41 protein-coding genes and 1 pseudogene (1 of these 42 running past the window's edge) are annotated in these 57,671 nt (G+C 63.3%); 18 read left to right on the top strand and 24 right to left on the bottom strand.

The genetic code is table 11. The features are described 5' to 3' along the window. Positions 1-921, bottom strand: partial view of a hypothetical protein gene (locus tag B8446_RS10735; protein WP_048849457.1) — the 5' portion only. The gene continues 150 nt to the left of window position 1, outside the view; the window shows 921 of its 1,071 coding nt (coding positions 1-921); it begins with the start codon at positions 919-921; its stop codon lies beyond the left edge, outside the window. A 99-nt stretch (positions 922-1,020) separates the two neighbouring features. Between B8446_RS10735 and B8446_RS16775 the strand changes: the two are divergent. Continuing rightward, positions 1,021-1,221: pseudogene (locus B8446_RS16775) on the top strand (acyl carrier protein); the annotation flags it as partial. Here B8446_RS16775 and B8446_RS10725 read toward each other — a convergent pair. Together B8446_RS10725 and B8446_RS10720 are read right to left on the bottom strand one after the other, a co-directional pair. Further along, positions 1,174-2,760, bottom strand: a complete 1,587-nt coding sequence (locus B8446_RS10725; protein WP_048849454.1) for an AMP-binding protein — start codon at positions 2,758-2,760, stop codon at positions 1,174-1,176. The pseudogene B8446_RS16775 and the gene B8446_RS10725 overlap by 48 nt on opposite strands. A gap of 60 nt (positions 2,761-2,820) precedes the next feature. Continuing rightward, entirely contained in the window at positions 2,821-4,065 is a 1,245-nt protein-coding gene (locus tag B8446_RS10720; protein WP_048849452.1) for a multidrug effflux MFS transporter, read from the bottom strand. A gap of 226 nt (positions 4,066-4,291) precedes the next feature. Between B8446_RS10720 and B8446_RS10715 the strand changes: the two genes are divergently transcribed. Then, positions 4,292-6,052 carry a hypothetical protein gene (locus tag B8446_RS10715; protein WP_241767744.1) on the top strand — a complete coding sequence of 587 codons (1,761 nt, stop codon included), beginning with the start codon at positions 4,292-4,294 and terminating at the stop codon, positions 6,050-6,052. Between the two features lie 200 nt (positions 6,053-6,252). Then, positions 6,253-7,743, top strand: coding sequence for a glycosyltransferase family 2 protein (locus B8446_RS10710; RefSeq protein WP_048849450.1), 1,491 nt, complete (start codon positions 6,253-6,255; stop codon positions 7,741-7,743). Between the two features lie 4 nt (positions 7,744-7,747). Here the strand turns inward: B8446_RS10710 and B8446_RS10705 are convergent, their stop codons facing one another. Then, complete coding sequence (locus B8446_RS10705; RefSeq protein ID WP_048849448.1) at positions 7,748-9,520, bottom strand: HAD-IIIC family phosphatase; 1,773 nt, start codon at positions 9,518-9,520, stop codon at positions 7,748-7,750. A 236-nt stretch (positions 9,521-9,756) separates the two neighbouring features. Here B8446_RS10705 and B8446_RS10700 point away from each other — a divergent pair, with 236 nt between their 5' ends. Beyond that, positions 9,757-11,082, top strand: coding sequence for a UDP-glucose dehydrogenase family protein (locus B8446_RS10700; RefSeq protein WP_199484102.1), 1,326 nt, complete (start codon positions 9,757-9,759; stop codon positions 11,080-11,082). A 1,031-nt stretch (positions 11,083-12,113) separates the two neighbouring features. On the opposite strand, the gene pspF is transcribed toward B8446_RS10700, so the two are convergent. Further along, a complete protein-coding gene (gene pspF, locus B8446_RS10695) occupies positions 12,114-13,193 on the bottom strand; it encodes a phage shock protein operon transcriptional activator (RefSeq protein WP_048849446.1) in 1,080 nt (359 codons plus the stop codon). Between the two features lie 109 nt (positions 13,194-13,302). On the opposite strand from pspF, the gene pspA reads away from it, so the two are divergent. The 7 genes from pspA (at position 13,303) to B8446_RS10660 (ending at position 19,284) form a co-directional block, all read left to right on the top strand. Then, a complete protein-coding gene (gene pspA, locus B8446_RS10690; RefSeq protein WP_048849443.1) occupies positions 13,303-14,037 on the top strand; it encodes a phage shock protein PspA in 735 nt (244 codons plus the stop codon). Between the two features lie 57 nt (positions 14,038-14,094). After that, positions 14,095-14,319, top strand: coding sequence for an envelope stress response membrane protein PspB (locus B8446_RS10685; protein ID WP_084712266.1), 225 nt, complete (start codon positions 14,095-14,097; stop codon positions 14,317-14,319). Continuing rightward, a complete protein-coding gene (locus tag B8446_RS10680; RefSeq protein ID WP_048849441.1) occupies positions 14,319-15,143 on the top strand; it encodes a hypothetical protein in 825 nt (274 codons plus the stop codon). Before B8446_RS10685 ends, B8446_RS10680 begins: the two co-directional genes overlap by 1 nt. Next, positions 15,140-16,381: a DUF4097 family beta strand repeat-containing protein gene (locus B8446_RS10675; protein ID WP_048849439.1), complete on the top strand. Its 1,242-nt coding sequence runs from the start codon at positions 15,140-15,142 to the stop codon at positions 16,379-16,381. Before B8446_RS10680 ends, B8446_RS10675 begins: the two co-directional genes overlap by 4 nt. A 346-nt stretch (positions 16,382-16,727) precedes the next feature. Continuing rightward, entirely contained in the window at positions 16,728-17,513 is a 786-nt protein-coding gene (locus B8446_RS10670) for an MlaE family ABC transporter permease (protein ID WP_048849438.1), read from the top strand. Continuing rightward, positions 17,510-18,301, top strand: coding sequence for an ABC transporter ATP-binding protein (locus B8446_RS10665; RefSeq protein WP_048849436.1), 792 nt, complete (start codon positions 17,510-17,512; stop codon positions 18,299-18,301). The genes B8446_RS10670 and B8446_RS10665 overlap by 4 nt, the downstream gene beginning before the upstream one ends. Before the next feature lie 35 nt (positions 18,302-18,336). Continuing rightward, positions 18,337-19,284, top strand: a complete 948-nt coding sequence (locus tag B8446_RS10660; RefSeq protein WP_048849434.1) for a glycosyltransferase family 2 protein — start codon at positions 18,337-18,339, stop codon at positions 19,282-19,284. An 18-nt stretch (positions 19,285-19,302) separates the two neighbouring features. On the opposite strand, the gene B8446_RS10655 is transcribed toward B8446_RS10660, so the two are convergent. The 3 genes from B8446_RS10655 to B8446_RS10645 are packed head-to-tail and all read right to left on the bottom strand — an operon-like array spanning position 19,303 to position 22,493. Further along, positions 19,303-20,655, bottom strand: coding sequence for a glycosyltransferase family 4 protein (locus tag B8446_RS10655; RefSeq protein WP_048849433.1), 1,353 nt, complete (start codon positions 20,653-20,655; stop codon positions 19,303-19,305). Positions 20,656-20,696: 41 nt separating this feature from the next. Then, the gene (locus B8446_RS10650) at positions 20,697-21,872 is read right to left on the bottom strand and encodes a glycosyltransferase family 4 protein (protein WP_048849431.1); all 1,176 of its coding nucleotides are present in this window, start codon (positions 21,870-21,872) and stop codon (positions 20,697-20,699) included. 12 nt (positions 21,873-21,884) lie between these two features. Beyond that, on the bottom strand, positions 21,885-22,493 hold the full coding sequence (locus B8446_RS10645) for a sterol desaturase family protein (protein WP_048849430.1): 609 nt from the start codon (positions 22,491-22,493) through the stop codon (positions 21,885-21,887). A gap of 318 nt (positions 22,494-22,811) precedes the next feature. Between B8446_RS10645 and B8446_RS10640 the strand changes: the two genes are divergently transcribed. After that, complete coding sequence (locus B8446_RS10640) at positions 22,812-23,981, top strand: capsule biosynthesis protein (protein ID WP_241767743.1); 1,170 nt, start codon at positions 22,812-22,814, stop codon at positions 23,979-23,981. 6 nt (positions 23,982-23,987) lie between these two features. Next, positions 23,988-24,635: an ABC transporter ATP-binding protein gene (locus B8446_RS10635; protein WP_048849428.1), complete on the top strand. Its 648-nt coding sequence runs from the start codon at positions 23,988-23,990 to the stop codon at positions 24,633-24,635. Between the two features lie 32 nt (positions 24,636-24,667). On the opposite strand, the gene B8446_RS10630 is transcribed toward B8446_RS10635, so the two are convergent. The 3 genes from B8446_RS10630 to B8446_RS10620 all read right to left on the bottom strand — a co-directional run bounded on the left by B8446_RS10630 (position 24,668) and on the right by B8446_RS10620 (position 27,719). Then, complete coding sequence (locus tag B8446_RS10630; RefSeq protein ID WP_048849532.1) at positions 24,668-25,900, bottom strand: polysaccharide biosynthesis/export family protein; 1,233 nt, start codon at positions 25,898-25,900, stop codon at positions 24,668-24,670. A 137-nt stretch (positions 25,901-26,037) separates the two neighbouring features. Then, complete coding sequence (locus B8446_RS10625) at positions 26,038-26,679, bottom strand: hypothetical protein (protein WP_048849426.1); 642 nt, start codon at positions 26,677-26,679, stop codon at positions 26,038-26,040. Positions 26,680-26,690: 11 nt separating this feature from the next. After that, positions 26,691-27,719, bottom strand: coding sequence for a glycosyltransferase family 61 protein (locus B8446_RS10620; protein ID WP_048849424.1), 1,029 nt, complete (start codon positions 27,717-27,719; stop codon positions 26,691-26,693). Positions 27,720-27,936: 217 nt separating this feature from the next. Here B8446_RS10620 and B8446_RS10615 point away from each other — a divergent pair, with 217 nt between their 5' ends. Then, positions 27,937-28,731: an ABC transporter permease gene (locus B8446_RS10615; RefSeq protein ID WP_048849421.1), complete on the top strand. Its 795-nt coding sequence runs from the start codon at positions 27,937-27,939 to the stop codon at positions 28,729-28,731. Between the two features lie 15 nt (positions 28,732-28,746). Here the strand turns inward: B8446_RS10615 and B8446_RS10610 are convergent, their stop codons facing one another. The 8 genes from B8446_RS10610 to B8446_RS10575 all read right to left on the bottom strand — a co-directional run bounded on the left by B8446_RS10610 (position 28,747) and on the right by B8446_RS10575 (position 47,034). Beyond that, complete coding sequence (locus tag B8446_RS10610) at positions 28,747-30,330, bottom strand: hypothetical protein (protein ID WP_148505950.1); 1,584 nt, start codon at positions 30,328-30,330, stop codon at positions 28,747-28,749. Further along, complete coding sequence (locus tag B8446_RS10605) at positions 30,327-34,034, bottom strand: glycosyltransferase (protein ID WP_048849417.1); 3,708 nt, start codon at positions 34,032-34,034, stop codon at positions 30,327-30,329. The genes B8446_RS10610 and B8446_RS10605 overlap by 4 nt, the downstream gene beginning before the upstream one ends. Then, the gene (locus B8446_RS10600) at positions 34,034-39,637 is read right to left on the bottom strand and encodes an HAD-IA family hydrolase (RefSeq protein WP_048849416.1); all 5,604 of its coding nucleotides are present in this window, start codon (positions 39,635-39,637) and stop codon (positions 34,034-34,036) included. The genes B8446_RS10605 and B8446_RS10600 overlap by 1 nt, the downstream gene beginning before the upstream one ends. A gap of 48 nt (positions 39,638-39,685) precedes the next feature. Beyond that, entirely contained in the window at positions 39,686-40,075 is a 390-nt protein-coding gene (locus tag B8446_RS10595) for a tetratricopeptide repeat protein (protein ID WP_048849414.1), read from the bottom strand. Positions 40,076-40,211: 136 nt separating this feature from the next. Then, on the bottom strand, positions 40,212-42,386 hold the full coding sequence (locus B8446_RS10590; protein ID WP_158507572.1) for a tetratricopeptide repeat protein: 2,175 nt from the start codon (positions 42,384-42,386) through the stop codon (positions 40,212-40,214). A 198-nt stretch (positions 42,387-42,584) separates the two neighbouring features. Continuing rightward, positions 42,585-43,868: a glycosyltransferase family 4 protein gene (locus B8446_RS10585; protein ID WP_048849409.1), complete on the bottom strand. Its 1,284-nt coding sequence runs from the start codon at positions 43,866-43,868 to the stop codon at positions 42,585-42,587. Then, positions 43,865-45,262, bottom strand: a complete 1,398-nt coding sequence (locus B8446_RS10580; protein ID WP_199484100.1) for a capsule biosynthesis protein — start codon at positions 45,260-45,262, stop codon at positions 43,865-43,867. Before B8446_RS10580 ends, B8446_RS10585 begins: the two co-directional genes overlap by 4 nt. Continuing rightward, on the bottom strand, positions 45,259-47,034 hold the full coding sequence (locus B8446_RS10575; RefSeq protein WP_048849528.1) for a capsular polysaccharide export protein, LipB/KpsS family: 1,776 nt from the start codon (positions 47,032-47,034) through the stop codon (positions 45,259-45,261). Before B8446_RS10575 ends, B8446_RS10580 begins: the two co-directional genes overlap by 4 nt. A gap of 260 nt (positions 47,035-47,294) precedes the next feature. Between B8446_RS10575 and B8446_RS10570 the strand changes: the two genes are divergently transcribed. After that, a complete protein-coding gene (locus tag B8446_RS10570) occupies positions 47,295-48,794 on the top strand; it encodes an LTA synthase family protein (protein WP_148505949.1) in 1,500 nt (499 codons plus the stop codon). A gap of 227 nt (positions 48,795-49,021) precedes the next feature. Here the strand turns inward: B8446_RS10570 and B8446_RS10565 are convergent, their stop codons facing one another. After that, complete coding sequence (locus tag B8446_RS10565; protein ID WP_199484101.1) at positions 49,022-50,488, bottom strand: phosphomannomutase; 1,467 nt, start codon at positions 50,486-50,488, stop codon at positions 49,022-49,024. A 402-nt stretch (positions 50,489-50,890) separates the two neighbouring features. Between B8446_RS10565 and B8446_RS10560 the strand changes: the two genes are divergently transcribed. Continuing rightward, on the top strand, positions 50,891-52,348 hold the full coding sequence (locus B8446_RS10560; protein WP_048849406.1) for a mannose-1-phosphate guanylyltransferase/mannose-6-phosphate isomerase: 1,458 nt from the start codon (positions 50,891-50,893) through the stop codon (positions 52,346-52,348). Positions 52,349-52,633: 285 nt separating this feature from the next. On the opposite strand, the gene B8446_RS10555 is transcribed toward B8446_RS10560, so the two are convergent. From B8446_RS10555 to B8446_RS10545, 3 genes are all read right to left on the bottom strand, one after another. Continuing rightward, the gene (locus tag B8446_RS10555) at positions 52,634-53,500 is read right to left on the bottom strand and encodes a DUF697 domain-containing protein (protein WP_048849405.1); all 867 of its coding nucleotides are present in this window, start codon (positions 53,498-53,500) and stop codon (positions 52,634-52,636) included. After that, positions 53,497-54,945 (bottom strand): YcjX family protein, encoded by a 1,449-nt coding sequence (locus tag B8446_RS10550; protein ID WP_048849403.1) that lies wholly within the window; start codon positions 54,943-54,945, stop codon positions 53,497-53,499. The genes B8446_RS10555 and B8446_RS10550 overlap by 4 nt, the downstream gene beginning before the upstream one ends. Positions 54,946-55,068: 123 nt before the next feature. Further along, positions 55,069-56,100: an MYG1 family protein gene (locus tag B8446_RS10545; RefSeq protein ID WP_048849402.1), complete on the bottom strand. Its 1,032-nt coding sequence runs from the start codon at positions 56,098-56,100 to the stop codon at positions 55,069-55,071. Between the two features lie 343 nt (positions 56,101-56,443). Between B8446_RS10545 and B8446_RS10540 the strand changes: the two genes are divergently transcribed. Next, on the top strand, positions 56,444-56,821 hold the full coding sequence (locus tag B8446_RS10540; RefSeq protein ID WP_048849401.1) for a hypothetical protein: 378 nt from the start codon (positions 56,444-56,446) through the stop codon (positions 56,819-56,821). 63 nt (positions 56,822-56,884) lie between these two features. Beyond that, positions 56,885-57,145: a DUF2256 domain-containing protein gene (locus B8446_RS10535; RefSeq protein ID WP_306301108.1), complete on the top strand. Its 261-nt coding sequence runs from the start codon at positions 56,885-56,887 to the stop codon at positions 57,143-57,145. Here B8446_RS10535 and B8446_RS10530 read toward each other — a convergent pair. Continuing rightward, a partial coding sequence (locus B8446_RS10530) for an oxygenase MpaB family protein (protein ID WP_048849399.1) occupies positions 57,090-57,671 on the bottom strand: 582 nt, incomplete at its 5' end. The two genes, B8446_RS10535 and B8446_RS10530, sit on opposite strands and share 56 nt — an antisense overlap.

Below are 57,671 nucleotides of genomic sequence, written 5' to 3'. Positions count from 1 at the left end.
AATCCATGTCGGTCCGGCCGGCGGATGATCGGCATCAGCCTCATGCACGACAAGGCCGAATGCCGGACCATGCCGATGCAGGCAGTCGGAGAACGCTAGGAGTTCGGCCGGCTCCAGCCAGCGTTCGCTCCGGTAGGTCAGGATACGTGCGCCCTCGCTCAGCGATCCCATGAGGCGCCAGGCGAGATAGTGCATCCGACGCATGCTTTCGCGCTTCATGGCGGTCGGCGATTTCAGGTCCTGACGGATCCCGGTCTCGTGCTGGATGCGATAATCGCGCTGCCAGACATAGTAGTAATGCTGGCCGTCGGGCCGGTGTTCGAGCGTGACCTCATGCGCATCGGAGGCGTCGATGTTTTCGAACGCGCGGTCGATCCCGTAGAGGATCCAGCCCAGCGGAACGGCCGAAAACCGGTATAGATCGAGCGGTTCGGTGCCGAGCTGACGCTGGACGATCCCGAGTTCGCAATTGTTGCCGATGCTCTCGAAGCTCCTGATCAGCTTCGCGTCGTCCAGCATTGCGAAATCCGCAAACGCTTCCGGCAGGGCCTGTTGCTTCGCGTCCGTGTCCACGAGATCGGCCGGTGCCAGCCGGAGCGACACCAGCGGAAACCGGTCCGCGGCAGGCGTCATCTCCAGTCGCAGGTCCAGTGTCTGCCGGGCCGGTCCCGGAATGTCGATCGTATAGGCGCGCGGGTCCTGGAGGTGCCATTCGGCCAACGCATTTTCGTCGCCATGCACACTCACCACGCATGGTGCGCTTGCGTTCAGGAAGACCGTCAGGCGCGGCGAGACCGGATGGGGCCAGACCGCGCGCAGGCTCATGCCGTCGTTCTGTGCGTGCGTGATCGCGATATCGGCGCCCGGAGCGGTCACGAGGTTGCGCAGGGCGTCGTGCGAAAGATCAAATGGGATTGTCATGAAACTCACTGGAGGAAAAACGACGTCCGGTGTCAGGCAGCGGGGCTTGCGGGCATCGTGTGAACGGGCAAATCTCCATCCTGACTGACGGGATCGAACATGACGGATACGAACGGGACACGGGCTGTGGAATCTTTCCAGGACAGCCCGGGCATGGCGGGGCTGAAGGCGATCCTGCGCGAAACGTTCGGGGCCCGGGCCGATGGTGTGACGCCCGCTACCACGGCCGCCGACATACCCGGCTGGGATTCGTTACAGATGGTCAATATCATACTGGCCGTGCAGAGCCGGTTCGGCATTGTGCTGCGCAACCGCGACATCGATGCGATCGATTGCGTGGGCGATTTCGCATCCCTGATCGACCGGATGATCGGCTGACACGAAGGCCGAGACGGCGGCCCTGCGGTCGATCTTGTCGGTTTCGCCGCGCGGCAGGCGATCGACGAAGCGAACGACGTCCGGCACGGCATGAGGATCGATCAGCCATCCGACGGCCCCGCGCGTGACATCCGGATCGCCTCGGCCTTCAATCAGGGCAATCAGGCGTCCGTCATGTGCGAAGACGCAGGCGTCCGCATGGCCGCACCGCGCCAGCGCATCGAGGATCTCGCCGATTTCGATGCGGTAGCCCTTGTGCTTGATCTGGAAATCGATGCGTTCCTCGAAATGGATTTCCCCGTTGATCCTGCGGGCCCAGTCGCCGGTGTGATAGCCGCGTCGCGGACCGGCCGGCGTCTCGACGGGGCGGAAGGCGCGGTCGGTTGCCAGCGCGTCATGGGCATAGCCGCGGGCAAGCTGGGGGCCGGTGAGGACGATTTCGCCTTCGTCGACATCGGGACCGCCGTTCAGGATCAGTCCCATGTTCTCAATGGCGCAGCCGATGGGGACGGCTCGGCGGGACAATCGCGGCAGATCGGTGCGGGTCAGCGTCAACGACGTCATGGAGACGGTCGCTTCCGTCGGGCCGTAGGTATTCTGGACCACGGCGTCCGGACATGCGTCGAACAGCGCGCGCACCTGTTCCGTCAGCAGTGGCTCCCCGCAGAAGACGAAACGCCGGACGGAGCGCATGTTCCCGGGCGTCAGCTCGCCCGCCCGCGCCATCAGGCCGACGACACTCGGCACCGAGACCCAGATCGTGATCGTCTCTCGGGCGATCATCCGCGCGGGAAGCAGGCGGTCGCCCATGCCGCCGGGCGGGTGCAGGGACGCGCCGAAACACAGGGCGCAGTAGATCTCGAGCACGCTGAGATCGAACGCGATATTGGCGTATTGCGAAAGCCGGTCGGCGGGTGTCGGTCCCACGCCATGCGCGATCCAGGCGACATAGTGGTTCAGGGCGTCGCGCGGGATTTCGACGCCCTTGGGCACGCCGGTCGAGCCGGAGGTGTGAATGACATAGGCGAGCGGATGCCGCGTGCCGCGCCCTTCGAAAGGTGCGATGTCGGGTAGCGCATCGGGGTCCAGATGGACCGCTCCGGGGGCTGCCGCCTGCAACGCCTTCCAGTCGCGTTCATGCGCGATGATGACATCCGGCGCGAAACGGACGCAGACAGCACGCTGCTTGTCCTGCGGGGCGCGCAAATTGACCGGCGCATACACGCCGCCGGCCAGTCCCGTGCCGATCATGGCTGCATAGGCCGCGGCTCCGGGCGGCAGCACGATCAGGACCTTGGGATTGCCGGGAGCGCGTGTGGCGATCGATGCGGCGAGCTGCCGCGCCAGGCGGTCGAGCGCGCCGTAGGACGTTTCGTCGCCATCGCACGAGACGGCGACGTGATCTGCATGATGCAAAGATGACGCGATGAATCGATCGAGTGCGTCCACATCCGCAGTCATGTGACGTCATCGCCTTGTCAAGAATCGTTAAAGAACCGTTTAATCAGCCTATAATACGCCTCAATTGGCATGACCATCAGAAATCGTTTTGCGCGCATGACGCCACCAGACGTCGCATAGCGCCATCCCAAGCGTCCCGACGCCCATTCCGATGCCCGTTGCACTGAGCCAGTGCGCCGGAAGATAGGCCATCAGGATGCTGGCCGACCCGCCGATACTGAATGCCAGCGTGCCCAGCAGCGCGGATGCCGATCCGGCCTGATGGCCATGATGGGTCAGGGCGAGCACGGTTGCGTTGCTGCCGACAAAGCCGAGCGAGGCGGTCGTCCACATGATCAGGGCGCAGATGGGCCAGGGTGTCTGGGACGTCAGCAGACCGGTGGCACATGTCAGCGCAAGCAGGCCCGTGCCGGTCATCGCCGAGGCGATGCCGCGCTCCATCAGGCGTGCCAGACCGACCTTGCGGGCGAGACGTCCGCTGATCTGGGTGCCGAGGATGTAGCCCGCGGCATTCAGCCCGAAGAAGACCGCAAAGCCGCGCGGCGAAAAGCCGAGCATGCGCTCGAACAGGATCGGAGCGCTTCCGAGATAGGCGAACATGGTGAACGTCGAGAAACTCGACAGGGTCGCGGTGGACATGAACACCGGTTCGCGAAACAGGCCGATGTAGCGCGCGAGGATGGCCACCGGCCGCAGTTCGCGTCGCATCTGCGGCGGCAGCGTGTCCGCCAGGTCGCGCCAGCACCAGGGCAGCATCAGGGCCGCGAAGATCGTGCCGGCCCAGAAGATCAGCCGCCAGTTGCCGAACTGCAGCAGCAGGCCGCCAAGCGACGGGGCCAGGATCGGTCCGACGCCGAAGACGAGGGTGAGCTGCGCCATGATGCGCGCGCCTTCATGACCGGTCGCGGTGTCGCGCACGATGGCGCGCGGCGCCACCGTTGCGGCTGATCCGCCGAGCGCTGCTGCGAATCGCAGGAAGCAGAACAGTTCGAAACTGGTGGTGAGGGCCGCGATCGCGCAGGCGATCCCGTAGACGACGAGGCCGACCAGAAGAGGCGTGCGCCGTCCGAAGCGGTCGCAGATCGGGCCCATGCTGAACTGTCCGATCGCCAGCCCCACGAACCATGTGGTCAGCGTGATCTGGGCTGAACCGGGGCCATGTCCCAGATCATGCTCGAGAGCCGGGAAAGCCGGCAGATACATGTCCGTCGACACGGGACCGATGGCGCTGACCAGGCCGAGGAGCGCGATCCTGCGGCCGGAAAGGGCGATGGCCGCAGGCACAGACTGTTGCGAATATGACACGGAAGCCGGGAATCCGACGAGAGGGCGGGATGCGCCGAGGCGCGCGTCGCGGCGTCTTACGCCTGTTTTGCGCGGCCGTCTGCCGCGCTCTGCGTGCTGTCACATAAATGAAATACCCCTGTCATGAAACCTTCGCACCGGGCGCAAAAAAACTCGCCTAGTGACCCGCCCAACGCAACCCGGCGTCCGGCACCTCCCGGACCGTTGACAGGGCATAGAAACGGCAATGACCTTCAAGGCGCGATCGTTGACCCGCGGCTCCACGCGGCTCATGGCGACCACGGCTCTCATGAGTTTTGCAATCGGCGCGGGCCATGCGCGTGCCGCCAGCACCGACCAGATGGCGGTGATGGAAAAGCAGATCCGCGCGATGCAGGCACAGCTCGTGCAGATGCATCACGAGCATGACGCAGAGGTCAGACAGGCTCGTGCAGTTCTCGCGAAGCAGCGCGAAGACGCAGAGACCAACCCGTATGCCGTTCGCAACGGTTATACGGCACAGGCAAACGGCCCCTCCGGAATGCGTGGCACCCATATCGCACCCTTCGGGCCCACTGCGCCGCTCCTGCCGCCGTCGAACGCAGCGACACCTTATGCTGCGATTACCGGGACGCCTCACTCTGCGACTAATCTCCAGGCGCAATACGGTCCCTTGCATCGTGGCCAGCTTCAGATCGGCGGTGTTCGCGTGACGCTAGGCGGATTCGCCGAGATGGCCGCAATGTATCGTTCTAGAAACGATGTGTCTGATATCTCATCCAATTTCGGGTCAATTCCTTACGGAAACAGTCCGGAATATCATATGAACGAGTTCCACCAGTCCGAACGCCAAAGTCGCTTCTCGATCCTTGCGCAGGGTAACATCACCGATAACCTTCGGACCGAAGCATATGTCGAGACCGACTTTCAGGGGGCGGGCTCGTCTTCGAACTCTCGGCAGTCGAACTCCTACGTTCTGCGTGCACGCCTGTTTTACGGCCAGCTGATCGATCAGGCAGATGATCTGCAGATGCTGTTCGGCCAGAACTGGTCGTTGATCACCATGTTCAACCATGGCATGTCGGCGCGTGACGAGCAGATTCCGCTATCGATCGACGCACAGTATATTCCTGGCTTTAACTGGACGCGGAATTCGCAGCTTCGTATTGTGAAAGGCTTTGACGACCACAAGATCCACGCTGCGATTTCAATCGAGAATCCGCAGGGCGTTGTCGGCGCAGGTTCCGGGGGTGTCTATACGCCGACAGGTGCGACTGCAGTCACGTATCAGGAAGCCGGCGTCAACGTGAACAATCCGGATACAAATTATACGACTGACGTGGCGCCGGACGTCGTTGGTAAGCTGGCATTCGATCCGGGTTGGGGTCACTATGAAATGACCGGAGTGTTACGCTTCGAACACGACCGGGTATCTTATCTTGGGAGTGGTGATAGCCATACAACTGTTGCCGGTGGCGGCGGGGGCGGGCTCATATTGCCTCTTGAGAAAAAGCACAAGATCAATTTTCAGGCGTCCGGCCTGGTTGGTACAGGGATCGGGCGCTACGGCACGTCGAACATCCCTGATTTCACCTTCGACAAGCAGGGCCATACGAAGCCGTTGCCTGCCGCCAACGTTCTCGTTGGCCTCTATGGTAACGTGACGCCGGCCTTGCAGGCTTATGCTTATGGTGGCCTTGAAGAGGTTCGCTCCAGTGAATCATTCAATGTCGGTAGCAAGCACTATGGCTATGGGAATCCGCTTTATAACGTGTCGGGCTGCGATATCGAAGGTGCTTCGAGTTCGCTCTGCCAAACCAGCTTGCATCAGGTCGCGCAGGGAACAGTTGGATTTTGGTGGAACTACTTGAAGGGTGACTACGGCACGTTGCGCGTAGGTGCGCAATATTCCTACACCTATGTCGACTCCTTCTCGGGTGTGGGAGGCACGCCTCACACGAACGATAATATGGTGTTCTTCTCGCTGCGATACATGCCGTTCAACTGATAAAGCGATTTTTCTCTTCTCTCCCGGAGAGACGTGCAGACCGAAAGCAAGTCTGTTGACGTCTCCCGGGCAATGATTGACCGCAGAAAAATCTCCCCTAATTTTGCACACCATACTTACGGAATCGCGTCCGGAGACGATCCTTGGGAATTCCTGCCAGGGAAGCCGAGACCGAGTGCTGGGCATGGAAAGGGAGTCTGATGGGACGCGTTGCCGCTTTCACCTTCGTTCGTAACGAGGCTGATGATATCGGATGGTGGATTTCCCATCATCTTGCGGCTGGTATCAGCACCCTGATCATCTACGACAATTTCTCGTCCGATGGGACATGGGCCATCCTTCAGGCAGCCCAGTTGACCGGGCGTGTCCATCCGCTGCGCGCCGATGCCGGCCTGCCCCAGGCAGAGCGTCGTGATGCGGCGATCCGCGATGCGCTCGCCCGGTATGGTCAGACGGCGGACTGGATCGGGATCCTCGAGATCGACGAGTTCGTGGTGTTCGATGACGAACGTGCGGCATTGGGCAACGTGTTCGACGGGCTTGGCGATGCGGATGCCATGGCCTTTTCCTGGTGCGTGTTCGGCTCGGGCAGCAACGTGCGCCGGCCGCGTGTGTCGCCGCTGCAGGCCTACGACCGTCATGCCAGAGCGGATTTCTTCCTGCATGAACGGGCCAGCCTGTTCTACCGCACGCGTGCGATCGATACCGCGGCCGTCGGGACGCCATTCTGGGGCACGCCATCCGAACGGATCGCCATGTCCTATGGCAGTCCCGCCGTCATTCACGAAGGCTCCCGGATCCAGCCGAACTGGCATGGGGCGCGCGTGCGCAAATACGCCTGCCGCAGCATGGCCCATTTTCTGGACCGCACGCGCGGCCTGCCCCAGGACGGGCTTGCCGACTGGTGGCGTACCCATGATCGCAACGAGGATGCGATCCATGTCCCCGGGAATGCAGGGGCTGCCGCGCCGTTCATGCACCGGTTGTACAGGGAACTCTGGTCGCGCACGATCCTGCGCGCGCAACTCGCCGGCGTGCTGAACGCCGCATCGGGGGACAGCGGCCTTGTGGATCGCGGTGAGGCTGCGGAGGCCTTCACCATTCACAGCAGCGAAAGCGGAGTCATTGTCTACGACGTGGCGCAGCACGCTCTGCGGGCCATTCCCACCGAGACATTCGAGGCCGAGGCGCCGGGCGCCGTCGGATGGGAGAGCGTTTTTGCCTTCCGCTGGCCTGCGATCGCGGACTGGGTCGTGCTCGTCAGGCAGGGGGAGGGCGCGTTCGATCAGGGGCAGATCGGCCTGATGCTCGGTCTCATGCCGCTGCGTGCCGTTCCGGCGGGCGCGGACATGATCGCCCTGCAACTTCCGTTCAACGGACGCTACATGACAGCGATTCCGTTCAACGGGCAGGTCACGTTCGACCGGCAGCAGGTTCAGGGGTGGGAGCAGTTCACGCTGCGGCCGGCCGAGGCAACCGATGTCGTGCGGACCCGCGTCGGCGGTATCGCGGCTCTGGCCCGTCGCGGCCTTTCGGCAGATGGCGTCCGCAGCGGGCTGACCGATATCGCGATCGAACAGGGCGAGGCGCTTGCTGCGGTCTTCGCGATGCTGTCTGGCGCCGATCAGCAGGTGCTGATCGACGCCTTCCCCGGTTGCTTCCCCATCTGGCTGCGCGGTCCGGACGCGTAAGCGATCATTCGGCGGCGACGGTCTCCGTCGTCTCTGCCGTCATTGTGGTCTGGGCGGCCTGACGTTCGATCTCGCGGTAATAGGATTTCAGGCGGGCGGCGAGGCGCTGGTAGACCGGACGGGTGAAGTGGGTCGATGTGACCTGCTCGGCATCGTCTTCGATGAAGGTCTCGATCGGCAGAACGGCGACGTTGTCGAACTCCCGCCAGGCGGCTTCAAGCCAGCCATTGAACGTCCGATGACGCTGCAGGATCGCGGGTTCGAGCTGCCGTTCCGTGGCTGCCAGCAGGACGATCTGCGTCGTGGGCGGGATCGCCGAGAGGATCCGGCGCAGGTTGCCGAGGAACAGCTTCTCGTCGCTCGGTCCGTTATGGATGAGGTTGGCCTTGGCATAACGGAAAGCGGCGATACCGCTGTCCGGGACGCCGCGGCCCCGCAGATCCGGCTCGTAGAACGACAGGACATCGTTGTAGCCGAGATTTGACGGGGTATAGGTGAGAACCGCGTCCCCGCCGTATTGGCGATATGTGCGGTAATACAGATCGCCCCAGAAGCTGAAGACGACCAGGCTGTATGCGCCGCTGGCGTAATCGAGGGACAGATCATCCTGCGTATAGCCGCTCTGTTCGAGGCAGTCGCTGACGCCTTGCGGCAGCGGGGCCGCCGAGCAGGCAACGATGGTCGAGTGATCGCGCCGGATCTCGCCGCCGTGGCGGATCGTATTGGCGAACAGGCGGAAATTGCGCGTCACGGGCTGCACATAATGGGCGACTGCCTCGAGATCGCAGCCACCGCAGAGCAGGATCCCGCCCTCTCCGGCGATCTCGGCCTGTGCGTCGTCCTGGCCTTCCTGATAATAGCTGATCCAGTCGCACGGGTTGCTCTCGTCGAAAATGTCCGAGATCACCTCGCCCTGGACTGTCAGCTCCGGCCGGCCGAGCTGACGATAGATCCAGGTCTCGACCGACATGCCCAGGGTCCGGCAGGAAAAGCAGAAATGCTGCAGAGTGTTGTAGCCCGCGCCTTTTCTCTGAAGGAAGAAGCCGACATAGCCGTAGTCGCCGAAGCGATCCCGCACCCGCACGAGGCCGGTGTGGCAATCATAGCCTTCCGTCATCGCGCGCACTTCGGCCCGGGCGGCCTCCTGGTCATCGGGAAGGCGGATCTTGGTAAAGTTGAGCTGGTTGGTGCGGTTGATCAGTTCGATCACGCGATCGATATGCTTCTCGATGTCGTATTCCAGCTCGACGCGGATCCGGCTGTCGCGCAGGAACGCATGCGTGTCGCCGCCGATGGCTTCCTGCGCCTCGCTCTTGGTCTCCAGCAGCCTGTAATCGGCCAGCCGCTTCATCGACGGGTCGTCCTTGCCGGCGAAGAGCGGATTGTCGAGCATCGTGGGAATGATCGTCTCGTCTGCGACCTGCAGGCCGGGGACGACGAATTTCGCTTCCTCGAGATTCATCGGATTGTCGTCGATGAAGAGGATCGTGGGCGCGCGGAGCTGCACCTGTTCGACAATGTGGGCGATGCGTGCGCCCTTCGGCTCCCAGTTGATGCTGGGGAAGACGAAATACTGCCAGACGCCCATCCGCTCGAGCACCTCGCGTGCGCGGTCGAAATCATTCTTGGAACAGATGGAGCTGATGATGCCCCGTTTGGCCAGTGCTTCCACGATATGGCCGAAATGGCTGTCTTCCTGGACGCCGCCTTCGGTAATCGTGCCTTTCCAGAAGGTCTCGTCGAGGTCCCAGATCACAAGACGTACAGCTTCAGTCATGACGATCCGTCTCTTTCATCGCGCAGGCATCGTATGGGTCCGCAGGCATGAGCCTGTGCCCGACGGGCTGCTGGTCACTCTTTTGCGGAACTCTACGACGCGGCAGGCAATGCTGTCACCCGGTGTGTCCGGGCAGGTCGGATACATGCCCCCCATGATGACAGATGCGCATCCGGCAGGCATAGGGACAGCATCATGATCGTGGTGCCGTATCGCGGTGCCTTGGGAGGATGTCGATGCGCATTGCCATGATCGGCGGCGGCTATGTCGGACTGGTGTCGGGCGCGTGTTTCGCCGAGTTCGGGACGGAGGTCGCGGTCGTCGAAACCGATCCGGCCAAACTTGCGGCGCTGCAGGCCGGCGATATTCCGATCTACGAGCCGGGTCTGGAAGCGATCGTCCGCACCAATACCGCAGCTGGCCGGCTGACCTTCGGCGCCGATCTTGCCGCGGCCGTGCGCGGTGCGCAGGCCGTGTTCATCGCGGTGGGGACGCCGACGCGCCGTGGAGACGGTCATGCCGATCTGACCTACGTCTATGAAGCGGCGCGCCAGATCGCGGGCGTGGCCGAAGACGGGGTCGTCATCGTCACGAAATCCACGGTTCCGGTGGGAACGGGGCGTGAGGTCGCGCGGATCGTGCGCGAATGCCGTCCTGCCCTGCAGTTTTCGATGGCGTCCAATCCCGAGTTCCTGCGCGAAGGCAGCGCGATCGGTGATTTCCTGCGGCCAGACCGGGTCATCATCGGTGTGGAAGCACCGGGCGAACCGCAGAGCCTGGCGGCTGAGCAGGTCATGCGGGCATTGTATCGCCCGCTTTATCTCATCGAGACGCCCATCGTCTTCACCGGGCTCGAAACGGCGGAACTGACCAAATACGCGGCCAATGCGTTCCTCGCCATGAAGGTCACGTTCATCAACGAGATGGCGGATCTGTGTGAGCGCGTCGGCGCCAACGTGCATGACGTGGCGCGCGGCATGGGGCTGGATCAGAGGATCGGCCGACGGTTCCTGCATCCGGGCCCGGGTTATGGTGGTTCGTGCTTTCCGAAGGATACCCGCGCGCTGACGGCGATCGCGGCCGATGCCGGTGCGCCGACGCGGCTGATCGAGACGACGATCGCCATCAACGAGCAACGCAAGCTTGCCATGGCGGAGCGGATCGTGGCGCTTGCCGGGGGCGATGTGGCCGGTCTTCGGATCGGTGTGCTGGGCCTGACGTTCAAGCCTGATACCGATGACATGCGCGAGGCGTCGTCGATCCCGATCATTCGTGCGCTGGCGGCGCAAGGAGCCGAGATCCGGGCCTACGATCCGGAAGGTATGGCCCAGGCGAAGCCGTTGCTGCCGGAGCAGGTGCAGTATTGTGCCGGCGCGCTTGAAGCGGCGGAAGGGTGTGACGTGCTGGTCGTCCTAACCGAATGGAACCAGTTCCGCGCGTTGCCGCCGGATCGACTTGCCGATGCGATGCGGGGTCGTACGGTTGCCGACCTGCGGAACATCTGGGATCCGAATGCAATGCGGGATGCCGGCTTTACCTATTCGTCGATCGGCCGCTCCTAGGATCGAGGCAGGCCGCCACGAGAGGGTGGCGCGACGCGCGACGGGTCATGTGCCTCGCGCTCTTCGGGCGTAAGGAACAAGGCTTCCGGCGTGCGTGCTGAGCGGGTTTTGAGACAGCGCGGGTCTGTCCTGATCCAACTTGGCCGATCACGCGTTCGACGCGATGCTTCAGCGGGGCCAAAGTTGGAATCGCGAGGTCGTTCGCGTTCCTGCCCCGGAGAATACGGCATTGCCCGGATCATGGCTCCGCTGGCTAACGCGGTTTTCATCTTTGGCACGACGCTCCATGATCGGCCGAAGCTCGAGCTTGTTCCATGACGCCGTGCTGACAGGCATGGGGAGCGTTCCGCAGCCGTCTGCGTCACATACGATCGTCCGCTTCGTCACTGGCATCGGGTGGCTGTCGTGTCCGGGCGCATGAAGGGGCGAGGGTTCGTCCTGCCCGGCATGGGCTGCTGTTCACCGGTAAGCGGTGTCGCATCCTGATCGTCCGTCGTGCTCGCAGGCGAAACGTGGTCCGATCCCAACGACACGGTTGTCTGACGCCCCTGCGGACCGCACCTGACTGGCGTCGTCCGCGATGAGAGCATCGGTCGACGGGAGCGCACTCACGAGAGGACGTAGTTTAACCTTGCAATTGCTTGCAGCCGCGCTGGCGCGGCGGTTGTCGGAAGGGAGTGCCTAAAGGGCCCTATTGGCGGCTGGTGCAACGATCGGGTCAACGCTTCGCGTCGATAGCCTCGCTGTCCACGGTTGAAGCGGCTATTCCAGCAGCTACCTGCATGTTTTAACCCGATCGGACAGCTGTCCTTCAGACGTTCCCGCGCGGAGTTCCGGGCAGTGGAATGGCGCAGAATGGCAATTCCGGCCACAATACGCATTATTTCTGGCGATGTTTGCCATTACGGCAAGCGATCTGTTTCGGGCCCCGGTGGCCTGAAAGCCCTGTTTCCCTGTGCTGTTATCCATCTGGAGAAAACTGGCACGCGTCATGCATTAAAAGCACTGTGGAGGTGCGCATGTATGGGATGTCAGATCTGAGAGGGTTGTCCGCTGCCCAGTGCCGCACGCGCACGTTTGTCCGCGAGGCCGTGCAGGCGCAGGTGATGGCGGAACTGGTAGTAGGTCAGCCCGAGAATCTCGGCTGCGCGCCGCTGGCTGAACTGGGCGTCCATGAGGGCGTCCTCCAGCATGCGTCGCTCGAAATTCCGAACCCGGTCGGTAAAGGTCTCGCCGTCGCCGGATGGATCCGGGCGCGCGACGGGCGCGGCCGCTGCCTCGGGAACGGATGGCGCGGGCGCGGTCAGGGGACGCATGCTGCGCACGGCGCGGAAGGGGTCGAGAATGATCTCGTCCAGCGGGCGTTCCGTGCGCTCCATCCGGTACACACTGCGTTCGATGACGTTGCGCAGCTCGCGCACATTGCCGGGCCAGTCGTGATTCATCAGCGTCCGCAGGGCGCCCGGCGCGAAGCCTGCGAACAGCTTGCGGTCGAGTTCGGCCGTCATGCGCCGGGCGAAATGTTCGGCGAGGATCGGGATATCGGTCGGACGATCGCGCAGCGGCGGAATGGCGACGACGTCGAACGCGAGGCGATCGAGCAGATCGGCGCGGAACGTCCCCTTGGCCGCCATGGCGGGCAGGTCGGCATTGGTGGCGCCGACGACGCGGACATCGACCTCGATCGTCTCGTTGCCGCCGACGCGCTCGAAGCTTCCGTATTCGATCACGCGCAGGAGCTTCTCCTGCACGGCCAGCGAGGCGGTTGCGATCTCGTCGAGGAAGAGGGTGCCGTGATTGGCGCGCTCGAACCGGGACAGGCGCCGGCGCTGGGCGCCGGTGAAGCTGCCGGCCTCGTGGCCGAAAAGCTCCGAATCGAGCAGGCTTTCGGACAGGGCCGCGCAGTTGAGCTTGATCAGCGGCTTGTCCCATCGGCCCGACAGCAGCGCGAGGCGGGCCGCGATCAGTTCCTTGCCGGTGCCGCGCTCGCCGATCACCAGAACCGATCGGTCGAGCGGTGCCAGCCGCGAGACATGATCGAGCATCGCCAGGAAGGATGGCGCCTGCCCGATCGGGGTGGGGACATCGAAGCTTTCTGCAAGTTCCACCATCTTCAGGCCTGTAACCCCTTCATGCGGCCTGCAAACGATACCGATAGATGCGCCGCGTGACACCAGTTTCGGCGTAACAGACCACTTTTTTGTTCAGAGGACCATGACTATGGGTATCTTTTCCCGCCTGGCGGATATCGTGAACTCCAATCTCAACGCGATCCTGGCGAGCGCCGAGGATCCCGAGAAGATGATCCGCCTCATCATCCAGGAAATGGAGGACACGCTCGTCGAGGTTCGCAGCCAGGCCGTGCGCACCATCGCCGAGCGCAAGCAGCTCGAGCGCCGTGCCCGGACCCTGCTGCAGGAGGAGGACGAGTGGCAGCGCAAGGCGGAACTCGCCCTGTCGCGCGACCGCGAAGATCTCGCCAAGGGCGCGCTTGCGGCCCGGCACGCGGTCGTGCAGTCGCGCGAATCGCTGGAGCGGCAGATCGCGCAGGTGTCCGAGGGGCTGGAAAACCAGAACGACGATATCGCGAAGCTCCAGTCCAAGCTCGCCGATGCGAAGTCGCGCGAGAAGTCGCTTGCCATGCGTCACCGGACCGCGCAGGGGCGCCTGAAGACGCGCGAGACCCTGTATGACGGCCGGATGGAAAACGCGTTTTCCCGCTTCGAGCAGGTCGAGCGCGCGCTGGACGAACTCGAAGGCAAGGCCGAAGTCTACGATCTGGGCCGTCGCAAGGGGCCGAGCCTGCGTGACGAACTAGCCTCGCTCGAGAGTGACGTGGCCGTCGAGGACGAACTGGCGGCCCTGAAGCGGCGTCTGGCGGATCGCCGGTCGGGCGTGCCGGCGACGCGAACCCCTGAGAGCGAGACGCACGGTCTGGACAACGACGAGGCGTAAGCCGACATGTTGATCCGGGTTCGAAACCGGCCAACCAGCGGGAAAGCAGACTAGGTCATGGACTGGAATTTAGCCGTTATCCTGCTGTTCGTGTTCGCGGTTATCACGATCAGTCAGCGGACCAAGCTGGCGCGCAGGGTGGGCATGGGGCCGGTGCCCGTGGATATCGCGGCGCTGGAACGCGCGCAGGCCCAGGCGCGGCGTCTGGAAGAGCGCATCGATCATCTCGAGCGCATTCTCGACGAGGATGCGCCCGGCTGGCGCGGGACGCGGGGCGCGTGATGACCCGTATCGCCCCTGTAACATTCGCGGCCCTTGCCATGGTTCTGTCCGGACGGGCTGCGCAGGCCCATGTGGACGGCACGACGTCCACCCGCTCGGTGCGACTGGATACACCGTGCATCGCCGCCGTGCATGTGCGCCTGGATCCGTCCGTGGGGAGCGGATCGCGCTATTCATTCGACGGCAGCGCGGTCCAGACGCAGGTCGATCACGACACGACGACATTGTCGATCCCGGCGTGTGGGGCGCAGTCGCTGACGGTGCGCATGTCACCGCAGGGGGGACTGTCGATCGCGCCGAGTCGCAGCACGGTCTACGACGTCGCAGGCAAGCTCGGCGCGCTTTCGGCATCGATGAGTGGCGGGTCGCTGGACGTGGAGGATGTGCAGGCCGTGCATCTCGGGCTGTCGGGCACGGTCCGGGTGCGGATCGGTTCGGTCGGCAGCGCCCTTCAGGTCTCGGCTTCCGACAATGCGGTCCTGAGCATCGAACATGCGCACGCCAATGCGGTGTCGGGCCAGTTTCTGGGACATGCTCAGGCCAATTTCGCCGATGGCAAGCTCGATGCCGTCAATCTCGTGACGGCGCAGCACGCCAGCGTCACGGTTCTGGGTGAGGCGCAGGTCGCAACACTGACGGCGCACGGCGACAGCGTGATCAACGTCGAGGCCGTCACGGGTGCGCTGCTGCGTCATGGCGACGGCGGTGTCCGCGTCAGCCATTACAACGGCATGATCATCGACCGCCGCGATGCCGGCCTTCCGATGCCGGGTGCGCCCCAGCCGCCGTCGCCGCCGGTGCCCCCGCCTGGAGAACAGCCATGAGAAACATGCGTCTCTTGCGCGTGCTTGCCATTGCGACGTTCGGCACCGCCGCGGCACACGCGGCCCCGGTGCTGACGCTTCGGACGCCCTGTTTCTCGTCGGTCACGATCTCGGCCGATGCCGGCCTGTCGAGCCAGATCGCGGCCATCCCGGACGCACCGTCGCATCTGACCTTCGTTGCGACCGACACGATGGCGCTGGTGCAGGGCACGCGATGCGACAGGTCGGAGGAGATCACCGTTCGTGTACGGCCCGGGACGGATATCGTCATCGCGGATGGCGGCTCGACCGACTATGCGGTCTACGGCATCGGCGGAGCACTGACGGCGACCCTCGGCTCAGGTGACCTGACCGACGATTATGCGACCACCGCATCGCTGCGTATGCTGAGTTCGGGCGATGTCGACATAAAGACGCTCGACGGCAATCTGACGGTCGAATCGGACAGTGTCGGCGATGTGCATATCGGGCAGGTGGTGCACGCCCGAACGGGATCCATTGCCCTGCGCAGCAACGGCGATGCCGTGATTGACGGCGGCAATTTCGATACGTTGTCGGCCACGACCTATGGCAGCGGCGATATTGCCGTGCATGGAACGGCCGTGACCGCGCACCTCGGCAGCTACGGCAATGGCGACGTCCATCTCGACCGGGTAACCCATGCCTTGTCGCGGGAAACGTTCGGATCGGGATCGGTGGTGGTCAGCAACACCGACGGGGCCCGGATTTCGGACGATGCCGCAGGGAGCGCGGTGCCGCCCGTTCCTCCCGTGCCGCCTGTCCCGCCCGTTCCCCCTTTGCCTTCGATGGATAATGACGGCGGTTCCAGTGGAGGCGCTGGCATATCGGTCACGCCGGGCGGGATCATCGTGCCGGGTGTCGTCTCGATCACGCCCGGCGGGATCGTGATGCCCGGCGTGGGGTCCATCACACCGGGCGGGATCGTGCTGGGCAGTCATGACCGGCATCACCACACAATTGCGCAGATCATTGCGACATTGATTGGCACGGTCGCCCTGTTGATCGTGCTTCTCGTCCTTGTGCTGGTCCTGCTGCCTATTCTCTGGCGGGTGCGCGGGCGTGCTCTGTTTCCGAAAGTAGCGCCCGGCGAGGATCCTCGCGTGATTCGGCTGTCCGATGATCTGTCATCGCTCGAGCCACGTCTGGCCCGGCTCGAACAGTATGTGACGTCCCAGGATTTCGATCTGCGACGGCAATTGCGTGCCCTCGAACGCTGATCAGGTCGGCTATCGGTCAGGGGCATGCTGCGTGTCGAAATTCGGAAGGTCATAGCAGGGTGGGCTGCGCCATCACTTCGGCGAGATTATTCGAACAAATTTTCTTGACCCGCGAGCGATCGACGCGCGAAAATCCGTGTCGAAGCACGTTCGTGCCTTCTTCAGGACTTCCTCCCGAATTTTTCAGGGCGTCTCGGGCCGATCGGTCGGGACGCCCTTTTTTTATGGTGCGGATTGATGTCACGGTTCGTATCGCGCGCAGGCTCGTCCCTTGTCGTCAGGCCCGTGGCGCGCTAGGGCAGCGGACAATGTTGCGCCCGTTGCTCCCCTTCGCGTACCTCCCGGCGTGAACGCCGTGCTCGATCCGGTTGCGGCGCTTGGCCGCGCCGTCCTCGAACGTGTCCGCAAATCGGGGATGCTGGCGCTGTTCGCCCTCGAGGCGGTGTCGCATCTGGTGCGCCCGCCGTTCTACTGGCGTGTGTTCTTATCGGCCCTGATCGAGATCGGATTCTTCTCGCTGCCTGTCGTGGCACTGACCGCGCTGTTCTCGGGTGGCGTGATCGCCCTGCAGTCCTATGCGGGGTTTTCGCAATATCACGTGCAGAGCGCGATCGCGGACGTGGTGGCGCTGTCGGTCACGCGTGAACTGGGGCCGGTTCTGGCCGGGCTGATGGTGGCAGGCCGTGTGGGTGCCGCGATGTCGGCCGAGATCGGCACGATGCGTGTGACCGACCAGATCGACGCGCTGCGCACGCTCTCGACCCATCCGATGAAGTATCTGGTGACGCCGCGCCTGCTCGCAGGCGTTCTGGCGCTGCCGTTCCTCGTGGTGGTCGCGGACATTCTGGGCGTCATGGGCGGCTTTATCGTGGCGACGTCCAAGCTCGGCTTTACGCCGGACGCCTATATCTCAGCGACCTTCGCGGGGCTTGCGGCAAGCGACGTGCTGGTCGGGCTCGCCAAGGCGGCGGTGTTCGGGTTCCTGATCGCGCTGCTCGGCTGCTACCACGGCTACACCAGCCGCGGCGGAGCGGAAGGCGTGGGCGCTGCGACGACAGCGGCCGTCGTCGCGGCCTCGATCCTGCTGCTCGCGTTCGATTATCTCCTGACCGATCTGTTTTTCGCATCATGACGGCAGCCCCTGTTCCCAAGATCCGGATTCGCGGTCTGACCAAGGCCTTCGGGCCGAAGCGCGTGCTCGACGGGATCGACCTGGACGTGCCGACCGGGACGTCGTTCGTCATCATCGGCGGATCCGGCAGCGGCAAGTCTGTCCTGCTGCGCTGTATCCTCGGTCTGATCGAGCCGGATTCCGGCGTGATCGAGATCGACGGCGAGAACGTGCTGACGGCGAATGCGGCCCGGCGCGAGGTGCTGATCGAGCGCATCGGCATGCTGTTCCAGAACGGCGCCCTGTTCGACAGTCTGCCGGTCTGGGAAAATGTCTCATTCGGACTGCTGGCCAAGCGCGGGCGTGGCAACAGGATCACCCGGGCCGAGGCACGGACGCGCGCCGCCACGTTCCTGTCGCAGGTGGGGCTGGATCCGTCGGTCGGGGATTTGTCGCCGTCGGAACTGTCGGGCGGCATGCAGAAGCGCGTGGGGTTGGCCCGGGCGATCGCAAGCCGGCCGGAGATCCTGTTTTTCGACGAGCCGACGACGGGTCTCGATCCCATCATGGGTGCCGTGATCGACGGGCTGATCGTCGATTGCGTAAAGAAGCTCGGCTCGACCGCGATTGCGATCACGCATGACATGGCCTCCGCCCGCCGCATCGGTGACGAGGCGGCGATGCTGTATCGTGGCAAGCTGATCTGGCAGGGCCGGGCGGCCGATCTCATGGACAGCGGCAATCCGATGGTGGACCAGTTCACCCATGGACGCAGGGAAGGTCCGATCTCCATGGAACTGCGTCGCTAGGCCCCCGTCTCTTGCCGTCATTCGAGGAACGACTCTTGCCTGACACCTCCCTGATCCGCCCGACGGTTGCGGTTCTGATCCCCTGCTACAATGAGGAAGTCGCGGTCGGGCAGGTCGTGCACGGCTTTCGCGCAGCCCTGCCGGATGCCGCGATCTACGTCTATGACAACAACTCGCGCGACCGGACGTGCGAGGTCGCGCGGGCTGCCGGCGCCATCGTCCGGACCGAGCCGCAGCAGGGCAAGGGCCATGTGATCCGGCGGATGTTCGCCGACATCGACGCGGACTATTACGTTCTGGTCGACGGCGATGCGACATACGAGGCCGAAGCGGCCGGCGCCCTGATGGATCTCATGCGGCGGACGGGATCCGACATGGTGAATGCCGTGCGCGTGACCGACCGGGACGCTGCCTATCGCCGTGGGCACGTTCTTGGAAACAGGGTCCTGACCGGGCTCGTCACGATGATCTTCGGCAAGCGCCTGTCCGACATGCTGTCGGGCTATCGCGTCTTCTCGCGGCGGTACGTGAAGTCCTTCCCGGCCATGTCCACGGGTTTCGAGACCGAGACGGAACTGACGGTGCACGCACTGCAGCTTCACATGCCGATGGCGGAGATGCCGACGCGCTACGTCGAGCGCCAGCCCGGGTCGGTCTCGGCGCTGCGCACCTATCACGACGGCATCCGGATCCTGGCCTTCATCATCCGCCTCGTGAAGCAGGAGCGGCCGATGCTGTTCTTCTGCATCGTCGCGGGCGTCCTGCTACTGCTGGGCCTGGCCTTCGGCATTCCGGTGATTGCGGATTTCATGCGCATGGGGTCTGTGCCGCGTCTCCCGACCGCCGTGCTGGCGACCGGGTTCGTCCTGCTGTCGGCGATGTCGGTGACCTGCGGTCTGATCCTCGACACCGTTGCGCTGGCACGCCTGGAAGCCAAGCGGCTCGCCTATCTGGCCTTGCCGCCGCCCCTTCGGCTCGACTGAGCGGCGGCCGTCCAGACGTCAGTCGCGGCGTCTGGATGCCGTCGACCGGGCCCGGCTACCGGGCTTCCGGGCCAGAACCGCTGCGTAGAATTCTTTCAGGCGGGTCTGGTAGATATCCATGTTGAACTTGTCGGCCTGCGCCGGACCTGCGCTGCGCAGCGCGTTGCAGAGCACATCATCGCTGTCCAGCCGGCGGATGCCCCTTGCAATGTCGGGTGTATCGTAGGCTTCGACGAGACAGGCCGCATCACCCGTCACTTCCGGCAGCGAGGCTTCCCGGGAGGTCAGGACCGGCGTTCCCATCGTCATGGCCTCGACGACCGGCAGGCCGAAACCTTCGGTCAGGGACGGGAAGAGCACCGCGCGGGCCCCGCGCACCAGCGCCATCAGATCCGCTTCCGGCAGATATTCCATGCGGATGATGCGACCCGAATTCAGCCCGGTCTGGAGCAGGCGCAGTTCGCCTTCCGATTTCCAGGCCATGGCGCCGACGATGACGAGCGGCCGGTCGGTCTGCGCGGACAGGGTGGCCTCGATCAGACGGCCGATGTTCTTCTTGGGTTCGATGGACCCGTAATAGAGGAAATACCCGTCCGGGCGCAGGCCGTAGAGCTGCCGCAGGGTGCGCTCGAGGATCTCGGCAGGCAGGTTCATGACGTCGGCCGGGCGACGGACGGCCTGATAGGTATTATGGAGGATCGCATCCGATGTCGGGGCGAACGCGATGATATCGCGGCGTGAGGCTTCCGACACCGTGCACAGCGCATCGGCCCTGCGAACGATGTCGTTGATCAGGCGGAAATGGAAGGCCTTGTCGTCCAGTGTCGTATGAGGCAGCCGCAGCGGCACGAGATCGTGGATCGTATAGACGTTCTTCGCGCCCCGTACCCGGATCGGCAGCGGATAGGTCCAGTGCATGATGTCGGGCGTCTCGGGCAGGTCCACGGTCAGGAAACGGCGGGTCCGGCGGTAGTGGCGTGTGGCCGTGGTGAACAGGTCGCGCGCGTTCAGGATCCGGTCGAAGGCCGGCAGCCGCTCGCGGAAGGAACGGATGTCCACGCGCGCATCCACGGAGATCTCGACCGCGCGCTGGCCGAAGAGCATGGCGCGCTGCTGCTCCTTCCAGCGCGACGTGAGGAACCGCCCGGTCTGGCGTTTCTCCTCGCCGCCGAGGCGGTCGAAGAAAAGCACCTCGCGCAGGGCGCTCTTGGCGCGGGGCGAGATATTGAGGCCGTAGAGGACATCGACCTGGCAGGACATGGCTTCGAGCGCGTGGCTCAGGGTGCGGGCATAGGTTGCAACACCGGTGCCGCGGGGCAGGGCGAGATTGAAGCCGTCGAGGGCCACGTGAAGGCGTGAGGGGAGCGACACGGGGATATCCTTGCCAGAAGGAGAAATGGCGGGCGCCGGTCTCAGGGCGCCGGCGGACTGTTCAGGACCTGTGAATACAGGTCGTTGATGCGACGGGCATAGTGTCCGGGCTCGAATGCGCCCGCGCGGGCGAAGCCTGCGGAGACCAGACGGTCGCAAAGGCTGTCGTCCTCGGAAAGCCGGCGGAGCCCGTCTGCGATGGCATCCGTTGATTCCGCGTCCACGAGGCAGGCCGCGTTGCCGGCAATTTCGCCCGTTGCGCCGCCTTCGGCCGTCAGGACCGGCGTCCCGAGCAGCATGGCCTCGACGATCGGCAGGCCGAAGCCTTCGGCCAGAGATGGAAAGGCGAGCGCGCGCGCCGTGGACAGTGCCTTGATGAGTTGGGGTCGCTCGACCCAGGGGAGGCGCAGGACGCGTTCAGGATGCGGGTGGCGGTTGATGGCGGCAAGTTCCTCGCGGGCCGCGTAACCATCGGGGCCGATCAGAACCAGCATGCGCATGGTCCGGCTGCGACCGTGCGCCTCGATCAGGCGGCCGATGTTCTTGCGTTTCTCGATGCTGCCCACATAGACGAAGCTTCCTTCGGGGCACGGTGCGCGGGCCTCGATGCTGGCCAGGAGCAACCCGTCCGGGAAGCCGACGCCCTGATGGATCGTCCGGACCCGGTCGGGCGGGACGGAAAACGTCTGCAGGATGTCGCGGCGGACCGTCTCGGAAATGGTGACGACGAGGGTGGTATCATCGATCACGGCACGCAGCAGCCGCTCCATGCGGCGCGGGTCCGTGTCGCACAGCTCCGGACGAAGAACCGGGATGAGATCGTGGACCGTGACGATATTCCGACACCCTTCCAGACGAAGGGACAGGGGGCATGTCCAGTGCATCAGGGCGGGAGGCGTTTCAGTCCTGACGGGCAGGAGCGTGCCATGGATATTGAAATGCACGTGGGCGATGCGGAAGATATCGTTCGCCAGCAGATTGCCTTGCGTATCCGCCGGGACCGCAATGCGAGAGCGGCTGAAGAGCGCCTTCATGAACCGCGCGGCCTGCGCTGATGACGCATGCTGCGCGCGTCGCTTGCGGTTGTCCCTGTCTTCCTTCAGCCAGGCGACCTGACCGCCCTGTTCATCGATCGCTGTTGCGAGCGCCCGTGCGTAAGTGGCAATTCCGGTTCCGCCGGGGCGGCCGACGTTGCGTGCGTCCAGTCCGATCCGCATGAAACGTGACGATCAGCGGGACCGGATGCGTGTGTGGAAGAGCCGGTCGAGCATGGGCACGGTCGTCGCGTAGTTTCCGTCTCGTCGTGCGTAGTGATGCAGCAGATGATGACGGCGCAGCGCAAGAGCCAGACGTCCGTGAGCACGCGTCTGATGGCATGACCAATGCACGAAGTCGTAGGATATGTAGCCCATCACGAAACCCGCGAAGACCGCGTCCCCCACGGTATCTCCTGCGGCATGGCATGCGAGCCAGATCAGGAGCCCCAGCGGAATGGTCACGGTGAGCGGCATGATGCTTCTCAACGGATCGGCCGGATCCGCGTGATGATTGCCGTGGATGAGGAAGATCATGTGTCGCCCGAGGCGCGAGCTCAGGTTCAGATGAAAGATGTAGCGGTGGGCCAGATATTCGAAGCCCGCCCATACGGCTCCCCCAGCGATGAGGCCGATCGCCGCTGTCATCAGGGCATTCTCCCGAAACGCGACGACAACCATCAGTATGGCCACAGGCAGCCAGACGCCGAGAAACACCGGCAGGGGCGTCAATGTGGTCAGCTCGAGCCACTTGTTCTGGAACAGGCGGATGCGGCTGGGGTGTGCGCGGACAACACGGAACATGGCTTCACACCTACTAGCAACACCGGAGCCGAATCAAACCCATCGCCACGGACTGAAATCTACCCTTTGCAGCGACAGCAAGGGCAAATGTACCAGACGTGAGTTGCCACCTCACGTCACATCGCATTTAAGTCCCACGCTGTCTGCAAGTTTCTCCGCAAACGCAAGCGCTTTCGTCGGCGGCAGTCTGGCTGAACATCTTGATCTGAAAAAGAATTGTGGCAATTTGGTGCCCGTTTCGAGCGCTTCTGACATGTTCGTTCACAGGCTTGCCGCGGATGTGTTGCCTTGGAGCAAAGTTTGGGGCAAGCCATTCGCATGAACAGGGCATCCCTTAGTCTGCGGCGGAATTTCTCGGGGGCGGCAACGGATGAGTCCGGCCGCATGGTCGGCGTGCTGGCCTGGGTGAGACGTCGTGCGACGTTTCTCGGCGTGGTCGTGTTTCCGACCCTCGTTGCAGCCGGCTATTACGGGCTGGTCGCATCCCCGCAGTACATGTCCGAGGCCGAATTCGTCGTTCGCGGCCAGACGTCCCAGACCCCGGGCATGCTGGCCGGACTTCTTTCGCCGGGAAGCTCGAGCGGCAGCGAAGATACGTATGCCGTTCAAGATTATGTGACGTCGCGCGATGCGGCGCATCTGTTGCTGCAGACGCAGGATCTTGCCCGCGTCTATGACACGCCGAAAGCGGATGCAATCGCCCGTTTCCCGAATTTCTATTCGGGAACGACGTTCGAGCACTTCTTTTCGTACTACCGACGGCACGTCAAAGCCGAGCTGGATACGACAACCGGCCTGTCGACCCTGCAGGTCCGGACGTTCAGCGCGACTGATTCGCAGCGGATCGCCAAGGCGCTGCTGACGGCAGCCGAGCAGCTCGTCAACGAGATGAACGCCCGTCAGCGCGAGAACACGATCGCCGCCTCGCTGCGCGAGCGCGACGCGGCGATCGCCCGCCTGCGCGTAGTGAACAGCAAGATCGATGCCTATCGTAACCAGACGGCGATGATCGATCCGCAACGGCAGTCACAGCCGCTGCTGAAAGATATTGCCGGTCTCGAGACGATGCAGATGACGACGCGCATTCAGCTCGAACAACTGCGGCGCTCGACACCGAACAGCCCCTTGATTGATGTCCTGAACCGCAGGCTGACCGCGCTTGGCGAGGAAATCGCACAGTCTTCGACCAAGGTCACGGGAGCAGACAGTTCATTCGTGCCGAAGATCAGTGGCTATGATGAGCTGACCTTCCAGCGTCAGTTGTTGGAACGCGAAGTGAGCGCGGCGGATGCGGCATTGGATGCCGCTCGGATTCAGGCAGACCGTCAGCAATTATATCTCGACGAGGTGACCCAGCCTGATCTGCCCGATTACGCTGCCTATCCGCGGAGCCTGGCCGACGTGGCCATTGTCTTCGCCACCATGCTGGCTTTCTACCTGATGGGTGCGTTGCTGATTTCCGGTGCACGCGAGCACAAGAGCGTCTGAGCGCCCATGCTCCGTTGCATTGACGTCACGAAGGACTATCCCGTTCATGGGGGTAGCCGTCGCGTGCTTAACAAGGTTTGCTTCACGCTTAACCGTGGTGAGAAGCTGGGCATTCTCGGGCGAAACGGTGCCGGCAAATCCACATTGATCCGTTTGATCGGTGGCGTTGAGCACATGACCGCCGGGCGCATCGAGCGCACGATGAGTGTGTCCTGGCCGCTGGCGTTCGGTGGTGCATTTCAGGGCAGCCTAAGCGGTCTCGACAACCTCAAGTTCGTCTGTCGGATTTACAATCTCGATTACACCGAGACGCGCGCGTTTGTAGATGATTTTGCGGAGCTGGGGCGTCAGCTTATCGAGCCGGTCAAGACATACTCCTCCGGAATGCGCGCGCGTCTTGCCTTTGCGTTGTCGATCGTCATCGAATTCGACTGCTATCTGATCGACGAAGTCATCATGGTCGGCGACGCGCGCTTCCATAAACGATGTCAGGACGAACTGTTCAACAAGCGAAGTGAGCGTTCGCTGATCGTGGTTTCACACGATATGGGCTTCATGCGCGACACATGTGACCGTGTAGCCGTGCTCGATTCCGGGCATCTGAAGCCCTATGACACTCTCGAGGAAGCCATCGAGGTCTATCAGGCGCTCTAGGGGACAAATCCCGGAGAGCGCCTGTAGCTGCCTTAGCGTGCGACCCACGCGGCCGTGATGGCCGGGCTGATCAATGTGCTGATCAACTGATTGAACTTGTAGAACCGGTTGGTCTTCGCATTGGCGATCAGCAACACGTCGCGGCTCTTCATCGGGACGCGCTGCGCCAGGAAGTAGGACGTGGGGTTCATCATGTCGAGCTGGTAGACGACCGGCACGCCTTGCGGCGTTGCAGGTGTCGTGATGCCCATGTTGCGTGCGGTCTGCGGCGTTTCAAAGCGGAACAGGAATGCGGCGTTGGGGTCGGCACGGCTGTCTGCGGGCCCACCGATACGTGCCAGCGCCTCCGCCAGCGACACATGCGGCGACTTGAACGGTGTCTCGGTCACATCCTTTCCGCTTGCACCGAAAACGGTATAGGTCCGCGGCTGATAGATCACGTGGACCCGGTCATTCGGACGGGCGCGGATGTCCTCTTCCGGATAGGTTTCGAGTGTCCCGAGATCTGTCGCCGCTGTGTGATCACGTCTGACGAGCTGGACGTGCGTATCTTCGGGGGGATAGATCGCGCCGCCTGCGATGGCGATCAGGTCTGAAAGGCGTTCTTGAGCGGTGCTGAGCACGATGCGGCCCGGATGATGCACCTCGCCCGAGACGATGACGGTGTTGGCGATATCATTGGCGATGCGCACCATCACCTGGGCATTCTGCGACTTGCTGCCCAGTCGCGTCCGGATCAGGCCCGCCACGGCCTGTGGCGTCATGCCGCCGACCTGCAGGCGACCGACATAGGGAATGGCGATCGATCCGTCCGCTTCGACCTCCGTCGGCGGCAGATTCTGATTGGTCACTCCGGTCGTGCCGCCGGAAACGGCGCTGAGTTCGCTGGACTGCGCCGCCGATGCCGCGCCGCCCGACGAGAACAGGCCGCTGCCCAGCTCGAAGACCGTGATCGTCAGCACGTCGCCAGGACCGATGCGATCGTTGTGAACGGGTGCGTTGTCGGCCGTATCGAGTGACGAGACCAGCGGCGGGATTTCAGCAGCGAGCGTGCTGGCAACCTGAGGCGTGATCGGCATTACGGCAAAATCGAGCGGGTTGCGCTTTGCGTCCCGTGCGGTTTGCAGCACCGTGCTTTCGCTCGGTCCGCTGTCGGGCAGGGTATCGCAGGCCGACAATGCCAGAAGTGCTGTCTGCGACAATCCGAGCAGGGCGAGACAGGCCACGCGGGAGGGCCGCAGCGGGCGGGAACGCTTGACGATCATGTTTTGTTTCTTAATCCCGTTCGAACCGGCGGTGGAGCCCTGTTGGCACAGTGTGACCGCATGGTCCAGAGCCATCGCCGGAACCTCGGGTGCACAGAAAACTTCCGTACGGCATGTACGGTCGTATTCCGGCATGTTTATGACGTTGCGAGGTTGGTCATGCTCCGATGGTTGGTGTTGCGACCGAACTCATAAATGATCAGCCCGTCATAAATGTGTATACCACACACGCGTGCGCTGAATGCGTTGGGCGGAATGGCATGGCTCGTATAGCTGGCGTGCAACTCGTCAATGAGCGCCTTGGTATAGCCGATCACCGTGCTGTCGCGTCCCACTTCGCCCTGATAGCTGGACCAGTAGGCCGTGTAGGTGTCCTCGATGAAATACAGGCCGGTATTAGTCATGAGATCCATCAGGATCTCGAATGTGGAGATGGTTATGTCAGGCAGGTGAGTGCCGTCGTCTATCACGATGTCGGCAGGGCCGAATTCCTCAAGAAGACGCATTCTGAACGAGGGGTCGGTGAGGTCGGAGCGCCTTCCATGGATTTGCGGCCTGTCGAAGTCATGCTCGGTCAGACAGACGATCTGGGCGAATGCGCCGAGGTAGCGCGCCCACATTTCGGCCTGCGCTTCTGCATGCGCGCTGTCGATCACGATGTACAGGACGCAGGGGTGGTTCCTGTATCGCGCCAGATAGCGGTCATAGAGCGCGAAAAAATGAGCGTTTTTCTCGATCTTGCCGCTTGTTGTGTTAACGAAACTGTCAAAAAGAGACACCGGGTGCGTCCTTACTCTATTCGGTCCAAAAGTTCCTGAGCGACTTCCCGAGGACTGTTTATAATGCTGTATGCAGAAAAACCTTCTGAATTACTGAAAGCCTCGAAACCTTTCGTGGAGAAAAGATAGCGGCTCTTGTTGTTTGCGATCTTGTCTATCAGAAGGAAGTTGCTGTTCAGAAGATCGTTCGGGAGGAGACAGAAGATGTCATTCGCTCTTGCCGAGAATGCACTCATGTGAAAAGCGGACGAAGGTGTTCCGATGATAATGCGACGCTCTCGAAACAGGCGGATCTGATCAACGAAACTGAGTGTTTCAGGAGCGATGATGTCGATGCCGGCGTCCTGGAAGACAGAGATGATCTCGTCTTCGTTCCCTATCTTTGTGACGCCGCCCTTCATCAGGTGCTTGCTCAAATAGACAGGGCGGGAATTGTCCCTGATCGGCGTGTCGCCGATCAGGGCATCGCCGATCCGTCGGCACATTCTGCCGTATGCCGCATGAACAAAGTTCTGTTCTTCCAGGGACACGCGCGGGATAGTGATGCTTCGAATGCGCGTGGGACGATCGAACGTGGAGAAGGACGCCTGGTCTATCCCGCAGGCGCCCCAAAGCTGCCCACGATAAGGCAGATGGAACCAGTTCGGGATGGGGCCGTGGCTGTGACACAGTAGCGGGGCGGTCAGCGGCGCCTGTTCCAGGCACCACAGGCGTGCCATGGATGTGATGAGAAAATGCCCGAAGTGATAAATGATCGGACCGCCGTAGATATAGTGCTCTTCAGGGGCTACCGGGAGCGTATTGATATCGAGGTCTGTCCTGTGATTGTGACAGACGAGGCGATGTTCCTTACCGCGAAAATACCCTGATGCCTCTATCAGCCGCCCGTCTCTGGAAAAGAGCCCCCAGCGGGGGTCCTGAACAATGTCGACCCCTTCGGTAAGCGGTACGAAGATGACGTCGTGGTGTGTTTCGACGAGCGGTCGGGATCTGACGAGCCTGCTTCCGCCCCAGACGGTCTGAACGTCACGTAAGGTCATCGAATCCTCTATCCCGGCAGCGATATATCATCAGCTTCCTCTTCGGGCGGCCGGCAGCCAGCCGCGGTTACACACTAGGGTGCCTCCGGCGAGACGTGTTTATCGGCGGCCGAATGTATGCGATAGGTGCCCTGACGAGGCAAGGTGCCCCGAAAGCACATCCGTGGAAGACGACAATCAGCGCACCGGACCGGTGCCATGGAGGCGGATTAATCGTATGCGTGGCATCGGGCAGAGACTTCGCGCGAGTTTTCAGATCCAGATAAGGGTCATCGGCGCACTGATGATGCGCGAACTCCATACAAGATTCGGACGCGAGAACCTGGGGTATTTGTGGATCGTCGGCGAGCCGATCCTTTTCTGTGCAGGCGTTGCCATCGCATGGACGGCCATTCGACCGGCACACGATCATGGGCTCCAGACAACTGCAGTCGTGGTTACGGGATATGTGCCGCTGACGATGTGGCGACACTGCCTCATGTCGTCGATCCGCGCTTTCGAGGCGAACGGAAGCCTGCTGTACCATCGTCAGGTCACCCCGCTCGACATCATTGCGGCCAGAAGCGCCCTTGAGATCATGGGGACGCTCATGGCCGGCCTTATCGTGGCAAGCGGTGCGATACTGATCGGCTACATGGAGCCACCGAAGGACATCGGGCTGCTCTATGCCGGGATCCTTTTCCAGTGTGCCTTCTCGTTTGCGACAGCCCTGCTGGTTGCGGCCCTGAGCCAGCGATCCGAGCTGGTGGAAAAGTCCGTCGGCGTGTTTTCCTACCTGTCGCTGCCATTTTCCGGCGCTTTCTCGATCTGCGCCTGGCTTCCCGAGCGGGCGCGCAATCTCATGCTCTGGTCTCCGTCGGTCAACAACATCGAGATGATCCGGGGCGGCCAGTTCGGGGACACAATGCACCCTTATTACAGCATGACGTATGATGCTTATGCGACGAGCATCATGATCATGATCGGCCTCTCCCTGACGCTGCGCGTCAGGAAGTTCATCCGGGTCGAGTGATGGAGGGACGCGCTGTCATTCCCCGACAGCCGTCCACATGACGTTTGTAACCTTGCTGTCGGCTTTAACAATTATCCGTTCAATCGTCACATCCAGCAGGTTGACGGGCGCTTCGCCGCCTTGGCCCTGAACCATCACGACAGGCGGTTTTGAGAACCAGGGCTGACCACCTGGCCGACGGGGGAGCGCGATCTGCATCTGCCGTCCCGTCACTTTGGCACTGCCCTGAAGGGAGATCCTGCCGGCCGCCGTCATGTCGCCGCCAAGGTCGCGCGCAGACGTCTGGGCGATCTGGTTGCCGCCGTTGTCGCGAACTTTCTCGCCGCCCGACCACGCAGCCCAGACCGTGTCGATTTCGGACAGTGTGTTGCGCTGGGGATTGGGCTTGTCCGTGTCTGCGAATTCGAAGGCGCAGTGGATCGGCGCATACGACAGCACATTCGTGTCTCGTGCCCGGAAGTGGTCGGATGATGCATCGACATAGACGAGCGAAAGGTCAGGCTCGCTTCCGGCAAAGACGTCGAATTTGACGCCGTCAAGCAGGATGTCCCCGCAGCCGACGAAACTCATGTAGCGGCGGCGTGGGCGCGCATCAGGTATCGGCAGGTGATCCGTGTTACGGTTGGCGATATAGAAGCCTCCGCGCACGATGATGTTCCGGCAGTGCACGAGATCCAGTGCGTATCCGAACCCCTGCCAGTCGCACTCCATGAAATACCAGATGACGCTGCGGTAGCTTTCATCAAGTGAGTCGCGCGCATCCGGGGTCGCATGAACGCGAGCGCGCACCATGCCCCAGCCGTTATAGCAGGTGCAGGAGTAAAAGCGCTGCCCCTCGAGGGGAGACTGGATGTCATAGTCCCAACCCCAAGTGTAATTGGCGACCAGCACGTTGATGAAGACGTAGGTGAAACACCCTTGGGCGAACCGTGGCGCACTGGCGATTCCGAACCCCGCACCTGACTGCAGGGCGAAATCCGGCCCGAAGACCGTGACGTTTTCACAATGCCAGTTGCGCGGGCAGTTCACGACCCGTGCACCCTGGGTCCATTTGCGCAGAGCGACGCCTTGCCAGGTCATGGCCGACTGGGGCGCGTTTTCGGCGAAATGGATCGAGATGCCCGTGCAGCCGCTCCCTTTCGGGTTGCCGTCATGAAAACCGATGTCCTGCAACTGCAGATAGCCCGATGCGGGATGCTGCTCGGTACCGTGCTGCAGCAGACCCTGACCGCCTGTGCGCATAATGAAAAGCGTCAGATCCTGACCGGCGCCGCGCACGGTGATGTTGCACCTTCCGGTTTGCAGCGGGCCGGAGAAGAGGATCGTGCAGGCCGGGAGGTCGAACAGGATCAGTGGGCAGGAATTGTCGGGCGTTGCCGTTGAAGCGTGATCCACGAACGACTGGAAGACGCTCAGATCGTCCGTGTGGCCGTCGAGTGCTGCGCCGTGCTGCCGCAGAATGGCTTCGTCCACTCTGAGCGCCGCCGTACCGTTCGCGGTGGCGGCCGCGGCGGGTGCCGCGAGGGGAATGGCGAGGCCCAGGCCGACCATGGTACGCCGGTTGACGGCATTTGTGCGAGTGTCGGGTCGACGGGTCATGCAGGTATTATCTCCATCTGCGACAGGAGTTCGTTGTAGAGGAGCGCGACATCGCGTGCCTGATCCTGCGCCGTGCGCACCTCCGAAAGCGGTGGAGGACGCTGACGGAACAGCGCGGGGTTGGCGTCGATGGTTGCCAGACGATCCCGAAGACCATCGGCCGTCGAGACGTCGACATGGAAGCCGTTGACGCCATGTTCGATCGCATCGCCGATTGCGCCCAGGCGCGAGGCAATGACCCAGCAACCGCACAACGCCGCTTCGCGTGTGACCAGACCGAAACTTTCCGGCCAGATGGATGGCGCCAGCAGGACATCGATATCGGCGTAGAGGGTCGTGATGTCGGCTTGTGCCGTCTTGCCGCGAAAGACGACAGGCGTCGTGCCAAAGGTATCGGCGCGTTCCTCGCCGGCGGCCATGGCATGATCAATGGCCAGAAGCTCGAGGTTCGAGAAATTGCCCTGTCGCAACGCAATCTGGATCAGGTCCCAGCCCTTATGGCGGGAGAGGCCACCGATGAATCCAAGACGAATGGCGCCATCGGGACGATGGGCCCGTGCGGCGGGTATCAACGGTGTGATGCCGTTCTCGATTACGCGCACGTTCGGTATGCCGCATCGTTGGTACAATTCGCCGAATGACCGGGACACGGCAATGATGGCGCGTGCGCCGAACAGCGCCGATCTCAGATGTTCCATCCGTTCGAACGCGGCGGAGCCGCACCGGGCGAGTGTTTCGAGGGGATTGGCGTAGTTGTAGAGGCGTTCATGACCGAGTTTGTCGATTGCGAACTGATAGTCCGAAATCCACCACGCATCATGCACTGTAATGCAGTAAGGGATGTCGCGTGCCCTGAGCGCGTCGACGATTCCGACTGTCAGACGCTGGATGCAATGGAAATGCACAAGTGTCGGGCGAACGCGATCGACGACTGTTTCGAACTGCTCCACCATGAGCGGATCGTCGGCAATGGCATCCTTGTCCTCGACGTCCAGGGGACCGACAGCGGTCACCGCGACGCCATCCCGGACATGGATTTCCGGCACGTGCGGCGTACCGCCCTCGAGCGATGTGAAGATCTCGAAATGGTATTTCGGATTTTCGGCCCGGGACAGATCAACCACGGTGTCATGCACGACACGGGTTGCCCCTCCTATCGCCTGAGGCGGATAAAAGACGTTGACCACGAGAATTCGCGGACGCGTGTCCGGCGTGGGCTCAACTTCCGTCAGGATGTCGTGGCAAAGCCGCGAGAGGCGTTCCGGCCCATGGATCGAGATCGCATCCCGATAGGCGGCCTCCCCTATTTTCCGCCGCAGCCCTTCATCGGTGATGAGGCGGTTCAGCGCCTTGACCCAGTCTGATGACGTGGTGGCAAACAGCGCGGTCGTCTCGTCCCGCGCGACGTCATGATAGCCTTGCGTGTCGCTCAGGATGGACGGGATGCCGAACATGGCGGCCTCGAGCCACTTTATGCCGCTCTTGGTATGCGTGATGGCCGATGGTGCAAGCACCGCCAGGTTGATGTCGGCAGACGCCAGCAGAGCCCAATAAGCCTGCACGTCCTTGATGACGGGCAGAAGCAGAACATTCGCGTCCAGGTCGCGCAACACGCTGTCTTCTGCCAGCGTGCCGATGATGCACAATCGGACATTTGCGCCGTGCTGCCTGATGATCTGTACCAGCGCGGGTTCGAGTATCTGGCTGATTTCGGCGCGATTGGCGTTCGTGTTGCTGCCATAGAAGATCGTAACGGGCGCGCCCGGAGGTTTCGAACGTGCCTTGCCATGGCGACGCATCGCGATTTCGTGGGCATTGCCCAAGCCGTTTGGAAGAACGAACATGCGACCGGACACATGGGGGCGCATCAGTTCCGCAAGCGGCTTCGTCGAGGCGATCGCGTGATCGCAGAGCGCCATGGCCTTGGCAAACAGTGGCGCTCCTAACGCCAATCCGTAATAGGTTTCCTGGCTGATCGATCCGGCATAAGTCTCAAATGGCTCGGGATACAGATCCGTTGCGAAGATCGGGTCATCTATCTCGTAGATCGTCACGGCGCCGACGGCGTGGGCGTCGTCTATCGCTCGAACGAGCGCGGGATAGGCAGGAACGCGGTAGAAGATCACGGCGTCAAAGGCCGCCACGGCGGCACGAAATGCCTCGACGTCCGTCAGGGCATCGAAGACCCTGACGTCATAGCCTTGACGTTCGAGCTGCTCGCGCCGTGGATCGATGCGATACAAATTGCATTGAGGCAGGTTCATCATGCCCACGATGGCGATCGAACGTCCGCGGTTTGTTCGCCTCCGCTCGTCAGCACGAGCCCGTGGCAGTTGGTCCAGGAACTCGGCAATGTGGGCCTGTCCATCGGGGATGCGACCGAGGCGCGCCATGGCGAGCGCTTCATCCCAGATCTGATGGAACCAGCGATCTGCCTGTTGTTCGGCAGTCCGGCGCAATGCGACGTTTCCAGGCCATGTGTCGCAACCTGACCGGATAGTCGCGAGGGCCGTATCACGCAGGCCGAGCCGCTCTACCACCTGCGCAAGCGCGCTGAACGTCCGTGCCGGCTCGTCCGGACCGGCAATCAGGCTTTGCAGCAGTGACCTGCTCGCGCCATCAAGCCCTCGTGCGATGGTCGCTTCGGCCAGGGCGCGGGTATTGTCGCGGAAATCCGGGACGTGCAGGTGGATTCGTTCCCGCAATGCCCGGGCGCCCGAACGCAGTTTCTTGTCCCGGCTCCGTTCGGCGCGCCGGGCGACTGCGTGCAGAACTGGCGCATTGCTTTGGTTTGGGATGATCGGACGGCGCGCATCGAGCACGACGTCTGCGATGAATCCTTCGATGACGGTCCGCTGCGTATGGCGCGCCGCATCCGGGTCTGCAAACGCGCAGGACAGGAGTGGATCAAGGCCTGCGAGAGTTGTGACATCGTCGCCCAGAAGGCTCTGGATCCACCGGCGCGCATTGGGCGGCACATGATTTGCTATGCCGGTTCCGAGCCAATGCCGATACGCGTTCGTGGTGCTGAACGGCATGTTGTCCAGCTGGAAGGCACGGTAGAAATCCGGATCGAATGCCTCGACCAGACTGAACGGCAACCCGCGCTCGATACCCTCTTCGCAGAAATGACGAACCAGATCGATCGCACGAATGGTTGCGACCTGCAGGCGGACGTCCCGGTTCAGCTGCCAGTATGCCCAAGGGTCGAAGAGCCCGAGGGCAGGATCGGAAAAGCCTTGTGCCCGCCAGTAAGAGTGAATTTCGTCCGTGAGCCAGTCTGGGGCGGTCCATGGCCGTGCAGGGTTTGCGAGCTGCGTGCGTTGTGCGCTCAGGGCATCCGCGGCCAGATCCGGGTCCGCGGACAGGCGTTGCGCTTCGGTGAACGCATCGATACTCGCCTGTGGCTTGCCGCTCAGGGCCAGGAGATGTCCTAGCAGCAGCCATGGCTCGATGTCGTCCGGCAGAAGTCTGGCGGCCTGTCGGTAGGCTGCTTCCGCTTCGGCAAGGTCGCCATTTTCCTTGCAGGCGTGTCCAAGCTGCACCCAGATATGCGCAAGCGTTGGATCAAGGGCCACGGCCGCCCGATATTCCTGTGCCGCGGCCGGCCAGTTCCGCTCCCGGTTGTGTCGATCCCCTGCCTGGACATGCCGCTCGGGCGAGGCGTCCTTGCGCAGGAACCGACCGGACCGGAACACGCGCATCAGTGCGCGATCAACGTTTTGTAGAGTGCCAGTACATCGCGTGCCTGGTCGTCGGACTGCCGCTGAGGTGCGAGGGGACCATGCGGGGACGCCGTGAAACGCTTCGGATCCGCGTCGATGACTTCAAGGACACGCACGAGATCCGCCGGCGACGTCGTATCGATTACAAATCCGTTTTCGCCTTCGACGATATCCGAGCCCATGGCGCCCTGATTGCTGGCCACGACCCACAGTCCGCATTGTGCGGCCTCGCGGGAGACCAGGCCGAAACTTTCCGGCCAGGTCGACGGTGCGAGGAGCACATCCATCTCCGCATAGAGCGTGGAAATTTTCTCGGCCGGTACCTTGCCGCGAATGACCACCGGTGTGTTGCCCCATGTCGTGTAGAGGGGGGAGCCCGGATCCCGCGCAAGTTCGAGAATCGTGAGCGACAGGTTGGAGTAGTTACGGGCGCGCAGGGCAGCCTCGATCAGGTAGGCGCCCTTGTGATGCTGAAGGCCGCCGACATGGCCCAGCCGCACACGGCCTGAAGACGATGTCCGTGCAGCCGGTTCGAGTGGCGAAACGCCGTTGGCGATTGTGGAAACGGTAAATCCGGCCTGACGATAGACCTGCGCGAATTCCTCCGACACGGACAGCAGGCGCATGGCGCCCTTCAAGGCGGCGCGCATGCGCACTGCGCGCTCGAGGCTGCGCGGGAGGCCGATACGATGCGAGTAGGGCTGGGTGGACGGATTGGGATCGATGCCGGCTGGCGTACCATTTTCCTGCACCAGGAAGGGGAAGTCCGACAGCCACCACGCGTCATGGAGCGTGATGACATAAGGCACGCCCATGCTCCGGCAGGCCTCGGCCACGGCGACGGAAAGCCGTGGCAGGCAGTGGATATGAACAAGGTCGGGCTTGACCAGGTCGATCACGTGCCGGGCATGAAGATCGACTTCGGCATTATAGGTCCGCCAGTCCATGTCGATTTCCTGCGGAGTGGCGATCCGGAAGACAGGCACGCCCCGCCAGCTGTCGATGCGTGTCACACCACGATGGCGGTTGTCGTCATCCGACGTCAGGACCGCAAAATCGTAGTCATCGGCTGCGTTGGTGATCATGTAGTCCAGATTGTCCGCAACCACGCGCGTGGCGCCCCCGATTGTCTGGGGCGGGGCGAACAGATTGGCGAGCAGGATGCGCGGCTTCGCCTTTGCTTCCGGTATGGCGCGAAGCGGCGCCAGGCTTGCCGGCGCCTTGGCCAGCAAGGTGTCGAACGTGGATCGCGCTGCCGCGCCAGAATCGACCAGAGTCGTCGGGCCTGCCAGCCAGGCGGTTACTCTGGCTGCAAGTTCGGCGACGGTTGCGACCCGGTTTGCCTTCGAGCCCGGCAGGGACGGACAGTCGGCAAGAAGGACTGTCGGCAGGCCGCTCCAGGATGCCTCGTCCTCCAGGGCACGTCGGTCACGCCTCGAATGACGCAGATCGAGCACGCCTGCGCACTGGCTCAGCGCCGCAAGTCTCTGGTCGAATGTCAGTGACTGGGACAGTCGCTCGATTCGCGATCCAAGGCCCTTCGGGATCTCGAGTGATGCATCCATGCCCTCGACCAGAATCGACAGGCCCGGATTGTTGCGGAGCAGATTGCCGAGACACGACATCAGGTCGATCTGGCCGATCTGCGGCGCCTGAGCCTGTCTGTCATCGGGCGTAGCACGTGCCGGCCGCCCGGTCAGGGCGCAGAACAGGCGGGTGGCGCCGGGCGCTCGTGGAAAAAGATCATGGGTCTCGCGCAGTGCTTCCAGCAATGCGGAGCTGCCCATGTGCGGCCGGATGCCGAGTTCGTTCAAGCTGCTGACAAGTGAAGGTGTTGTCAGGACAACGTCATCGCAGAGCGTCGCAGCATAGATCGAGCGCAGCGTCGTGCCGACCTCACGACTGTCACGGGCAAGGAGGAAATCGCTCCATGCCAGATCGGACAGATCGGGCGAGGTCGGGTCGTCCGTGCGACCTAGCGGGCCAGCCCAGAAGAGCCTCCGTACGCCGACAGCCTTGGCCGTCAGCAATACGTCGAGAACCAGGGAATCGATCTCGACCTCATGGAACAATGCGACCGAAGCACCGGGAAGACTCTCGGAAAACAGGTCGAGCTGCTCGCGCGAGAAGAGCATGACCCGGCGTGATTCGCCGTTCGGCGCACGCAGGGCGGCCTCCCAGCGCGTTCGCTCGGAAATGACGGAGCCGGAAAGGATCAGGATGGGCCCGTTGTCGCGTGCCAGTTCCAGCTGTTCAGGAATGCCGGTCGAGGCGACTGCAGGGACGAACGTCTTCATGAAGCGTCTGAACCGTGTGTCGGCATGGCTGTTTGCCCGCACGTCGGTTTTCAGAAGCGGATCGTAGCAGTGCAGGGCCCGGTCGTCGAACCAGCGCTGGAACAGTATCTGCCGCGCCTCGCGCCACGGCTGCGTATCCTTCCAGACCGGTTGCGCTGCCTTCAGGTAACGCAGGCCGTTTTCGTAGGCCCCGAGCTCCGCACTGATCCGGATGCAGTTGATGAAACTCCAGCGGTTCGGCGTGTCGGTCTCAAGAGATCGACTGAATGCCTGCAATGCCGCATGCAGATCGCCGCGAGCGCTGTAATAATCGCCGAGCGTATGCCAGAAGACGCCCCGCTCTGGCTCGGCCCGGGTTGCCTCGACCAGCGCCGCACGTGCGGTCTCGTGGTCGCCGGATGCGGCGGCCCGTGCAGATCGGGCGACCCACAAGTCACCGCTTCCGGTTCCCTCCACCAGGTCCGTCTGGTCCGGATAGGCCGTGTTGAGAAACTCGTCGAGCAGCTCGAGGCGTGTCGCACGGCCAAGGCGTGCCGGGTCGCGCTTCTGCAGCATGTCCCAACGAAAAGCCGGCGGGTAGGTCCGTTGCCCGATCATGCGATCAAGGGCTGCTTCTTCGGACGGCGCACGGTTCAGAAGGCTGCCGGCCGACAACCAGTGACGATACGCTTCCGCGTCGTCCAGATCGGCGACATCCGGATATTGGCGGCGGTAGAACTGGGGATCGAATGCCGCAGACAGCGACAGCGGCGCCAGGCGCGCAATGCCATCCTCGAGCAGGGCGAGAGCTGCTTCGGCTACGTTCCGCGTCGGAGCAGACCACGCGAAATTCAGCGCGTTGAATTCCTGCAGATCGATCATGGCAAGCCATGGGCTACTGACGGCCCCATACCGCCGAAGAAGCAGGACACGGGCTGGCGCGCCCTTTTCATGCTCTGCGCGCTCGACCTCGGTCAACGTGACCGAACCGCTTGTGACGAGGCTTTCGAATGCCTCGTCGATTTCGCCGAAATCATGATGGAACGGCCGACGTTCCGCGCCGCCGACGCGCGCATAATGCTGAACGGCCTGCCAGGTGCAGGGCTCGAGCACCGGAAGGTCCGGGTTGGCCAGGAAATAGGCGCCGGCATCAAATCCGGCGGGCATGTCCCGCATCAGAGCGTGGAGCTGCGTCAGCATCTCCGGCTCCGATCCGAACCGGCCCACCAGTTTCCCGTGGGTCAGGTAATGATCTTCCAGCGCGCGATCGTTCGGAAGCGCGTTGAGATCGCGATAGAAGCGCCGGTAGAATACGGGGTCGAAGCCCTGTGCCTCTGTCGAGCGTATCGCATCGAGATGACCTGTGATCAGGGCATCGAGCCGAGGATGCGTCGTCCGGTTATGGTCGGGACGCATGGCATCGCGTGCGAGACGCGAGGCCGTGATCGAGCCCGGGATCCAGTAGTCCTCTTCGCGCGCGCGTCTGTGGATTTCCTCATCCGTCAGTTCCGGCGCCAGCAGGACGACGCTGCGTGTCTTGCCGCTGACGGCATCGACTTCGTAGACGTCGCTGAGCATCTGCTCGATCGTCGCCTTGTCGGGATGCATGAAACGATTGAGCAGCGGGTCGGTGAATTGCGACCAGAACCGGATCGCCGCCATCCACAGGAAAACGATATCCGACGGGTCCGACGCGATCGTGGCGAGGATCTGGTGCGACGGGTGATGAGGATCTTCCTGTGTCGCGACCTCGTAGGACGGGACGGTTTTTCCACCTTCCTGCCTGAAACCCAGCAGCGGGCCGTACAGCGGATGTTTGAAGAACATCTCGAGCCACGCGAAGCTTTCCTTCAGCGGCGTCGGTATGGCGGCATCGGCAAGGATGACGTCATCCTGGAACAGGACGTGCGGCAGTGCGGCGCGGGCATTTCCGGTGTAGTTGCTGTTCGTTGCGATGCAGTGAAAATGAACCTGCGGTATCGACTGCTGGAGATCGTCGGATCCTTCCTGCAGGAAGAACGTGTTGAGGTCACGCACGACCGTGCCCGAATAGCCCACGTCGCAGACATGGACACTGCGATGATCGAAGAAGCCTGAATCACGGAGGTATGCGCGTGCGCTGGCGCGCTTTTCGAGAATGGCCTTTCGGATGTCGTCTTCAAGACCGGCCGCGACGTACGCGTCGAGGACCACGAATGTTTCGGTCGCCGAGAAATAGATGCGATCGGCATCGAGCCCGGACGGTATCTGGGCAATTCCGAACATGGCGGACAACTGACGAGGCGTTGCCTTGCCGTGGTGCAGCCAGAATGCATGTCCAAGGGACTGCAGCAGCCAACGTTCCTGGAAGTTGACGTTGAGCCAGCACGTGGTCGCACGGCTGAGAAACAGGTCCTCGCTCTCGACAGGCGTGAAGAACGCCTGCAGCAGCGGTGAATTCCAGCGCTGGAGCACCTTGTTGAGCAGGCACCCGTCGCGGCTGAGGAAAAAGACCTTATCGGTGCCGTCGCTCTGTGCACAGAACATCAGCTGCGCGAGGAACAGCTTGCAGAGATCGCCGACTTCCATGTGGATGTCCGGGCGACGGCCGTAGTCGGGACGGTCGATTTTCAGCAACGGAGCATGTGCGACATGCACCGCGGCAGCGCCCAGGCTTCGCGGCATCGCGACGTCGGAATGCGTGTTGTCTCCCACGTGCAAAGCTCTTGCGGCGGTTACGCCAAAGCTCTTCCACACATGTCCGAACAGGTTGCCGGAGTGCTTCGTCAGATTTTCGTCGGCCGAGACGAAGACACGCTCGAAAAACTGGAGCAGTCCGGCACTTTCGAGGATCTTCTCGACCTGCGACTGCGAGAAATACATATCCGACACGGCGACCAGGCGTTTACCCTTCGCGCGTAGCGACGAGAGCATGTCCGCTGCGCCGTCGACCGCATACAGATTCTGCCGATCGATTTCGAACTCGAATGCGGCGACCTTGCGAGCGCCTTCGATGGCCTGTTCGTTAAGTCCGAGACGGGCCACGAACAGGCGGGTCCAGACGTCTTCGAGAGACGGCTCCTCGACGCGCTTCTGGGCCGAAGCCTTGAGGGTATTGGTCGTCGCGTAGCGTGTCAGGGTCAGGTCGCCCGGGAGCTCGCTGCCGAATTTGCCAAGAACGCTGAGAGCGAACGCGCTGACCAGGTCGTGAACCTCGTTGACTTCAAGATAACGCCGATAGACGAGCGTATCGAATACGTCGAACGAAACCAGGTCCTGCTCGATATCGAGATGCCGAATCTCGGACAGGGAAGAAATCGTTACCATGCAAGACACCTGATTTTTTTATTCGAGCAGAGAATTAAAGGGCGGCTGTCAAAGAGTTGCCGGGTCGACGTCGAGATTTGTCAGTTCCAGCCGTGCCTGTTCGGACGACCGGTCAATCTGAAAAGCATGTCGGTAGGCCTCACGTGCCTCGTCACGGCGCTGGAGCAGCTTCAAGGCATGACCCAGCTGGACATAGCTGTCGGCATCGGCCGGGTCGCGCGCGATGGCCTGGCGATAGGCGAGCTCCGCGTCGGTAATGTAGCCGCTTTCCTTCAGGGCGTGGCCGTATTGCACCCACAGACCCGCGCGGTCCGCGGCCCGGCCCAGCGCTGCGCGATAGCCCAGGGCGGCCTGCGGCCAGTCTTTCCGATCACGTGCCTGATCCGCGACGCGCAGCAGATCACGCAGTTTGGGGCTTCGGCTAAGCGAAAAAATCATGATGAATGGGCCTGTGTGATGCCCGTTCGCCGAAGGGCAGGTTCTGAGGTCATGGTGGGAGCACGCAAGGCGGCTGCCTCGAAATCGACACGCGCATGCAGGCGCGGATCGCGGCCATGCTGCCAGCCCGTAATTGTCATGGCAGCCTCCGCGTCAGGCTGGACATCGCAACGTCAGCGGGCACGGGACGAATCAGTCGCCAGGGCAGCGTCGCGTCTGCCCAGACGGGATTGACGGTCGGGTCGCTGCTCAGGCGTTCTTTACCCCATATTGTCTCGAAGGCAGCTCGCTCGGTCATGCTCCGAGCATGCCGAAGCGGGTTCAGATGGTCCAGCCCGCGCGAAACCGATTCATCGTGTCGCACCTCGATCAGAGGGGTCCAGATGACCTTGAGGCCCTGCTCGCGCAGCCGCAGGCACAGATCGATGTCGCTGTATGCAACGGGCATCCGGTCCGCATCGAACCCTCCTGAAGCCGCAAAGACCGCACGCCGCATGGCAAGAAACGCGCCGGTCACCGCAGAAGCTTCGCGCGTGACCTGCCAGCGCCCGAAATGGGCCAAGCTGTCACGTGGCTCATACAGGCCGTCATGGATGACCGAGCCTTTCCAGCCCAGCAAAACACCAGCGTGCTGCATGGTGTCATCGGCGTAGAGAAGCTTGACGCCGACGGCACCGGTCAGCTCGTCGTGAAGCAATGCTGACAGGGTCACGTCCCATCCGTCCGTCAGCATTTCCATGTCATCGTTGCAGAACAGGATGTTCGGCGTTTCGACCAGTTGCGTCGCGTCATTGTTGAGAGCCGACCAGTTGAATGGCCGTTCGTCCCGCACGACGCGCACGCGCGGCAGTCCTGCGAGTTCCTCAAGGATTGCCAGATGTGGAAGAGCACTGGTGCCGTTGTCGACGATCAGGCAGGTCAGCGTCTCTGGATGGCGGGCCGTGCGGAACAGGCTCTCAACCATGGTCCTGCAGTCCTGCGCATTGTCCCGGGTGCACAGGATCGCCGTGCAGGCGTCCGAAGGACGCAGGCGAAGCCGATCCGGCAGTGCGCCCGCCATCACCGACGGGCTATGGTGCGATGGTGTCGCGGTCAGCGGATAGGGAATGTGCGTGATGGTTCGTCTGTCAGCCAGGCCTGCCATGACGGCATCTCGCGGCGCCATGCCGCGATAAGTGCGCCATGCATCGCGCGTCAGCGCCAATGTGTCGCCGACAGTGTCGCATTGGGTCAGCCACAATGGATCTGCCGAGGGGCGTGGGAGGAGGGCGACGGGTTCGAACGGGCGCTGCGTTTCCGGGGATGGTCGTACGATCTCCTCGTCACAGAACGCCATCTCGGCGTCGCCGATTTCCATAGCGGCGGCTACCCATCCGCTCAACGTCGGATGAGGAATGCGATGCGGCGCGAGCAGCAGGACGGCATCCGTCTCCAGGGTTTCCGGAAGGTCTTCGGCCGTCGCGATATGGGTCACGATGCCGTATAGCCGCTCGGGCGTGTCCCACGCGTTGCGCAGTGCTGCGGACGCACCGATCGTGATGATCGCCTCGACCGATGCAGCGTCAGCCAGCGTCGCGATCTGAACTGCCGCGATGGCGGGAGGCACGTCATTCTGCGGGATGACAACCGTGAGCGAGAAGTCGGGTCGCGCGGGCGCTGCGGGAGGATCGAACAGGCGTCGGAACAGGGCGTAGTCTTCGATCGGAAAAGCGGTAAAGGCCGATATGTCGGGCAGCATGCGCGCCATGGCATCGAGAGACGCCCGCATTTCGTTCAGGGCGCCCGCGATCTGCGCTGCCTGTTCGGTGCCGTGCGCCATCACCTGATGGGCCGCGGTTGCACGCTGGGCGTCGGTTTCTCCCGCGAGAAACAGCTCTTGATGCGCAGCGCTGCAGTTGCCGTCGCATCGGAGAGCATCGCGATAGGCAGCCATCGCTTTCGTCCTGCGGCCCATCAGCTTGTAGACATGGCCGAGCTGGAGAAAAGTTTCGGCGTCGTCCGGCGATTCGGACAAAATGGCACGATAGGTGGCTTCGGCTGCGGGCAGGCGCCCACTGTCCTTGAGCATGTTGCCGAGCTGCAGTCTCAGGTCGATTCGCCACGGGGCGAGCGCGGTAGCGGCCTGATAGAGCCGCGCCGCCTCGGCAGGGTTGCCGCTATCACGGAAGGCGTCGGCATCCTGGACGAAGCGGGTCAGCCACGTCTGGCATGGTGCGGCTGCTTTCTCCCATAACGAGGCCGTATCCGTGGCGGGCGTACCCGTCAGTGTGGCCCAGTCCCCCGCGATGGCCGCCGCAACGCCGTCATTCAACGGCATGTCCTTGGGCATCGAAGCCGAAATCAGTGCAGCGACGCGATGACGACCGAACAAACGTGGAAATCGCCAGCCAGCCATCAATATGCCTTCATGTGGAAATCGCTACGAAACCGGGACATGAAACTCTGCCTTGCATCGGGCCTTCGGCACACTGCCGGACAGGCAGCCTTTGCGCCCTGACAACTGGAGGATCTAACCTCGGTTTGTGTGGCGGGATGCATGCCCCACAAAATCCTCGACCTTCGCCAAGGCCCGGCTGACGCTCTGGTCCCAGTCGAGAATGTGGTCCTGATCGAGCGCGGTCAGCGGCACTTCCTCGCGTTCGGCGAGATCCGAGAGGCCTTCGACGGTGCGCAGCCAGGCCATGCCATCGAGGGGATCCAGATAATGGGCCGCGCTGCCGCCCACTTCGCGAAAGACCGGGATATCCGAGCAGATGACCGGGGTTCCGAGTGCGAGCGCCTCTGCCAGCGGCAGCCCGAACCCTTCGGTAAAGGAGGGGAAAAGCAGGGCCCGGGCACCGCGCAGGAGCCTGACGACTTCGGTATCGGGCAGCGCGTTGTGTTCGACGACGAAGCCATGCAGCGCAGGCGAGCGCTCGATCATGTCCAGCACCTGCTCGTTTTCCCAACCGCGCTTTCCCACGATGACGAGCTGCGGCGCGGCCGCGCCATGTGTCTCGATCAGCCGGCGCCAGATGTTCAGCAGCAGCAGATGGTTCTTGCGGGCCTCGACCGTCCCGAGACAGACGAAATAGGGGCGGCCGGTATCATCGGCTGCCGGCGTCTTGTCATCGTCGGCCAGCGCGCGAAGGTGGACGCCGTGCGGGATCGGCCAGACGGGAACATCGGACCGGCCCGCCTTGGCCAGATAGGGCACGAGTGACGTGCGCACGGCGTCGGACGGGGTGATGACCGCATCGGCATAGCGCACCACGGTATCGATGCGCTGCTGGTGCCGGTCAGGCTCCTTTTCGCGCGAATATTCGGGGTATTCCAGCGGGATCAGGTCATGGACCATCGGAACGAACAGGGCATTGCGTCGCCGGATCGCGGCGGCGACGAGGTTCGGCCGGGTCAGGTGATGGTGCGAAAGCAGAAGATAGACGCTGCGGCCCTTCCGCTGGCGATGGTGCCGGGCAGGCGGCTGCCTGCGGTCCATGTTGGGCAGGACGATCCCGTGCAGCAGGCGCATGCCCAGACGGGCGGCGGCACCGGTGTCGTTCGCCCCGCTGTCCCACAAAGCTGCGATCGTGGAAACAAAGTCTGCGGCCAACGCGAAGGGAAGTGGCGCGAAGCGGCCGAGTGGATGAACGGCCGCGAATTCCGTGCGCTCGGGAGCATTGGCGCACAGATAAAGCGCATATTCGAGCTCGACCCGATCGATGCCCGTTGGCACGCGGGCACGCGCGCGGGACAGAAGCCGGGAAATGTCGAGCGTATAGTGCGGCGGGGAAGTCGGATGGGCAGATGTCATGTGGGGAGCTGTCGTGCTGTCGGAATGACGCTCGCGAGCTTCTTGGGATTGCGCGCAAACTCGCGCCGGAGCGATTCACGACGCGCCATTTCGGCGCGGGACGCGGCGGCGAAGTCGCGGGGGCTGTGCTTCGTCAGGCGGGCGATGGCGCTCGCGGTCAGTTTCTCGATCGCCTCGTTCGAGAAAAATCCGCCCGGGATCAGGCAATGATCGATCAGAACGCGACGATATGCCTCGAACATCTCGGCATCCGGCTGGCCAAGCTCCGCCCAGAATTCGGCGAGCGGGCCCTGAAAGGTGATACCCGGAAGGTCATAGACCGCATCGCCCAGCGTGATCACGGGCTTGCCTTCGGCGAGGGCCAGCGTGCCGGTCGTGCTGTTGATGGTGATGACGCCCGCGGCTGCACGGACCAGCTCGAGAATGTCGCCGGTCTCGAAGTAATCGACACGATCGGCGACGCCGTAGGCTGCCGCCTGCAACGCGACTTCGTTGCGCCAGTTGCGGACGAAATTGTCGAGCGGATGTTCCTTGATCGCAAGCCGCATCTGACGCGGGGCATGGGCCGCGAATGACGAGATGACGGCCCTGATCGCTTCGGCCATGCCGCTGAACGAGGAATGCAACCGCACCTGCGCATCCGCATCGAGCTGGAGCGGGAAGAGCATGAACGGTGCGTCGGATTCGCGCAGGTTTGCGAAGGTCGCCCTCGTGCGTTCGGCGCGCTCATGCCGTTTCGCAAGTTTACGCAGCCACCCGATGCCCTCGGTCAGCGGATGCCAGGGACGGTAGTTGTCCCAGTGTCTGTAGTGCCAGCGCGAGAGCAGATCGGCGGTGTTGTAGGCCAGTCCCTGCAACGCGCGTGTGCGGAATGACGAGGGCACCGGACGGTGCTCGGGCGGCGGCGGCAATTCGCGGGCGCGTGTGCGATAGTAGTCCGGATCGCGCGGCAGCAGGGAGTTTCCGTTCACGCCGCCGAGTTCGAGCGTCACCCAGTCCGGGCGCAAATAGCCCTCTTCGAAGACATGCACCGGAATATGCAGGCGTGCGCAGACGGCGATGGCAGCGCTATGCAGCGGTCGACAGTCCCCGAACAGCACGACGTCGGTGATTTCATGGCGGGCGAGGATGCGCACGAGCGCTTCCGGCCATTCGTCGGGACGGCCGGTGAAGTCGATGCCGCCGGGCAGCCGCCAGAAGAAGCGGTCGCCGCCGTTGAAATTCACTTTCCAGACGCCATAGCCGTCGCGCCGGAGCGCCTGGCCGATCATCCGGAAGAACGGTCCCATGAGGCCCTGCAGCAGCAGGACGTTGCGCTGCACGTTCGGGGTGCCGTCCGCGTTGCAGGCCGGTACGGGCGTGGTACCCTCGTGATGCCCGGGGCGCTCGATCATGGGCGACGCCAGATGGCGGCGATGGTTCGAAACACGGACTGGGCTCCTTTGTTCGCCGCCTTCCTAAAGGCTCCCTGATGACGTCTCAAGCGCATGAGAAGCGTGGGACGCCAGAGCGACGGCATCCCGAAGCGCGAGATGAGAACCTCGGGACCGCAGGGAAGGCGCGTCAACGGATCGATATAACGCGGGTAGAGCAATAATGTGGCAGCGGCCAACTGGGCGATCGTCAGTCGTCGCGTCCTGCGTGCGAGCGGCGCATGGTCCTGCGTCAGACCCCAGCCCGCATAGAATGGCTGGCCATAGGTCGTTACCGCCTTGCCCCGCATCAGGGCTTCGAACCCCGCGAGCGACGTCAGCGTGTGGACCTCGTCGACGATATCGAGCAAGGGCGCCATTGCACCCACGCGGCAGACATGGTCGGCAAGCGTCAGCACCTGTTCTTCCGGGATCGCGCCCAGCCTGTGGCCGGCGTCCACGTCCGGATGGGGACGATAGACGATGAATGCGTCCGGACAGGCGGCCCGGACACGGCGCAGGAGCTCGAGATTGCCAGCGATGCCGGCACCGCCGAGCCTGACGGAGAGATCATCGGCGACCTGTCCCGGCACGAGGACGACACGCCGGCCCGGCGGCGCGCCGAGATCGGGCGCTGCACCGCCATGCGCATATTTGGAGACGCCGCCTGCAACGATGCAGGCGATCAGTTTTTCCGCGCGAACCTGCAGATCCGGTCCCAGCGGATGGGTTGCCAGCAGATGCTCAAGATCACTCGGGCGCGCGGGGTCATAATAGACGCCACGTGTATCGACAATGATGGAGGCGGGCGGCAGCAGACCGCTTCCCAGACCCGCAGAGCGAATGAACCCGTCTTCGACACGGGCCACGGGCACGGTAGCCGCTTCGGCACGTCGGTCCAGACCGGGGGGCATGCGTGTTGACCAGACGGCGATCCCGCCCCGGCCGCGAGCCGCCGAGACGGCGCCTGCCGTACCGCGCCGGAACACGGGAAAAGGGCGTCTCGGATTCGCCGTGGCGAACAGATCCGCGATACGTCGCCGCTTCCAGAGTGACATGCCCACGCAGACGGCCGTTGACCGGTTGCGCATGATGATCTGCTGCCACTCGTCGAGCAAGGCAATCGCGTCCTGTGCCGTGATCGGCGTGCCATGAAATGGACAGCGATATCGGGTGGCGTGGTCGAGCAGCGTGATGGCGCGGCCGGCGGCCGTGGAGTCACGTATAAGGTCGAGCGAGCCTGCCGCATTGCGCCAGACGGGCAGGTCACGCAGTGTGCCAAGTGCCGCCAGCGTACCGATCTCGTCGGCATCGCAGATGATATCGGCTGCATTGTCGAACAAGGCCCAGGGGTTGACGGAGCTGGCGACGACGGCGCCCCCGACCGCCCGTATGCATTGCGTCAGGGGCTGGAACCGGATGTCAGGTTCCGGCAGCGAGAAGACGATGCGCTCGACCTCGTGCGCGTTCCGGGCGGCCGTCCAGAGCGCCGTGGCGCGGGCCGGATCGCCGGATGCACAGACCACGATGGCGCGTCGTGCGTCCGGGGGCGGCAAAGGTGCCCAGAACGTGCCGCCTGTTCTTGTCGCAAGAAGTGACCTCACGGCATCGTTGTCGGCTGGCGCATCGTACGAGGGCGTCAGGTCACCCCAGGAGCACTGCACCTGCCCGAGCAGCGGGACGCTGGCATGGAACGGGGGCGTCTGCAGGAGAAGCGGCGCGCGGTTGGCTGGCGATGGCGGGCTGAAGCTCAACCGTGGATGGTCCTGTCTGCACGGGTCCTGAACCGCATCATGAAGAATGGCGGTTACCGTGTTGATTGCAGATGCGATTTCCAACCACGCTTGTCAGCCGGGCGTCCGACTGTCAACAGACCCGGTCACGGCGTGAGTCGTCACGCTTAAGGCCCGGTGGGGCCTGACAGGCCGGAGACTGCTGCACGCATGACCAACAGAGCAACACCGGCGGACATGACCGGCCAAGAGATCGAGCGCGACGGCCGGGGTCTGGCCTGATGCATCTGATCATCGTGCTTGTCGGCCTGTTCGGTGCCGTGTGGTGCGTCGACGCGGCAGCCCGTCCGAGTGAGGGGGGACGCTGGTTTCCACGATCGCTTGCTGACGTCTGCATCCGCATCCTGCCGATGCTTCTGGTTCTTGGCGCAGCCCTGGCGTTGACCGGGCGTCTGGTGCCGGGGGCGATCCTGACAGGCACGACGATGGGCCTGCTGGTTCTGGGGTCCAATCTCAAGCGCGGCATACTGGGCGAATCGCTGATCTTCAGCGACGCCGCCATTATCGAGGCCTGCTTTCGTCATCCGCGCTTCTATGTCAGCGCGGTCGCGCTGCCTGCGCGCATTATCCTGCTGACGGGTATCGCCCTTACCGCGGCTGTCATCGTGGCGCTCTTCCTGTCCGATGTGATGGCGCAATGGAGCGGCCAAGCCTCCGGTCGGCTGCTGGTGCGTCTCGGCGGAATTGCTCTGGCCCTGGCGGCCTGGGGCGGATTGCGGCTATTCGGGCAGATGGATCTGGCGCGCAGGTTGTTGCCCGAAGCGGACTGTGACGCCGGGATCAGGCGCTATGGTCTGTTTGCAACGCTTGCGCTGGGCTGGCTGCGCTGGCGCGACGACAGTGCGCGTCCTTTGCCGGTCTGCCGGACACTGTCCGCACCTGCGTCTCAGGGAAACGCAGCCAGAAATCCGCCGATCGTGATCGTCATTCAGTGCGAGTCGTTTGCCGATCCACGCGATCTGAACCTGTCCGGGCATTCGACGCCCGAACTGCAAAATCTCGAGCGGGCAAAGAGTGCCGGGCATGCAGGGCAGCTCCATGTCTCGGGCTTCGGCGCCTACACGATGCGCACGGAGTACGGCGTTCTGTTCGGGCAGGAAGAGGTAGAGCTCGGCTTCAGCCGATTCGACCCTTATCTGAGTGCGCTTCGACAGGGCGGGCTCGCACTGCCGGCCCGGCTTGCGCCCCGATACGGAACGCGCGTCTTCGTTCATCCGCACGATCTGCGGTTCTATGGACGCGACCGCCTGATGCCCGCGATCGGATTTACCGACCTGATCGGGGCGGAAGCATTCGGCAGCGCCGACGCCTGCGGTCCCCATATCGGTGATCGAGCGCTGGGAATGCAGCTCGTCGCGATGATCGACCAGGCAGCGCGTGAAGATCGTGCGACGTTCGTCTTTGCCGTCAGTATCGAGAACCATGGTCCATGGAAGGACGGGCTCGAGGGTTATCTCGAGCATCTGGTCCATGGCGACGAATTGCTGGGCATGGTCTCCGATGCGCTCGCTGCCTGCGGGCGTCCGGCAATCCTTGCGTTCTACGGAGATCACCGGCCGTCTATTCCGGGTGTGGTGACGCCCGATGGTCCCAAAAGCACGCCATTCGTCCTGCGCGGGTTTGGCGGCGCGGAAGAGGTCTCACCTATAGGTGAGCACGATCTGACCCCTGCAGCGCTGCATCACGCAATTTTCGACGCTGTGGACAAGAGCGTGCGATGAGTTCGCCATAGGACGGCTTTGCTATGTGTCCGGCCCTGCGCGGAGACAGGGGCGGATACCGCACATTCCGAAATATCGTCGGGGATATGTCGCCACGAGACTGCTGCTGCACGGGGTGAGGGACGTCCGTTCCTTGATTGGTCACCCAGGGCGCGCGACCGTAAGGCCGCCACCGGCCGCCATCGGCGGCATACCGGACTGGACGGACCCGGTATGCCGGCTAAGCGTCACGCGTGCGTATGCATGCCGCTTTCCCGGATGAGGGCCGCACGGGCAAGAGCGAGAAGTGCGTCGGTCCGCTCAGATGTGTCGGTCTCGACGTAGATGCGCATTTCCGGTGCGTTTCCGGAGGGGCGGAAATGCACGATGTCATCCGATGCGAACGACATCCTCAGGCCATCTGTTTCGTCCACGCCGGTCACAGCGCCGCATTCCGATATCAATCCGAGAGACGAGGCTGCCGTCCCGGGGTCCTGACGCATGCGATCCAGCAGGGCCGCGCTTTGCGCTGTCGGCATGCCGACGATCCGGTCGCTTCCGGTAAAGCGTTCCGGCAGCGTCGCGGTCAGTGCTGCGAGGTCATTTCCAAAGGCGCGCGCTGCAACCAGCGCCGCGATCATCGGTAGGACGGAATCGCGTGTCGGCAGGGCCGAGAGATGACGCCCTGCATTCTCTACCTTGGTTGCAAGCAGGAAGCCGCCGTTTGCCTCGTAGCCGACAACAGGTTGCGCACCCTTCTGCACGGCATCCGCCATGGCGGCCACGACGAACGGCGATCCAATTTTCGTGCGCCGGATATCCGCAGCAAATCCCGCCTTTTCGAGCGCGGTATTGCTGCTGACCGGCGTTGCGACACTCTGCGCCTGCAGGAAGCGGGCTGCCAGAATCCCGAGGACGTCCCCGCGAAGCCAGTGGCCTTTTCGATCGGCCAGCAGCGGACGATCCGAATCGCCATCTGTCGTCAGGATTGCATCCAGATCACCCTGTGCGGCACGCTCCCGGGCGAGGGCAATATCGTCAGGTCGGACGGCCTCGGTATCGACCGGGACGAAATCCGTCGATCGGCCGAACGGCGTTGCCGTGGCGCCCAGCGCCTGAACCAGATCGACCAGAACGTCCCGCCCCACGGCCGAGTGCTGGTAGATGCCAAGGCGCAGGCCCTTGAGCGCGTCCGTTCCGAAGAAATCCTGATAGCGCCGGATGAACCCCGTCGTGACATCGACCGGATCGGGCAGGTCCGCAGGCGATTGCAAGGCTCCGTTCTCGTCGAACAGGTCGGCCGGCACCTCGACATCCTGTGCGCGCATGCCGGCTTCATCCGTCTTCAGGAACTCGCCCTGCGGCCGGTTGAACTTGATGCCGTTACGATCGGCGGGGATGTGGCTGCCGGTCACCATGAGGGACGGCATGCCGGCTGCGAATGCATGCACGCAAAGCGCGGGCGTCGGTACATAGCCGCAGAACACCGGCACATAGCCTCGGTGCCGGATCGCGGCGACACAGGCACGCAGGATGCGAGGGGTGCTGGGGCGCAGGTCCCCGGCCAGGGCCACGGATGCACCCGGGGCGGTATCGCCGCACGATTCCAGATACGACAGGAACCCGGTCGTGTAGGCGAAGCAGACCTCGTCCGTCATCGCAGCGACCAGACCACGCGCGCCGCTTGTGCCGAAGGCGACGCCGGAGCGTTCCATCCACTGGTCAATGCGCATCAGACTTCCCTTCTTTCACGTGGCGGTCGTGATCCCGTTCGCCAGGTCTTCGTTTGCAGGAAGCCATATCGCAACATCCTTCCAACCGACATCCGGCACGGCCGTAAAAAACCGTCTGTTTAGTCTCGTGACGGGAAAAGCATGTGAAGCGTATTGCGCGTTGGAAATTGTCCAGGTTGGCGAAGCCGGCGCTTGCCTGTCACAAACGGTTTCGGCCATGCGCGCGGACGGATCGCACAGGCAGCAGAGCGAAGCGGAATTTCTGCTCATGGCGCGCGGCAACGTACCTTCGGGGTCCTCCCGGGGGGCTGGCGCAAGAGGCATGCACAGGGCATATCGGGGCGCATGCAGCCAGATTGCGTGGTTGCCGATACGGGAGTGCCTATGTCCGAAACCCGCCTCGACGCATCTGCGGCGCCTGCGCGTCCACGGATCGTACCGGTCATTCTGTCCGGCGGCTCAGGAAGCCGACTGTGGCCCGTGTCCCGGGCGAGCTTTCCGAAGCAGCTCTGGCCGCTGGTCGGCGAGCGTACCATGCTTCAGGAAACTGCCCTGCGCGCGGCCGGGCCCGAATTTGCTCCGCCGATCGTGGTCTGCAACGCCGAGCACCGCTTCCTGATTGCCGAGCAACTGCGCGAGATCGGGATCGAGAACGCGCGCATCGTCCTGGAGCCGGTCGGACGCAATTCGGCGCCCGCCATCACGACGGCCGCGATGATCGTTGCCGAAGACACACCTGATGCGATCCTGTGGATGATGGCGGCCGATGCCGCGATCACGCGTCCGGAAGCGTTGCAGTCGGCGCTGGTGAAGGCTGTGAGCGCGGCGGGGCAGGGAAATGTCGTGACGTTCGGCATGCAGCCGACGCGGCCCGAGACCGGGTACGGCTATATCGAGCTCGGTGACGCCATGACAGGGCTTGATGGCGTGTATCGAGTTGCGGCATTCCGCGAGAAGCCGGACCTGGAGCAGGCGCGGCAGCTCGTGGCAAGCACGCGTTATTTCTGGAATTCCGGCATGTTCGTGTTCAGCGCGCGGACGCTGCTGGACGAGATGCGGGCGCATGCCCCCGACGTCGTGGCGGCATGCACGGAGGCTGTCGCGCATCGCGTTCGCGACCTCGTGTTCGAGCGCCTCGACCCCGCTGCCTTCGCAAAGGCGCCGAACATCTCGATCGACTATGCCGTCGCCGAGCGTACGGCCCACGCTGCGGTCATCCCTGCCGATCTCGGCTGGTCGGATGTCGGAAGCTGGGATGCCCTATGGGACATCAGTCCCAAGGATCAGGATGGCAATGTCGCCCTGGGTGACGTTTTCCTAGAGGACGCGCGTGACTGTTACGTGCGTTCCGAAGGCATGGTCGCGGCCGTGACCGGCCTGTCGGATGCCGTGGTGGTCGTGACCGAGGATGCCGTTCTGGTCACGCATCGCGATCGCGCACAGGACGTCAAGCGTGTTGTCGAACGTCTGACGGCAGCCGGCCGGCATGAGGCGCGCGCGCATAACCGCTGCTACCGGCCATGGGGCTTCTACGAAAGCCTGATTTCGGGAGACAGGTTTCAGGTCAAGCGGATCGTGGTCGAGCCCGGCCAGAAGCTGTCCTTGCAGAAGCATTACCACCGGGCGGAGCACTGGGTGGTGGTCGAAGGGGTCGCGACCGTCGTGCGCGATCACGAGACGATCATGCTGAGAGAGAATGAGAGCGTCTACCTGCCGCAAGGGTGCACGCATCGCATGGAGAATCCGGGCCGGATCCCCCTGACCCTGATCGAGGTTCAGTCCGGCGCGTATCTCGGCGAGGACGACATCGTTCGCTTCGAAGACACCTATAATCGGAGCTGAAGGATCGGACGGTCAGTCGGCGTGGCCTGACATTGCGATGCCGGTCTCTGACCGGGCTACGCCTTGGGCGCATCGACTGGCGTTCAGCCGGGGCTGGCCCAGGTTGACGTGACGGTAGCAGTGTTCATGCCTGCGATGATTGCCAGCCCGTGCGCGCGTAGCCAGCCTTGATCTGTTTCAATCGGCTCCAGCACGACAGTGCGCATCCGATGGACACAGACTCGGCCTTTAGGTCGTCCTGCTTCATGAGTGTCGCTCAGTGGGCTCGTTGCTGGCGATATCTCTTCACTCCGGCGGCAGGGGTGAGCAGGCGACGCTTGTGGCGCGGCCCAGCACGACCATGCGGCGCGCGGCTACGGCGCCTCCGGCCATTTCGCCGGCGATATGCGTCAGTAGCGGGCTGCTCAGGACAGCGTGGGCCGCGGTGTTGATGGCGGCCTCGGTGACGGCAGTTGCCGTGGCCGACAGTGCGGTTCGGCGCAGAAGCCCGAGCGTTGCCAGGAGGCCCGGCCGCACGCCGTAGAGTGTTGCGATCTGGCGGATCAGCCGCACCGCTCGCCACGAAACCAGCAGTACGACCAGTGCGGGCGCGGGTGTCGCGGCCATGCCTGCCACGACCTGCATCGCAGCCTTCCTGCTCAAGGCATCAGATTGGGTGCGCAGCCGGGCTTCGGCACTTGATCGCAGAAGGGACAGCACGGCGTCCGGATCGTTCAGGGCATCCAAGGCAGGGCGCAGCGCGTCACCACCCTCGATTCCGGCGAGCCAGTGACGGGCCGCATGAATACGACGGTGCGGATCGTCCGAGGCCAGATCGCGCCGCATGGCGTCCACGGCACGCAGGGCGGCAAGCCCGCGCAGTTCCCGGATGATTCCGGCCAGGATCAGACCGAATCCGAGAACCGCGATCACGAGGGTCAGCCAGCCCAGCCACGTGGCACGGGCAAATTCGGCTGCGACGAAATTGCCGGTCTCCAGTCCGGCCAGACCCAGCGCCAGCACCGCAAATCCGGACAGGACCAGAACAGGTGTCCCGGGTCCGGATGGTTTCGTGAGCCGATCCGGCAGCGGCGTTACCGGCAGATCGAGACGCGGTGCCGCTGTGGTTTCAGTCTCGATGCGGGGTTGGACGAGACGCGCGTCATCGCTCACAGGAGGTCCTCCAGAAGGAAGCCGAGCAGTGCGTCCAGCCCGATATTGGGAATGCCATGCCGCCCGCCATCCTGCAGTCTCGCCGGCTCGAACACTGGCAGAGACAGGAACGGGTGGGTCCAGAATGCCGCGTCCGGCGGCGCGTCCGGCACCTCGCCGGGATAGGAGCGGGTCATGCGATGATCGCCCAGCAGGCGGCCGCGCACGGCCGACACCGGATGACCATCGAGCGACCAGACGAAATCTTCCGTGCAGCGTGCGCTGGCGACAGCGAACGCCGCGCGCTGGGCACTTCCTTCGCCGATGGAGCGTGGGCTCGCGCCGCCGTTCGTCAGCGCATCCATCAGCGCCCGCAGATTGCCGCGCTGTCGTTCAGACACGTGATCGGCCTTGCTGGCGACATAGGCGACACGACGGATGGTCCGCGGGGGCAGTCGTCCCTGCGCTAGTGCACCAATGGCCTGCACCCACGAGCCCTGCCAGCGCAGCGATTCGGACGCCGCCGCCAGGGCTGCGCGTGCGTCCTCGAAGGCTGCCGGTCCCGTATGCAGGGCGCCGAGCAGATCGGCCAGAACCACCAGGCGGTCGATCTGACCGAACAAGGGCGCCACCAGACCATCGCGGACCGACTGGCGGTAGGCGTCGTATCGTTCGCCGAGCAAGCCTGCGAGGGAGGATGCATTGTCGAGCGGGAAGAAGGCCATCCAGGCCGGCGCTGCACCTGGACCCGGCATCATGAAACGTCCCGGCTGAAGCCAGGAAAGGCCGTGCTCCGCGCGCAGACTGTTCAATGCCCGCACGTAGAGGTCATGACCGCTCTGCGCCAGCGCGTCCGATGCGCCGGTCGACGCAGGCAGGGCCTGGGCGAACGCCAGAAATGCGCGGGATGCTTCCGTGGAGGGCAGGGTGCGCATCCGCGTCAGGGTCGCGCGTGACCACGTGCGGAAATCCTGCACCAGCATGGGGAGGTCGAGCAGCCACTCGCCCGGATAGTCGAGAAACTCGAGGCGCACGGACCGTCCCGGAAGGCCCGGCCGTCCCAGTTCGAGATCCAGGGCCAGAAGGGCCGTTGCGTCGGTGCGATCGGGCCAGCGGGGCGGATCCGCCGCCAGCGCCGCCAGATTGGCGGCGAACGGAAAGCGTGGCAGCGGGTTGGCGCCCAGATCGGCCAACCGCACGCGGCGCAGGCGACCGCCGAGCGCGCCTGGCGCCAGCAATGTTGCGGCCAGTGCAGTCAGAAGGACCGTCTTGCCCGCACGCGCAAGGCCGGTCACGCCGATGCGCACGGTGCGCGGACGCCAGTAATCGAGCGGGTTGCGGGCAAATTCCGACCAGGTTTCGACGCCGAACCATCGGGAGATCCCGGCGGCAGGCTCGGCATGATCGGAGGCCTGCGGAATTGCGTGATCCTCGTTCGGATTGGCCTGCCCGCTCACCGTTGTCATGCTCCTGCCGGCTGCGCCGTCCGTATCGGATGCGCCCGGGAGAGGGCGCGACGTTCGCTGATGCGACGCATGACGTGCCGATGCGTTCCCGGACCGGCCGGAATGGCAGGTTGAGGCGAGCCGCTACTGAGCGTTCGAACGCTTCATCTCGCTGTCGATCTCGAGGGCGAGGCGGGCCATGCGGACTGCGCCTTCGCGGCTCTGCGCGCCGCAGATGAAGCGGGCGGGGTGAGCGAACACAGCATCCTGCACGCCGGAGACCGTCGCCAATGCCTGGCGCTCGAGACCGCCCCAGGCTGCGGGAAGCGAAACGCGTTGGCCGAATTCACCACGCGTCGGCGGGATGGCCTTGACGTTCCACTGATCGGGACCGGCAGGGGAGACGACGTAGACCACCGGCAGATCATGCTCGAAGATCATTTTCTCGGTGGGCATTCCCGTGTCCATTACGAGAATGCGCTTGTCTTCCGCCTGCTCATAGGCGGCCATGACCCGGTCCGCCGCCTTCAGGCTGGCGCGGGCACGGTCGATCATGTTCACCAGGTGGGAGGCGACGGCCGCTGCTGCGTTGGCGAACCCTCTTCCCTCGCGCAGCCTGGCTTCTTCAGGGCCATAAAGTTCTGCCGTATCCCAGGGCGGGCTGCAGGCCGAGACGATGTCCGCCAGCGACAGCTTGCCCATCTTCGCGACGCCGTTGTCGTCCTGATCGACAGGCAGGATCAGCGACTTGTCGATTGTCTTCCAGATCGAGGCAATCACGGTGTCGTCGGCGGGAGCGGCCAGGATATTGCGGATCGCGGCCTTGCCGTAATCTTCCCACAGAAGGCCCGCCGCGCTGTATGGCGTGCCGTCGGCACGCAGGGGCTTGTCGCGCATATGGTGGTCATAGCGTCCGTGGGTCGGGTCGAAGACACCGCCCACGTCAAAGACGATGTCGGCCGTCTTGATCGTCTCCGGTGATCGCGTGCGGATGAACGTCAGTCGATCGGGAGCCGCGTCGCCAAGGACGCGATGGATCAGATCGCCGTCGGGTGCCAGCGCGTAATGAAGGATGACATAGCCCAGCGTCTCGTCGACGTGAAAATTGCCCGAATGCGTCAGTGCCGTGACGTTGGCTGTGGAATTGTCGAGCCCGATGGGCGTGTGCTGGGACATGAGGAGAGACCTGCTGGGAAGACGTGCGGAAAGTTCGAAAACGTGCCTCGTCATGCCCTAGCGGGTGCAGCCAGACAACAAGGAAGGTGGATGCGCGGCGCCTTCCACACGGCTCGGATGCTGTCGGCGGTTCGTGAAACGCAAAGGCGCCATGCGCCGATGCCGACGATATTCTGCCTGATGAGCGTCTGCGTTGCCTGCGGTCGAAGCTTCAGGCGCGCAAGGTCATGACGATGAAAAGCTTCGGTGAACTCCGAAGCCTGTCCCGGGTTGTCATGAGATCAGCCTGCAGTCCGGACTGCGCCGTGCCCGCTGCGCATGACCTTGAGAGGATATCGTGTCCGTGGCCCCGGTAACTTCGACCCTTGTCGCATTTCCCGATCGACGGGTCGTGACGCCCCGCGAGGCGTCCGCGCATATTGGAATTGCACCGGGTTCGCTGAACCGGCTGCGACTGTTGCGGTGCGGTCCCAACCGGATCGTCACGGGCCACGACACGTTATACCGGATCGAGGATCTGGATGCATTCAAGGCAGCCCTCCTCGTGGAAGTCGGGCTTGACCCCGCGACATGCCGTCCCGCTGCGAAGGGAGACGATACACCCGTCGTTCTCCCGTTCATGCAGTTGCTGATCCGCCGCAGGATCGTGCGACGGATCATTCTGCTCGGCCTTTGGAGCGCACTTGGGCTCGGGACGCTCTCGACGCTTATCCTGTTCTGAGCATGCTTACGGGTGGTCCGGGCGGGATGACGCGTGTGCTTTGGGTGCCGCACCCGTCCAAGCATGTGTTTCTGCCTCATGGCACGCGGTAGCGGCGCTGTTCCCAGGCGGCCCAGGAAGCAGGATCTGCCACAGAAGATCTGCCCTGTTTGCCACCGTCCATTTTCATGGCGGAAAAAATGGGCACGGGACTGGGAAAACGTTCGATATTGTTCGGATGGTTGTCGTCGGCAGTCCGGTACCGACCGGTCCCATTCAGCGGGCAAATCTAATTACGAAACGCCCAGCGGATCGTCCTGGCCATTCCCAAGGTCGCCGCGCTGACTGCCGGCATGCCGGGACCGGATGACGGGATGCCGTGCAGGCGGCGGGCCCAGAATGGCAGAAGGTCAATCGCGGCCTGCATCAGGAGGCGCTGCGTCGCCCTGCCGCCGGGAAGTGACAGCGGCTGGTCGAGCAACAGATCGCGGACCGTGTCGGTGCGCATATCGCAAGTCAGCATGACACGACTGCGTTGCATCTGTCGGCGGGCCTCGAATTCTGTATCGGGCACCGGGTCCGCGCCCAGCAGTCGGCCAATTCGTGCCATGTCATGAACATATGCATCGCGATCGATCTGCGACATGCGTGGCTCTGCAAAGCGGCACCAGGCGTCAAGAAAGCTTATGGTCTCTGTAAGATGAACCCAGGCCAGCAGAGCTGGATCATCAGCGCGGTAGGGCGTGCCGTCCGGTAGGGTTCCAATGATCCGCGTATGAATTTTCCGCACGCGCCCTATGGCTTCCAGGGCATCATGCCGATGACCATAATACCAACGGCTATAGCTTCTGACCTGTGTGAGCCCATTGCC

Source organism: Tanticharoenia sakaeratensis NBRC 103193, assembly GCF_000963885.1.
In the GTDB taxonomy this organism is placed as follows: Bacteria; Pseudomonadota; Alphaproteobacteria; order Acetobacterales; family Acetobacteraceae; genus Tanticharoenia; species Tanticharoenia sakaeratensis.
The sequence above is the reverse complement of the archived record's forward strand: the minus strand, read 5'-3'. Positions and strand labels throughout refer to the sequence as shown.

What these genes read in the sequence shown, in the direction of transcription:
- B8446_RS10725 (WP_048849454.1), bottom strand. Translation starts at nt 2,760, where the DNA reads ATGACTGCGGATGTGGACGCACTCGATCGATTCATCGCGTCATCTTTG.
- B8446_RS10715 (WP_241767744.1), top strand. Translation starts at nt 4,292, where the DNA reads ATGACCTTCAAGGCGCGATCGTTGACCCGCGGCTCCACGCGGCTCATG.
- B8446_RS10710 (WP_048849450.1), top strand. Translation starts at nt 6,253, where the DNA reads ATGGGACGCGTTGCCGCTTTCACCTTCGTTCGTAACGAGGCTGATGAT.
- B8446_RS10705 (WP_048849448.1), bottom strand. Translation starts at nt 9,520, where the DNA reads ATGACTGAAGCTGTACGTCTTGTGATCTGGGACCTCGACGAGACCTTC.
- B8446_RS10700 (WP_199484102.1), top strand. Translation starts at nt 9,757, where the DNA reads ATGCGCATTGCCATGATCGGCGGCGGCTATGTCGGACTGGTGTCGGGC.
- pspF (WP_048849446.1), bottom strand. Translation starts at nt 13,193, where the DNA reads ATGGTGGAACTTGCAGAAAGCTTCGATGTCCCCACCCCGATCGGGCAG.
- pspA (WP_048849443.1), top strand. Translation starts at nt 13,303, where the DNA reads ATGGGTATCTTTTCCCGCCTGGCGGATATCGTGAACTCCAATCTCAAC.
- B8446_RS10685 (WP_084712266.1), top strand. Translation starts at nt 14,095, where the DNA reads ATGGACTGGAATTTAGCCGTTATCCTGCTGTTCGTGTTCGCGGTTATC.
- B8446_RS10680 (WP_048849441.1), top strand. Translation starts at nt 14,319, where the DNA reads ATGACCCGTATCGCCCCTGTAACATTCGCGGCCCTTGCCATGGTTCTG.
- B8446_RS10675 (WP_048849439.1), top strand. Translation starts at nt 15,140, where the DNA reads ATGAGAAACATGCGTCTCTTGCGCGTGCTTGCCATTGCGACGTTCGGC.
- B8446_RS10665 (WP_048849436.1), top strand. Translation starts at nt 17,510, where the DNA reads ATGACGGCAGCCCCTGTTCCCAAGATCCGGATTCGCGGTCTGACCAAG.
- B8446_RS10650 (WP_048849431.1), bottom strand. Translation starts at nt 21,872, where the DNA reads ATGCGGATCGGACTGGACGCACGCAACGTCGGCCGCCCCGGCGGAACC.
- B8446_RS10645 (WP_048849430.1), bottom strand. Translation starts at nt 22,493, where the DNA reads ATGTTCCGTGTTGTCCGCGCACACCCCAGCCGCATCCGCCTGTTCCAG.
- B8446_RS10640 (WP_241767743.1), top strand. Translation starts at nt 22,812, where the DNA reads ATGAACAGGGCATCCCTTAGTCTGCGGCGGAATTTCTCGGGGGCGGCA.
- B8446_RS10635 (WP_048849428.1), top strand. Translation starts at nt 23,988, where the DNA reads ATGCTCCGTTGCATTGACGTCACGAAGGACTATCCCGTTCATGGGGGT.
- B8446_RS10630 (WP_048849532.1), bottom strand. Translation starts at nt 25,900, where the DNA reads ATGATCGTCAAGCGTTCCCGCCCGCTGCGGCCCTCCCGCGTGGCCTGT.
- B8446_RS10620 (WP_048849424.1), bottom strand. Translation starts at nt 27,719, where the DNA reads ATGACCTTACGTGACGTTCAGACCGTCTGGGGCGGAAGCAGGCTCGTC.
- B8446_RS10615 (WP_048849421.1), top strand. Translation starts at nt 27,937, where the DNA reads ATGCGTGGCATCGGGCAGAGACTTCGCGCGAGTTTTCAGATCCAGATA.
- B8446_RS10610 (WP_148505950.1), bottom strand. Translation starts at nt 30,330, where the DNA reads ATGACCCGTCGACCCGACACTCGCACAAATGCCGTCAACCGGCGTACC.
- B8446_RS10605 (WP_048849417.1), bottom strand. Translation starts at nt 34,034, where the DNA reads ATGCGCGTGTTCCGGTCCGGTCGGTTCCTGCGCAAGGACGCCTCGCCC.
- B8446_RS10600 (WP_048849416.1), bottom strand. Translation starts at nt 39,637, where the DNA reads ATGGTAACGATTTCTTCCCTGTCCGAGATTCGGCATCTCGATATCGAG.
- B8446_RS10595 (WP_048849414.1), bottom strand. Translation starts at nt 40,075, where the DNA reads ATGATTTTTTCGCTTAGCCGAAGCCCCAAACTGCGTGATCTGCTGCGC.
- B8446_RS10585 (WP_048849409.1), bottom strand. Translation starts at nt 43,868, where the DNA reads ATGACATCTGCCCATCCGACTTCCCCGCCGCACTATACGCTCGACATT.
- B8446_RS10580 (WP_199484100.1), bottom strand. Translation starts at nt 45,262, where the DNA reads ATGATCGAGCGCCCCGGGCATCACGAGGGTACCACGCCCGTACCGGCC.
- B8446_RS10570 (WP_148505949.1), top strand. Translation starts at nt 47,295, where the DNA reads ATGCATCTGATCATCGTGCTTGTCGGCCTGTTCGGTGCCGTGTGGTGC.
- B8446_RS10565 (WP_199484101.1), bottom strand. Translation starts at nt 50,488, where the DNA reads ATGGAACGCTCCGGCGTCGCCTTCGGCACAAGCGGCGCGCGTGGTCTG.
- B8446_RS10560 (WP_048849406.1), top strand. Translation starts at nt 50,891, where the DNA reads ATGTCCGAAACCCGCCTCGACGCATCTGCGGCGCCTGCGCGTCCACGG.
- B8446_RS10550 (WP_048849403.1), bottom strand. Translation starts at nt 54,945, where the DNA reads ATGACAACGGTGAGCGGGCAGGCCAATCCGAACGAGGATCACGCAATT.
- B8446_RS10545 (WP_048849402.1), bottom strand. Translation starts at nt 56,100, where the DNA reads ATGTCCCAGCACACGCCCATCGGGCTCGACAATTCCACAGCCAACGTC.
- B8446_RS10535 (WP_306301108.1), top strand. Translation starts at nt 56,885, where the DNA reads ATGTGTTTCTGCCTCATGGCACGCGGTAGCGGCGCTGTTCCCAGGCGG.